67 protein-coding genes, 1 tRNA gene and 1 pseudogene (1 of these 69 cut by a window edge) are annotated in these 55123 nt (G+C 47.0%); 36 read left to right on the top strand and 33 right to left on the bottom strand.

From position 1 onward, the window contains the following. Window positions 1-22, bottom strand: the 5' end (the start) of a protein-coding gene (locus MPF33_08740) for a TIGR04084 family radical SAM/SPASM domain-containing protein (GenBank protein ID MCI2415307.1). 1031 nt of this gene lie to the left of the window's left edge; 22 of the gene's 1053 nt are visible here — the first part of the coding sequence; its start codon is at window positions 20-22; its stop codon lies beyond the left edge, outside the window. A gap of 181 nt (window positions 23-203) precedes the next feature. On the opposite strand from MPF33_08740, the gene MPF33_08735 reads away from it, so the two are divergent. Next, window positions 204-629: a hypothetical protein gene (locus tag MPF33_08735; GenBank protein MCI2415306.1), complete on the top strand. Its 426-nt coding sequence runs from the start codon at window positions 204-206 to the stop codon at window positions 627-629. On the opposite strand, the gene MPF33_08730 is transcribed toward MPF33_08735, so the two are convergent. The 6 genes from MPF33_08730 to MPF33_08705 all read right to left on the bottom strand — a co-directional run bounded on the left by MPF33_08730 (window position 623) and on the right by MPF33_08705 (window position 6034). Next, entirely contained in the window at window positions 623-1201 is a 579-nt protein-coding gene (locus MPF33_08730) for a hypothetical protein (protein ID MCI2415305.1), read from the bottom strand. The genes MPF33_08735 and MPF33_08730 overlap by 7 nt on opposite strands. Window positions 1202-1359: 158 nt before the next feature. Beyond that, a complete protein-coding gene (locus tag MPF33_08725; GenBank protein ID MCI2415304.1) occupies window positions 1360-2007 on the bottom strand; it encodes a hypothetical protein in 648 nt (215 codons plus the stop codon). Between the two features lie 46 nt (window positions 2008-2053). Continuing rightward, window positions 2054-2695 (bottom strand): TenA family protein, encoded by a 642-nt coding sequence (locus MPF33_08720; protein ID MCI2415303.1) that lies wholly within the window; start codon window positions 2693-2695, stop codon window positions 2054-2056. Next, the gene (locus MPF33_08715; GenBank protein MCI2415302.1) at window positions 2689-3405 is read right to left on the bottom strand and encodes an SDR family NAD(P)-dependent oxidoreductase; all 717 of its coding nucleotides are present in this window, start codon (window positions 3403-3405) and stop codon (window positions 2689-2691) included. Before MPF33_08715 ends, MPF33_08720 begins: the two co-directional genes overlap by 7 nt. A gap of 5 nt (window positions 3406-3410) precedes the next feature. Beyond that, entirely contained in the window at window positions 3411-5357 is a 1947-nt protein-coding gene (locus MPF33_08710; GenBank protein MCI2415301.1) for a thioredoxin domain-containing protein, read from the bottom strand. 41 nt (window positions 5358-5398) lie between these two features. Further along, window positions 5399-6034: a hypothetical protein gene (locus MPF33_08705; GenBank protein ID MCI2415300.1), complete on the bottom strand. Its 636-nt coding sequence runs from the start codon at window positions 6032-6034 to the stop codon at window positions 5399-5401. Between the two features lie 405 nt (window positions 6035-6439). On the opposite strand from MPF33_08705, the gene MPF33_08700 reads away from it, so the two are divergent. From MPF33_08700 to MPF33_08685, 4 genes and pseudogenes are all read left to right on the top strand, one after another. Further along, a complete protein-coding gene (locus MPF33_08700; GenBank protein ID MCI2415299.1) occupies window positions 6440-7195 on the top strand; it encodes a hypothetical protein in 756 nt (251 codons plus the stop codon). After that, the gene (locus tag MPF33_08695) at window positions 7167-7778 is read left to right on the top strand and encodes a DUF5591 domain-containing protein (protein MCI2415298.1); all 612 of its coding nucleotides are present in this window, start codon (window positions 7167-7169) and stop codon (window positions 7776-7778) included. Before MPF33_08700 ends, MPF33_08695 begins: the two co-directional genes overlap by 29 nt. A 108-nt stretch (window positions 7779-7886) precedes the next feature. Continuing rightward, window positions 7887-8914, top strand: a pseudogene (locus MPF33_08690) (zinc ribbon domain-containing protein). Window positions 8915-9395: 481 nt separating this feature from the next. Beyond that, window positions 9396-10322 carry a transcription initiation factor IIB gene (locus MPF33_08685; GenBank protein MCI2415297.1) on the top strand — a complete coding sequence of 309 codons (927 nt, stop codon included), beginning with the start codon at window positions 9396-9398 and terminating at the stop codon, window positions 10320-10322. A gap of 53 nt (window positions 10323-10375) precedes the next feature. Here the strand turns inward: MPF33_08685 and yciH are convergent, their stop codons facing one another. Further along, a complete protein-coding gene (gene yciH, locus MPF33_08680) occupies window positions 10376-10678 on the bottom strand; it encodes a stress response translation initiation inhibitor YciH (protein MCI2415296.1) in 303 nt (100 codons plus the stop codon). Between the two features lie 88 nt (window positions 10679-10766). On the opposite strand from yciH, the gene MPF33_08675 reads away from it, so the two are divergent. Continuing rightward, window positions 10767-10916 carry a DNA-directed RNA polymerase subunit P gene (locus tag MPF33_08675; protein MCI2415295.1) on the top strand — a complete coding sequence of 50 codons (150 nt, stop codon included), beginning with the start codon at window positions 10767-10769 and terminating at the stop codon, window positions 10914-10916. Here MPF33_08675 and speB read toward each other — a convergent pair. After that, the gene (speB, locus tag MPF33_08670) at window positions 10903-11793 is read right to left on the bottom strand and encodes an agmatinase (protein MCI2415294.1); all 891 of its coding nucleotides are present in this window, start codon (window positions 11791-11793) and stop codon (window positions 10903-10905) included. The genes MPF33_08675 and speB overlap by 14 nt on opposite strands. A gap of 53 nt (window positions 11794-11846) precedes the next feature. Here speB and glyS point away from each other — a divergent pair, with 53 nt between their 5' ends. From glyS to MPF33_08640, 6 genes are read left to right on the top strand one after another with little or no spacing between them, the layout of a single operon-like run. Then, window positions 11847-13553 carry a glycine--tRNA ligase gene (gene glyS, locus MPF33_08665; GenBank protein MCI2415293.1) on the top strand — a complete coding sequence of 569 codons (1707 nt, stop codon included), beginning with the start codon at window positions 11847-11849 and terminating at the stop codon, window positions 13551-13553. Further along, window positions 13550-13897, top strand: coding sequence for a hypothetical protein (locus MPF33_08660; protein MCI2415292.1), 348 nt, complete (start codon window positions 13550-13552; stop codon window positions 13895-13897). Before glyS ends, MPF33_08660 begins: the two co-directional genes overlap by 4 nt. After that, window positions 13894-14298 (top strand): hypothetical protein, encoded by a 405-nt coding sequence (locus MPF33_08655; GenBank protein ID MCI2415291.1) that lies wholly within the window; start codon window positions 13894-13896, stop codon window positions 14296-14298. The genes MPF33_08660 and MPF33_08655 overlap by 4 nt, the downstream gene beginning before the upstream one ends. Window positions 14299-14321: 23 nt before the next feature. Beyond that, window positions 14322-14954 (top strand): DUF47 family protein, encoded by a 633-nt coding sequence (locus MPF33_08650; GenBank protein MCI2415290.1) that lies wholly within the window; start codon window positions 14322-14324, stop codon window positions 14952-14954. After that, entirely contained in the window at window positions 14954-15502 is a 549-nt protein-coding gene (gene endA, locus MPF33_08645; GenBank protein ID MCI2415289.1) for a tRNA-intron lyase, read from the top strand. The genes MPF33_08650 and endA overlap by 1 nt, the downstream gene beginning before the upstream one ends. Before the next feature lie 33 nt (window positions 15503-15535). Then, on the top strand, window positions 15536-15934 hold the full coding sequence (locus tag MPF33_08640; GenBank protein MCI2415288.1) for a hypothetical protein: 399 nt from the start codon (window positions 15536-15538) through the stop codon (window positions 15932-15934). Here the strand turns inward: MPF33_08640 and MPF33_08635 are convergent. Both MPF33_08635 and MPF33_08630 read right to left on the bottom strand, forming a co-directional pair. Then, window positions 15927-16541, bottom strand: a complete 615-nt coding sequence (locus MPF33_08635; protein ID MCI2415287.1) for a UbiX family flavin prenyltransferase — start codon at window positions 16539-16541, stop codon at window positions 15927-15929. The two genes, MPF33_08640 and MPF33_08635, sit on opposite strands and share 8 nt — an antisense overlap. Further along, the gene (locus MPF33_08630) at window positions 16475-16681 is read right to left on the bottom strand and encodes a TRASH domain-containing protein (GenBank protein MCI2415286.1); all 207 of its coding nucleotides are present in this window, start codon (window positions 16679-16681) and stop codon (window positions 16475-16477) included. Before MPF33_08630 ends, MPF33_08635 begins: the two co-directional genes overlap by 67 nt. Before the next feature lie 89 nt (window positions 16682-16770). On the opposite strand from MPF33_08630, the gene MPF33_08625 reads away from it, so the two are divergent. From MPF33_08625 to MPF33_08600, 6 genes are read left to right on the top strand one after another with little or no spacing between them, the layout of a single operon-like run. Next, window positions 16771-17565 carry a sulfide-dependent adenosine diphosphate thiazole synthase gene (locus MPF33_08625; protein ID MCI2415285.1) on the top strand — a complete coding sequence of 265 codons (795 nt, stop codon included), beginning with the start codon at window positions 16771-16773 and terminating at the stop codon, window positions 17563-17565. Between the two features lie 27 nt (window positions 17566-17592). Further along, window positions 17593-17949: a 30S ribosomal protein S24e gene (locus MPF33_08620; GenBank protein ID MCI2415284.1), complete on the top strand. Its 357-nt coding sequence runs from the start codon at window positions 17593-17595 to the stop codon at window positions 17947-17949. Next, window positions 17927-18112, top strand: a complete 186-nt coding sequence (locus MPF33_08615; protein MCI2415283.1) for a 30S ribosomal protein S27ae — start codon at window positions 17927-17929, stop codon at window positions 18110-18112. Before MPF33_08620 ends, MPF33_08615 begins: the two co-directional genes overlap by 23 nt. Window positions 18113-18115: 3 nt before the next feature. Beyond that, window positions 18116-19111: a N(6)-L-threonylcarbamoyladenine synthase Kae1 gene (gene kae1 / locus MPF33_08610; GenBank protein ID MCI2415282.1), complete on the top strand. Its 996-nt coding sequence runs from the start codon at window positions 18116-18118 to the stop codon at window positions 19109-19111. Next, a complete protein-coding gene (locus MPF33_08605) occupies window positions 19072-19764 on the top strand; it encodes a Kae1-associated kinase Bud32 (GenBank protein ID MCI2415281.1) in 693 nt (230 codons plus the stop codon). Before kae1 ends, MPF33_08605 begins: the two co-directional genes overlap by 40 nt. Beyond that, window positions 19727-20293, top strand: coding sequence for an XTP/dITP diphosphatase (locus tag MPF33_08600; protein MCI2415280.1), 567 nt, complete (start codon window positions 19727-19729; stop codon window positions 20291-20293). The genes MPF33_08605 and MPF33_08600 overlap by 38 nt, the downstream gene beginning before the upstream one ends. A 20-nt stretch (window positions 20294-20313) precedes the next feature. On the opposite strand, the gene MPF33_08595 is transcribed toward MPF33_08600, so the two are convergent. Continuing rightward, window positions 20314-21288, bottom strand: coding sequence for an aldo/keto reductase (locus MPF33_08595; GenBank protein ID MCI2415279.1), 975 nt, complete (start codon window positions 21286-21288; stop codon window positions 20314-20316). Window positions 21289-21345: 57 nt separating this feature from the next. Here MPF33_08595 and MPF33_08590 point away from each other — a divergent pair, with 57 nt between their 5' ends. Continuing rightward, the gene (locus MPF33_08590) at window positions 21346-21690 is read left to right on the top strand and encodes a hypothetical protein (protein MCI2415278.1); all 345 of its coding nucleotides are present in this window, start codon (window positions 21346-21348) and stop codon (window positions 21688-21690) included. Here the strand turns inward: MPF33_08590 and MPF33_08585 are convergent. From MPF33_08585 to MPF33_08565, 5 genes are read right to left on the bottom strand one after another with little or no spacing between them, the layout of a single operon-like run. Beyond that, a complete protein-coding gene (locus MPF33_08585) occupies window positions 21682-22647 on the bottom strand; it encodes a V-type ATPase subunit (GenBank protein ID MCI2415277.1) in 966 nt (321 codons plus the stop codon). The genes MPF33_08590 and MPF33_08585 overlap by 9 nt on opposite strands. Then, window positions 22644-22976 carry a hypothetical protein gene (locus MPF33_08580; protein ID MCI2415276.1) on the bottom strand — a complete coding sequence of 111 codons (333 nt, stop codon included), beginning with the start codon at window positions 22974-22976 and terminating at the stop codon, window positions 22644-22646. Before MPF33_08580 ends, MPF33_08585 begins: the two co-directional genes overlap by 4 nt. 25 nt (window positions 22977-23001) lie before the next feature. Then, window positions 23002-23820, bottom strand: a complete 819-nt coding sequence (locus tag MPF33_08575) for a tRNA (adenine-N1)-methyltransferase (GenBank protein ID MCI2415275.1) — start codon at window positions 23818-23820, stop codon at window positions 23002-23004. 45 nt (window positions 23821-23865) lie between these two features. After that, window positions 23866-24012, bottom strand: coding sequence for a ribbon-helix-helix domain-containing protein (locus MPF33_08570; GenBank protein MCI2415274.1), 147 nt, complete (start codon window positions 24010-24012; stop codon window positions 23866-23868). 56 nt (window positions 24013-24068) lie between these two features. After that, complete coding sequence (locus MPF33_08565) at window positions 24069-24800, bottom strand: BlaI/MecI/CopY family transcriptional regulator (GenBank protein MCI2415273.1); 732 nt, start codon at window positions 24798-24800, stop codon at window positions 24069-24071. A 46-nt stretch (window positions 24801-24846) separates the two neighbouring features. Here MPF33_08565 and MPF33_08560 point away from each other — a divergent pair, with 46 nt between their 5' ends. Further along, on the top strand, window positions 24847-25173 hold the full coding sequence (locus tag MPF33_08560; protein MCI2415272.1) for a 30S ribosomal protein S25e: 327 nt from the start codon (window positions 24847-24849) through the stop codon (window positions 25171-25173). Here MPF33_08560 and MPF33_08555 read toward each other — a convergent pair. Together MPF33_08555 and rgy are read right to left on the bottom strand one after the other, a co-directional pair. Then, window positions 25170-26045 carry a carbon-nitrogen hydrolase family protein gene (locus MPF33_08555; protein MCI2415271.1) on the bottom strand — a complete coding sequence of 292 codons (876 nt, stop codon included), beginning with the start codon at window positions 26043-26045 and terminating at the stop codon, window positions 25170-25172. The genes MPF33_08560 and MPF33_08555 overlap by 4 nt on opposite strands. 7 nt (window positions 26046-26052) lie before the next feature. Further along, window positions 26053-29721 carry a reverse gyrase gene (gene rgy / locus MPF33_08550; protein ID MCI2415270.1) on the bottom strand — a complete coding sequence of 1223 codons (3669 nt, stop codon included), beginning with the start codon at window positions 29719-29721 and terminating at the stop codon, window positions 26053-26055. 146 nt (window positions 29722-29867) lie between these two features. On the opposite strand from rgy, the gene MPF33_08545 reads away from it, so the two are divergent. Further along, window positions 29868-32183: a CDC48 family AAA ATPase gene (locus tag MPF33_08545; GenBank protein MCI2415269.1), complete on the top strand. Its 2316-nt coding sequence runs from the start codon at window positions 29868-29870 to the stop codon at window positions 32181-32183. Next, window positions 32180-33427: a 2,3-bisphosphoglycerate-independent phosphoglycerate mutase gene (locus MPF33_08540; GenBank protein MCI2415268.1), complete on the top strand. Its 1248-nt coding sequence runs from the start codon at window positions 32180-32182 to the stop codon at window positions 33425-33427. The genes MPF33_08545 and MPF33_08540 overlap by 4 nt, the downstream gene beginning before the upstream one ends. A 52-nt stretch (window positions 33428-33479) precedes the next feature. Here the strand turns inward: MPF33_08540 and MPF33_08535 are convergent, their stop codons facing one another. From MPF33_08535 to MPF33_08510, 6 genes are read right to left on the bottom strand one after another with little or no spacing between them, the layout of a single operon-like run. After that, window positions 33480-33962, bottom strand: a complete 483-nt coding sequence (locus tag MPF33_08535; GenBank protein MCI2415267.1) for a DUF359 domain-containing protein — start codon at window positions 33960-33962, stop codon at window positions 33480-33482. Between the two features lie 14 nt (window positions 33963-33976). After that, the gene (locus tag MPF33_08530) at window positions 33977-34171 is read right to left on the bottom strand and encodes a DNA-directed RNA polymerase, subunit E'' (GenBank protein ID MCI2415266.1); all 195 of its coding nucleotides are present in this window, start codon (window positions 34169-34171) and stop codon (window positions 33977-33979) included. Between the two features lie 6 nt (window positions 34172-34177). Beyond that, a complete protein-coding gene (locus MPF33_08525) occupies window positions 34178-34705 on the bottom strand; it encodes a DNA-directed RNA polymerase (GenBank protein MCI2415265.1) in 528 nt (175 codons plus the stop codon). Between the two features lie 12 nt (window positions 34706-34717). Beyond that, entirely contained in the window at window positions 34718-35155 is a 438-nt protein-coding gene (locus MPF33_08520) for a twitching motility protein PilT (GenBank protein MCI2415264.1), read from the bottom strand. Continuing rightward, window positions 35119-36366, bottom strand: a complete 1248-nt coding sequence (locus MPF33_08515; GenBank protein ID MCI2415263.1) for a translation initiation factor IF-2 subunit gamma — start codon at window positions 36364-36366, stop codon at window positions 35119-35121. Before MPF33_08515 ends, MPF33_08520 begins: the two co-directional genes overlap by 37 nt. Window positions 36367-36370: 4 nt before the next feature. Then, window positions 36371-37006, bottom strand: a complete 636-nt coding sequence (locus tag MPF33_08510) for a 30S ribosomal protein S6e (protein ID MCI2415262.1) — start codon at window positions 37004-37006, stop codon at window positions 36371-36373. Between the two features lie 68 nt (window positions 37007-37074). Here MPF33_08510 and MPF33_08505 point away from each other — a divergent pair, with 68 nt between their 5' ends. Continuing rightward, window positions 37075-37467 carry a sirohydrochlorin cobaltochelatase gene (locus tag MPF33_08505; protein ID MCI2415261.1) on the top strand — a complete coding sequence of 131 codons (393 nt, stop codon included), beginning with the start codon at window positions 37075-37077 and terminating at the stop codon, window positions 37465-37467. 8 nt (window positions 37468-37475) lie between these two features. Here MPF33_08505 and MPF33_08500 read toward each other — a convergent pair whose 3' ends face one another. Genes MPF33_08500 through MPF33_08485 form a run of 4 tightly spaced genes read right to left on the bottom strand, consistent with a single transcriptional unit; the run spans window position 37476 to window position 40657 of the window. Beyond that, window positions 37476-37934: a 30S ribosomal protein S15 gene (locus MPF33_08500; protein MCI2415260.1), complete on the bottom strand. Its 459-nt coding sequence runs from the start codon at window positions 37932-37934 to the stop codon at window positions 37476-37478. Window positions 37935-37948: 14 nt separating this feature from the next. Next, complete coding sequence (locus MPF33_08495) at window positions 37949-38956, bottom strand: methionine synthase (protein ID MCI2415259.1); 1008 nt, start codon at window positions 38954-38956, stop codon at window positions 37949-37951. Further along, entirely contained in the window at window positions 38949-39920 is a 972-nt protein-coding gene (locus tag MPF33_08490; GenBank protein ID MCI2415258.1) for a hypothetical protein, read from the bottom strand. The genes MPF33_08495 and MPF33_08490 overlap by 8 nt, the downstream gene beginning before the upstream one ends. Further along, entirely contained in the window at window positions 39920-40657 is a 738-nt protein-coding gene (locus MPF33_08485; GenBank protein ID MCI2415257.1) for a DNA polymerase sliding clamp, read from the bottom strand. The genes MPF33_08490 and MPF33_08485 overlap by 1 nt, the downstream gene beginning before the upstream one ends. Window positions 40658-40742: 85 nt before the next feature. On the opposite strand from MPF33_08485, the gene MPF33_08480 reads away from it, so the two are divergent. Next, a complete protein-coding gene (locus tag MPF33_08480) occupies window positions 40743-42044 on the top strand; it encodes a cobyrinate a,c-diamide synthase (protein MCI2415256.1) in 1302 nt (433 codons plus the stop codon). Here MPF33_08480 and MPF33_08475 read toward each other — a convergent pair. Further along, window positions 42016-42771 (bottom strand): DUF2208 domain-containing protein, encoded by a 756-nt coding sequence (locus tag MPF33_08475; protein ID MCI2415255.1) that lies wholly within the window; start codon window positions 42769-42771, stop codon window positions 42016-42018. The genes MPF33_08480 and MPF33_08475 overlap by 29 nt on opposite strands. Before the next feature lie 595 nt (window positions 42772-43366). Here MPF33_08475 and MPF33_08470 point away from each other — a divergent pair. From MPF33_08470 to MPF33_08450, 5 genes are read left to right on the top strand one after another with little or no spacing between them, the layout of a single operon-like run. After that, a complete protein-coding gene (locus tag MPF33_08470) occupies window positions 43367-44029 on the top strand; it encodes a 3,4-dihydroxy-2-butanone-4-phosphate synthase (protein MCI2415254.1) in 663 nt (220 codons plus the stop codon). Next, the gene (gene ribC / locus MPF33_08465; GenBank protein MCI2415253.1) at window positions 44026-44490 is read left to right on the top strand and encodes a riboflavin synthase; all 465 of its coding nucleotides are present in this window, start codon (window positions 44026-44028) and stop codon (window positions 44488-44490) included. Before MPF33_08470 ends, ribC begins: the two co-directional genes overlap by 4 nt. Further along, a complete protein-coding gene (gene ribH, locus MPF33_08460) occupies window positions 44471-44932 on the top strand; it encodes a 6,7-dimethyl-8-ribityllumazine synthase (protein ID MCI2415252.1) in 462 nt (153 codons plus the stop codon). The genes ribC and ribH overlap by 20 nt, the downstream gene beginning before the upstream one ends. After that, window positions 44929-45639, top strand: a complete 711-nt coding sequence (locus MPF33_08455; GenBank protein ID MCI2415251.1) for a GTP cyclohydrolase IIa — start codon at window positions 44929-44931, stop codon at window positions 45637-45639. The genes ribH and MPF33_08455 overlap by 4 nt, the downstream gene beginning before the upstream one ends. After that, entirely contained in the window at window positions 45609-46754 is a 1146-nt protein-coding gene (locus MPF33_08450; protein MCI2415250.1) for an amidohydrolase family protein, read from the top strand. Before MPF33_08455 ends, MPF33_08450 begins: the two co-directional genes overlap by 31 nt. Here MPF33_08450 and MPF33_08445 read toward each other — a convergent pair. Genes MPF33_08445 through MPF33_08435 form a run of 3 tightly spaced genes read right to left on the bottom strand, consistent with a single transcriptional unit; the run spans window position 46695 to window position 49396 of the window. After that, window positions 46695-47441, bottom strand: a complete 747-nt coding sequence (locus MPF33_08445) for a DNA polymerase sliding clamp (GenBank protein ID MCI2415249.1) — start codon at window positions 47439-47441, stop codon at window positions 46695-46697. The genes MPF33_08450 and MPF33_08445 overlap by 60 nt on opposite strands. 5 nt (window positions 47442-47446) lie before the next feature. Next, the gene (locus MPF33_08440; GenBank protein ID MCI2415248.1) at window positions 47447-47737 is read right to left on the bottom strand and encodes an RNA polymerase Rpo13; all 291 of its coding nucleotides are present in this window, start codon (window positions 47735-47737) and stop codon (window positions 47447-47449) included. 9 nt (window positions 47738-47746) lie between these two features. Beyond that, complete coding sequence (locus tag MPF33_08435) at window positions 47747-49396, bottom strand: ATP-binding protein (protein ID MCI2415247.1); 1650 nt, start codon at window positions 49394-49396, stop codon at window positions 47747-47749. Between the two features lie 38 nt (window positions 49397-49434). On the opposite strand from MPF33_08435, the gene MPF33_08430 reads away from it, so the two are divergent. From MPF33_08430 to MPF33_08400, 7 genes are all read left to right on the top strand, one after another. Next, window positions 49435-52143 carry a DEAD/DEAH box helicase gene (locus MPF33_08430; GenBank protein MCI2415246.1) on the top strand — a complete coding sequence of 903 codons (2709 nt, stop codon included), beginning with the start codon at window positions 49435-49437 and terminating at the stop codon, window positions 52141-52143. A 41-nt stretch (window positions 52144-52184) separates the two neighbouring features. Beyond that, the gene (locus tag MPF33_08425; protein ID MCI2415245.1) at window positions 52185-52475 is read left to right on the top strand and encodes a 50S ribosomal protein L14e; all 291 of its coding nucleotides are present in this window, start codon (window positions 52185-52187) and stop codon (window positions 52473-52475) included. Next, entirely contained in the window at window positions 52476-52757 is a 282-nt protein-coding gene (locus MPF33_08420; GenBank protein MCI2415244.1) for a tRNA pseudouridine synthase A, read from the top strand. Beyond that, on the top strand, window positions 52733-53503 hold the full coding sequence (locus tag MPF33_08415; GenBank protein ID MCI2415243.1) for an RNA-guided pseudouridylation complex pseudouridine synthase subunit Cbf5: 771 nt from the start codon (window positions 52733-52735) through the stop codon (window positions 53501-53503). The genes MPF33_08420 and MPF33_08415 overlap by 25 nt, the downstream gene beginning before the upstream one ends. Further along, window positions 53500-54045 carry a methyltransferase gene (locus tag MPF33_08410; GenBank protein MCI2415242.1) on the top strand — a complete coding sequence of 182 codons (546 nt, stop codon included), beginning with the start codon at window positions 53500-53502 and terminating at the stop codon, window positions 54043-54045. Before MPF33_08415 ends, MPF33_08410 begins: the two co-directional genes overlap by 4 nt. A gap of 35 nt (window positions 54046-54080) precedes the next feature. Further along, window positions 54081-54165: transfer RNA gene (locus MPF33_08405), tRNA-Ser, on the top strand. Window positions 54166-54325: 160 nt separating this feature from the next. Further along, window positions 54326-54589 carry a ribbon-helix-helix domain-containing protein gene (locus MPF33_08400; protein ID MCI2415241.1) on the top strand — a complete coding sequence of 88 codons (264 nt, stop codon included), beginning with the start codon at window positions 54326-54328 and terminating at the stop codon, window positions 54587-54589. The last annotated feature ends 534 nt before the right edge of the window (window positions 54590-55123 follow it).

Genomic DNA, 55123 nt, shown 5'->3' with positions numbered 1-55123 from the left:
TGGTCATCACTAGCCATAGCATTTGGGTGTCATCTGTGTAGGCATTAATAAGCTAAGTTTATGGATGTGGACGTTTTCTATATGAAGAGGTTTCTATCCTAGCCGACGTTAACTTCTGTTGTTTAGAGAGCAGTTGAAAGTGGACTGATTAACGTTAAGACTTATAGAAAAATAAATTTGCTAACACAATAAAGATGAGTAATATGGAGAAGCGAAAGATGATGAAGATAAGCAAGAACCTCTTCGTCGCAGGGATAATAGTACTATTAGCTAGCGTAATTGTTGGGGACATTGCGTTGGGAAACAACAACTACAAAATAACTCTATCTCCTAACCATCACCTCAACACAGAACTAACTGTTTCCCACTCGATAGCGTTAGAGGTTCAATCTCCAGCAGACTTGAACGTAGAGGGCGGTGATGTCTACACCGTTGGCCAAAACTTTATCGTAGTGCCGACAAGTACTGTTGTTTCCCTAGATGTGCAGCCATCTAACAACGGTACGGTAGTTGGCATATACAAGCTCAACGACTCACTATACGCTGTGTTTGGGGCAATACTCCTAGGGGCAATTTTAATATTCTCGTCCATAGTTATTGCCGTTTACGTGGAGCTAAGATCTCACTGAAGTTCTGAGAGCGCTTCTTGTGCTATCTTTAGTGCGATGTCCTCTTGTGCCTCTTTGATCCTGAAATATAACGATAGGCAGACCGACAACTTGTATAGCGCCTTCCCTAAATTCTGGGCAGTCAACGGCCTTTCCACTGCAACCGAGATTGCTAGGTTGTCGTCAATGGTCTTGAATTCTGCACCTTCTGTCCTCAATATGTCGTTTACGAGGTCAACTCCGTTGAACGGAACCAGCTCTATGTCGGTCCCCGTTACTAGCTTATCCTTCACCAAGTGGATTGTTACCGACTCCCTCCAATACCTTGGCTTGTATAGAACCTCCCTGAACTTATCTATTTTCTCGTTTTTAACGGATAAGGCCTCAAGGAGGTCTTCTGGAGCGTTAACTGGGTACACTAGTACAGCGTAGTTATCAAACTCCCTACTGAGGTATTCTCCCTCCTTTCCCTTAAGTACGATCCATCCACCTTGATAGTCCACTTGGTAATTGGAAACGGATTCCCTAAAGGCGTACAAGTTGAAGTTGATTTCTATAACAGCTTCAGAGGTGGTCCTCTCATCATAGCTCATGTAGTGCTCGACCTCATCATTATGTCATATACTTTTTCTTCTATAGGTAAATAAAATCTGAGCATACCGAAGCAACGAGTAGTCAGAGATCGAGGTCAATTTCACCGCTCATATGGGGTGGAACCTCATCACTTAACTTCTCATTAGCTCAGAAGATTTTAACTGTTGATCACGAAATTCCTTATCTCCGTCACGTACTCGTTTAAGGACCTCAACGAGTTCGATATATCCTCGGATGTAACGTCCTGGTAGTTAACGCAGTCTGGGGAATAGAGTGTCTCCTTCCTCCTGGATTCCAACCAGAACACCACCTTCAAGCAGACGTTGTCCTCCTTTCTTATCAGTAACTTTAGCTTTCTTTCAGAGTATAGACCCGGTCTGTCCTTCAGGAACTCCTTATTTAGCTCTATTTCCAGCTCTTTGATGCCTATGTCGAAGAACTTTGACGGTCTAAACTCGAAGTTGCACATGTCCCTTGCGAATTCCTTTATGATTGCTACAGGAAGGTCGTACGTGCTTTTTAGCTCTTCTGCCCCTTCCTGGATTTCCTTCGATAGCTGGGCAAAGACCTCCCGCAGGAAGTCCTCTGCCTCCTTACCCCTCTTCACAGAGAGGTTGTGCATGTCAAACAGCCTTCCAGAACTGTAGTTTACCCTTTGCGTAGGGCTAAAGAGGCTGACGTTTAACTTGTTGTCCCTCCACTCTAGCTCAAGTATGTTGGAACCGGTGTTACACCTAAACGTTATTGAGTTGAGGTCGCACTTGAAGGTGAAGCTCATCTCCTTTATCCACTGCATCTGTCCCATCAAACTTAGAAAAGCGAAAAGAAAGCTAATAAAAACATGGGATTAACTAGTCGCCGTGGAAAGGCGTAGGATCCATTCTCATGGAAGAGTCCCAGAACATTATCTCGAAATTGACGCTGTCCATAAACACCTTGAAGAGGCCCTCATCTAGATCTATCAAGTTTAGAGCATCAAGAATGGCTTCAACCCTCGTTCTGTAGTGTGGAGAGGAATAGAACTCCGCCCACTTATTGTACAGGGGGTTTGGGGAACCGAGGACGTATTCCCCCACCTCCATGTACCCCCACATGCACGGAGTCCACGCTACGAGAAACTGCTTCCAGCCCAAGTTAGAGTGATAAAACAAGTGCCTAGTGTAAGCGTAGTTAACTAACGAGTAGCCAGTATCTTGGATCTCCTTCTCGGTTACCTTGAGCTGGCTCAATAAAAAGGAATGGACCTCGCTTCCCTTGTCCGTGGTTTGGAATACTTTAAGTATGATTTTAGAGACCTGGTCTATAGGTCCCTTTGATGAAGCGTTTAAGAGGCTTTTGAGCATTACCCTAACGTATTTGGAGTCCTGGATGAGGTAATATCTGAAGTTCTCTAGCGGCAGGGAGCCATCTTTCATCCTTTTAACAAAATCGTGCTTGACGTACTTCTCCCATAGTTCTCCTACGCTTTCTTTTAGAGTGTCGGAGTTCACAATAGCCTTGCACCCCCATCTACTGGTATTACCACTCCATTGACCCACTGGGACTCCTCAGTCATTAGCCAGACTATTACTCTGGCAAAGTCCTCTGGAGGTGCCTTTGGATCACCTAGTTTCCTCAACTTCCTCCAATTCCTATCCGGTTCAAACTCCCCGTCTATCCAGCTTGGAGCTATTCCAACAACCCTTATTTCCTTCTTCACCAGTTCCGTAGCCAGTACTTCCACTGCCTTGGCCAGTCCAGCCTTAGCTATTGAATAGGAGAGTTGGTTTGGCAACGCCTTGTCTATTCCCCTTATGGCAGACACCAGAACAATGGCTGAGCCAGGGTTCATGAACCTCACGGCCTCTGAGGCCACGTAAAGCGGGTACTTTATGTGGTTGTTTATCATCTCGTCGAGTCCCTTTAAGCTGTGCACGTCGTCCTCCACGTAGCCGCCTATGAGCACAGCTAGCCCGTCCAAGTTCCCGAACTCCTTATAAGCCCTCTCTATCACGTTACGTGCACTCTCCTTGTCTACTATTCTACCATCAACGTACTTTACGTTACCGTACTTGCTGAGCGTGTTGGTTATCTCTTTTAGCTTCTCTACGTTTCCTGAGTTTACTATTACGTTTGCCCCTTCTCTAACCAAGAAGTACGCTAACGCGTAACCCAAACCCTTGCTTACTCCAATCACCAGAACATTTTCTCCCTTTAGTCTCATCGCTCTCACGTTAATTTTGTGCGTAACAGCGCTTTTACTTTTTCTCCGTCTGTAACTGGAAGGCTACAAGTATTCCCCACGCATACAAAGGCCCTGCTCCTTCCCTTTCCCTCGTTTATCATGGACCTTACAGTGGAGCTCACCTCGTCCTTGTGGTCCACTGACACCCTCTCGACTACCTTGAATGGGTAGTAGAGAAGTAGGGCTTCTCTGTGCAGTTCATCAGCCTTTCCGTCTTTCTCGTCAACAACTACTACGTGAGCCCCACCCTTCAAGTATGCGCCTAAAGTATTTACCAACCCAGCTAGGAAGGTAAAGTCCTCAGATCCTGAGATCACGTCTAGTTTATTGCCAACTTGGGCGTAACCGAGTAGCTCTAGTTTGTATATCCCCCGTAACGCAGAGGACACCGGAGACTCGTTTGGCATGTCGTACTTGGGTATATTGCCTAAGGAGTCCACAAACTTTCCGTTTACCTCAAAGGAGCTAAGCTCTTGGTACACGTCAAGGGCCCTCTGAAGGTACTTGCGGTCTGAGGTCACCTCATATGCGGCAATTAACGCGTTTAGAGCTGATGCGTAGTCCTCGAGAAGGCCATCGTCACCGCCGTCTAGCCTTCTACTCGCTTTCTTTCCCAGTTTGTCGACTACGGCTAGAGCCTCTTCTCTTCCCTTTCCAGTTATTAAGGATGCATAAAGTAATGACTCAGCGGCGACGCAGTTTGGATGAGTATAGGCGTTTTCGTCTACGAATGGCCTTCTCCTGGTCCTGTCCCGGTACTCCCTGAGCTTTTCCCTCACCGTCCGTAATCTCATGATAATCTGTTCAGGGGACGAGCCAGTGCTCCTTGCTATCTCCCCTATCTCGTAAGTTAACTTGAGCACTTTCCTCCCCTCTACTTCTCCCCCTGGCTCGAAAATCCCAAACACCTTTTTGTAGTATCTGCTTTCCTCTCCTAGTGCCTCGTCCATCTCTTTCTCCGTCCAAGTGTAGTATCCTCCCTCAATGCCGTCGCTATCTGCGTCGATGCTGTTTGCAAAACTGCCCTCTCTCATGAGATCTCTCAAAAGGAACTGGACTGTGAGGCCAAGAGCGTCTTTCGTCACAGCATCTCCAGTCGCAATGTACCCGTTGAAGTAGTCGTAAATTAATTCTGCGTTATCTATTAGTAATTTCTCAAAGTGTGGAGTGGTCCATTCCCTGTCTACTGTGTACCTATGGAACCCGCCTCCTGCCTGGTCGAACAGACCTCTGTAGTACATCCTACTTAGGGTGAAGGACGCCAGCTTCCTCCCTAGATCCTCGCCTGTCCAAGCCGTATACGCAAAAAGGAACTGGTCTATCTTGGGGTGAGGAAACTTAGCTGAGGTTCCTATACCACCGTACTCGATGTCGTAAGCTCCGACAATTGCGGAATAAGTTGAAGCTACGACGTCCACGTCCACCTTTTCATTGCCCTGCAAGGGGGTCTGCAAATTTGCGATGTAAATGGAGGAGGACTCTATTTTTCTCATCTTTTGGTTCCACGCCCTCAGTATTTCCCTAAGTAACCTCTTCAGTCCGATCCTACCATAGGAGTCCTCCGGAGGGAAATACGTACCGCCGAAAAACACCTTTTTGTCTGGTGTCATGAACACGGTCAGGGGCCAGCCCGACTCCCCGGTTATCGAGTAAACCAAGTTCTGGAGGGTCCTGTCTAGGTCTGGCATCTCGTCTCTGTCCACTTTGATAGCCACGAAGTTCTCGTTAACTATTTTAACGACCTCCGGATCCTCGTAGCTCTTGTCCATCACGTGGCACCAGTGGCACCATGCTGCCCCCACGTCAACAAGGATGGGCTTGTTTTCCCTCTTCGCCTTCTCAAAGGCCTCCTCTCCCCAAGGGAACCAGTCTATGGGATGATTAGCCGACCCCCTTAGAAAAGCGCTCTTGCTGTTAGCTAACTTATTCATATATAATACGATAAATGCAGGAATATAAGTTCAAAAATATATCATGTTTTCTTTCTGTTTAACAAGTAGATTGCGCCGAACAAGCCTAGGAATCCAAAGCCCATTACGTCGTACTTGGGTAACGAAAACGAGGATCCGTTGTCCTTTACGAATACTGCGATTATTGACTGGTTTCCAAAGGCGATAATCCACATGGGAGACATGGAAGACAAGTTAGACCAAGAATAGAACGAGTAGCCCTTTCCTGGTATGGGGGTTAGGGAGAGCGAAGTCCCCTGGATAACTTTGACTAAGCTTGAGTTTCTGACCATTTCAGATGAACCGTTGTCGAACTTAACTATCACCTCGCCGTTACCATCAATTGTAATGTTAACGTACGAGAAGATAGGGACTAGTGAAACATTAACGTAATTGGTAGTGTTTGGATTTATTTGCGTCTCGTACGTGGTGTTTCCGTTTATCTCGACTTGGTATCCAAGTTGGGTGGTGTAAGCTATGACGTAGACTGTTCCGTTTTGGACTTCCACTGTTTCGTTTCTGCTCGCTGTTATTACGTTATCCCCTTCCTCTATCATTACCGTAATTCCGCTTCCGTGGATGTTTACGTGAAGTGAATATGAGGAAGCAATTGAAGGTAGCACTAAAAGCAGGAAAAGGAATTGAGATAGTGCCTTCATGGTATGAAAGACGAAAATAAAGGAAGTCCCACGTTGCCGAATATACAAGACTTATAACCTTTTTTGCTAATAGACTTGCCGATGTGGAATTCGACCTTACCTGAGATGTGATGACGGGTTGTTTGCCTGAAGGTCGAGTTTGTTGGGCTTAAAGTATGGGACGGGGAAACGCATCAGCACTAACTTTAGCTCTTCTCTCTCACATGTTAGTGCGTTATTTTATACATATTTAACCATGGTATTATGTATGACTAAGGATTTATGACGAGAGTATTACCAGGCTAATTAGCAATGAAGGTAATACTAGGTATCCCCGATACAAGGGTTCCTGTTTGGGAATTTAACACTCCATTAATGATAAACCAATTAAATTGGAATAGCATTTCTTGGAGTAACGAGACATGGGTGGACTCTGGTGGATATCAGATAATGGTTAAAGGCATTTCTGTAAATCTTGACAGTGTCGTCGAAAAATATAAGATGCTTGATGCCCATTACTACATGAGCCTCGACATACCCTCTTCTCCTTGTAAAAAACCGTCTAACCTAAACTTTAAACACTTTGAATACTTATACTCTAGACTAGAAAAGAGGGTAATACCCGTAATCCACGCTTACGACGTTGAGTCAATTAGAAAAGCTATAGATTTTTACTCCCAATATACAGATACAGTAGCCTTTGGGGGAATAATCCCGCCCTCGTTGAATGGAGGTGGAGGGAAGAAGCTAGCTATAGCGACATACAGGCTATTGAGAAATGAGTGGAAAGGAAGAATACACGTCCTAGGCGCAGGCTCGCCCTTCATGAGGAAGTTATTCTACGACGCGGACAGCGTAGACACGTCGACTTATCGAATAAAGGCAATACACGGCATGGTGTTAATCCCTGGCCTAGGCGAGAGGTACGTGGGTGACAAGAAGATAGTGTGGAAGGCTAAGAGGGCCACTCATGACGAGGTAGAGGCGTTGCTTTCCTTTCTGGAAAGGACAAGGTTCCCATTTACTCCCAAGTTGGACCACTGGAAGGGGAGGGCTTTGGTCAATGCTTGGGTACTGTTGCGCTCGGAATATGAGGGAGATAACCCCTTAATCGCGTACTCTAAAGAGTTGGAAGACCCAGAGGAGGAGGTAAATGAGCTCTGCTTGCGAAAGGCTCTATAGCTACTTACCGTCGACTAGAGACCCCGTGATCAAGGTCAACGGAGTGGACTTGTTTAAGCACCCCGTCGTAAAAGCGTGGCACGAGTACTTCTTGACGACGTGGAAGAGCGACAAAGCTGTCGCAATGTTCTTACCTTGCACCTCAGTGAAGCCCTACAGCCGTTCGGCCACCCACAGACTAGCGTATGCACTACTCAAGAAGTACGGGCTAGAAGAGAAGGTTCAAGTGTATTCTGTCTCTGAGCCCATGTTACTCGTACCAAAGGAGTTGGAGGAGTGCTACCCCTTTAACTCCTACGATTATCCTCCTGCTAAGATGAGCGAGGCGGAAAAGGAGGAGTTCTCAGAGCTTTTAGTACCGTTCCTTAGGAAAGTCTCTTCGCAACACGAAAGGCTCATTGCAGTCCTCCCTAGACACCACTACAAGGTAGTCGAAAAGGCCAGTGGGCTAGCCCACGTCAGCGTCGAGCTACACAGTTACGGGAGGCTGGCGTTCAAGACAATCTCCGGTGTAATTGCTTATATTAAAGTCTTCCAAGAGGAGAGTTACAAAATAATGAAAGCCTCGCAGGGCGGGATGTAAAAAGGAATGATAAGAAAATTTTCGTCTACGTGAGAATAACAAAGTTTAAAAATCATTTCCCTCTTTCTCAATTTTGTGAGTAGGGGAGCTAGCAAGAAGGGGAAAGGAATCGTGGCCACAATTAGCCTTGTGATTCCCCCCACCCTCCCCTACTTGCCCTTCAAATTACGAGAAAGGGTTGAGATACGTCCTCTCGTGGCTTAAAGAGAATAAAGAAAATGGATTAAGGAAAGTCCACAACGCTACCTATGAGTTGTTAAAAGAGAGGTTTAGCCTTCACCCTTGGCTCAAGATTGCTACCGTGACGCAATAGTATACAAGGGTTGGTTGAAGAATCCCAAGCGCGGTAGGTATCCTAGGGTAAGAAGAGCGTCAGTTTTAACTCCTAGGATCTCATTTAAGCTAAACCTTGACGATATGAAGGTTAGGGACGTAGGTGAATTGCCAATTCTAGGATATCCTAGGAATCTATCGTTTTACAAGGATTGGGAGATTAGGCTAGGTTGGTTTTAAGGAATGGTAAAGTATTTTTGAAGGCAACTCAAGGACTACAAAGAGGACGGTGTTGCTGTAGACGTAAACATGGGAGAAGTTGTTGTTGGCAAGGGTGACATAAGTTATGTTAGGATTTCGACTCGTTTGGACGATGCTCGCCATTTTATGGAATTGACTGAGGGTTTGCAGAAGAAATACAATAGAAGATGGAGGGAGAATGATAGGATATTGAGCAGGTCTTATCATAGAAAGGCTAGGAATATTTTGGAGGACTCAGCAAAATTGGTAAGTGGGTCGTTGATGTTGCTAAATTAACGGGTGATGCTATTTTTCTTGAGGATTTGCGTAAAAGGTTTAGGGATAGGTTGTATTTGATGCAGTATTCTCGTATTCAGTATTGGATTGGTTGGGAGGCTAGGAAGAGTGGTTTGAGTGTTATTTATGTTGATCCTCATCATTCTTCTACTCATTGTCCTAAGTGTGGTAATTAAATGATTGAGGTTTCTCATAGGTATTTTAAATGTGAAAGTCGTGGTTATGAGAATGATAGGGATGTTATTGCAATTATGAATCTTTATGGGAGGGGTTCTCTGAGCCTCTCGACTGCCCCTCAAATGAGAGATGTAGACACGAATCGATGAGGGGAACCCTCGCATGGCGGGGAGGAAGTCAGTTAGAACATCACAACTTCGTTTAAATGGCTGATGTAAGGTTCCCTAATACTGCCCCCTTGATCTTCTAGACTGGAAAAACGCGCACCTCCACCGAATATTCCTTGTCCTTTTGAGAAAGTCTTATGTCTCTTGCACGCTTTTGGAGGACGTACAGCTAAAAACATTGATTGTCATCAAGGCTTATGTAAAAATTGAAATGTGGCAAAAGCCCACGTTGGCGTTGCAATTATTTCCAAGCTGTCCTATCGAAAGGCATTGCCAGTAACGATCAGAACCTACACGTTCTCGAGAGGTTCCTCTACATAACCCTTACTCCAATACTTTCTATTTGTCGAGAGATTTAAGTGGAAATCCTTTAAAAACTTATAGAAAGATTTATAAGAGAGAAAAAAGAAAGATTTATAAGGGTTTCGTCTGTTGAACCCTTCTTTTAGATCGGGTGAGTCAGGTGGTTAACGAACAGGATTCTAAGTCCAATACGTCAATCTGTCCTCCGGATAAAATAGTTTTCGACGCAGACAGAGGCGAGTACATATGTACTGAGACAGGAGAGGTAATAGAGGACAGGATCGTCGACCAAGGCCCAGAGTGGAGGGCCTTTACCCCTGAGGAAAAAGAGAAAAGGAGTAGGGTAGGAGGACCCTTAAACAACACCATCCACGACAGAGGTCTCTCGACGCTGATTGACTGGAAGGACAAGGATGCCATAGGCAGAAACTTAGACCCAAAGAGGAGGCTGGAGGTACTTAGGTGGAGGAAGTGGCAAGTAAGGGCAAGGATACAGTCCTCCATAGACAGGAACCTAGCCCAAGCCATGAACGAGCTCGAGAGGATAGGCAATCTCCTTGGCCTCCCTAAGTCCGTCAAGGACGAGGCTGCACTGATTTACAGGAAGGCGGTAGAGAAGGGCCTAGTGAGGGGAAGGTCCATAGAGAGCGTCGTAGCCGCATCCATATATGCCTCGTGTAGGAGGATGAAGATAGCTAGGACGTTGGACGAGATAGCCCAGTACACCAAAGCTAACAGGAAGGAGGTCGCTAGGTGCTATAGGCTGTTGTTGAGGGAACTCGACGTGGAGGTTCCAGTGTCAGACCCCAAGGACTACGTCACCAGGATCGGCTCACTTTTGGGCTTAAGCGGGGCCACCATGAAGCTAGCAGCTGAGATCCTTGAGAAGGGAAAGAACGTGGGCCTCACGGCCGGAAAAGATCCAGCTGGGCTTGCCGCAGCCGCGATCTACATCGCTGCCCTCCTCAACGACGAGAGGAGGACTCAGAAAGAGATAGCCCAAGTAGCTGGAGTGACGGAAGTTACTGTAAGGAACAGGTACAAGGAGTTAACCCAAGAATTGAAGATACCTATCCAGAATCAATAACCTTAAAATCTTTCACTTTTTTAAAATTGTTCTTAGTTTTCCAGCTCAGTGTTTTACTCTATCACAACTATATTGCTCTCTGGGAAGCCTAGCTTAACTAGTAGCTCCTTTACCTTCTCCCTGTGATCGCCTTGTATTTCTATCCTGCCGTTTTTCACTGTACCTCCTGCGGCTAACCTGGACTTGAGTTCCGAGGCAATCTTTTTTAATTCCGCATCTGAGTCAGAGATCCCTTCTATCACAGTTACCTCTTTACCGTATCTCCTTTTTTCTAATTTTACCTTAATAAATTGTTCTTCTTTGTTTAACTGCTCACATATTTCTGGTGGAAGTCCTCCACACAAGTTATCTGTCATATTGCCAATAATACTTTCTGTGACAACCCCTTTTTGAGCTTTTCTATTAGAATTAGCTTTAAAACATGAAAACGGAGTGTATATTACCATGGCGGACAAATACAGATGTGGTAGATGTTGGAAGACCTTCGACGAAGAGAAGCTTAAGGTCCTCCCCGGAGTGAGGTGTCCCTACTGCGGTTATAACATAATATACATGATAAGGAGGCCAACAGTCAAGGTAATTAAGGCTGTTTAGACGCCTTAGCTATTAGGGCTGCGGTTTCCATTATTAGCTTTGCTCCCAGCACTGAGGTTATCCCAGAGGGGTCGTAGGGAGGAGAGACCTCCACCACGTCAAACCCGACAACCCTTTTGTCAACAACCAGGCTAACTATGTCGAGCACCGTTGATGGGTCTAGGCCCTCAGGCTCTGGAGTCGCAACTCCGGGAGCAAATGCTGGGTCAATTCCGTCCATATCGTACGTTACGTATATCCTCTTACATTCCTTGAAGTGCGTTGAGACCTTTTTAGCCACTTCCCTAGGCCCGACTAGCTTCACTTGGTGCGAGGTCATGAACGGTATTCCGGCGGAGTTTGCGTACTCTATTTCGTCCCTGCCTACCGCCCTAGTACCGACCTCAAAGACCTTCACCCCCCTCTCGCTTATCCTTCTCATCACGCAGGCGTGGTCGTACTTGTAGCCCATGTATTCGTCCCTGAGGTCGAGGTGAGCGTCAAAGCTGAGGACGCAGTCAGCGTCCACTCCCTTCGTGGTCCCTACCGTCACCGTGTGCTCTCCGCCTATGGTTATTAGCACCTTTCCCCTGTCCTTAAAGTAGCTCGCGACCTCTGAGATCCTCCTCACGTTCTCCTCAACGTCTGAGGGGTGGAGAATTACGTCACCTGCGTCGTTGAAGCCGATTTCTCCCATGTCCACCCCTGTCCTAATGGAGAAGAACTCGATGTATTGGGCTACCTCTCTAATGGAGCTAGGGGCAAACCTGCTTCCGGGCCTAAAGCTGCTGGTCACGTCCATTGGTATACCCAAGATCACAAAGGGAGAGTTAGCTTTGGAAAAGCCAGCGAACTTCCTCAACGTCTCATTTAAGTAAAGAAGCCGTGCGTCGTCCATGCAACTATTCGGGCTGAAGAAATTTATAAGTTTGGCTTCACTCATAGAGGCTTGTGAGCGAAGTAGAGAAAGTAATAGAACTGGCAAAGAGGAGGGGGCTCTTCTGGCCCTCGTACGAGATATATGGCGGAGTAGGGGGGCTCTACGACATAGGACCTATTGGGGTTAGGATAAAGAACAAGATAGTGAACTTATGGAGAAAGTACTTTGTGGAGGACAACAAGGAGTTCGTGGTAGAGGTAGAGACTCCGATTATAACGCCTTACAAGGTGCTTGAAGCTAGCGGCCACGTAGACAATTTTACTGACCCTATAGTAGAGTGCACTAAGTGTCACAGGATCTACAGGGCGGATCACTTAGTAGAGGACGTACTGAAGGTAAACGTGGAGAGACTATCTATCTCTGAACTTAACCAACTAATAAAGGAGAAGAACGTCAAATGTCCCTCTTGTGGAGGGGATCTGGGAGATGTTAGAGCGTTTAACCTCCTCTTCTCTACCAACATTGGTCCCTACAGTGGTAGCACTGGTTTCCTTAGGCCCGAAACGGCGCAGGGGATGTTCACTTCCTTCAGAAAGGTCTACGAGGTAAGTAGGGAGAGGCTACCGCTGGGCATAGCCCAAGTTGGGAGAGTGGCGAGGAATGAGATATCCCCAAGGCAAGGGCTGATAAGGATGAGGGAGTTCACCATCATGGAAGTAGAGTTCTTCTTCGACCCAGAAGACGACGAAGTGCCATTGTACAGGTTCGAGGAGGATGAAATCAACATATGGAGAGCAGAGGACAAGGCCAAGGGGGAGGAGAAGGTCACCAAGTTCAAGGTAAAGGAGCTAGTGGGCGAAAAGGTGGTGGTAAACCCTTGGATGGCATATTGGATGGCAACAGCCAACAGGTTTGTAAAGGCCCTTGGAATCTCCAACACGTTTTTCGAGGAGAAGCTTCCACAGGAGAGGGCACACTACTCAAGGCAGACCTTTGACCAAATAGCAGTAGTAAAGGGGGAGAGGGTGGAGATATCTGGGCATGCATATAGGGGAGACTACGACTTAAGTAGGCACGCCAGGTTCAGTGGTCAGGACCTCTCTGTGTTCAAGAAGTACCTTGAGCCTAGGGCTGTGAAGAGAAAGGCCGTGATAATAAACAAGGACAAGTTGAACAACGAGAGCAAGGAGTTCGTGAAGGAGTTCATGACTAAGGTGGCCAACAAGTCGCCAGAGGAAATAGAGCAGATACTCGCTACTGGTTTCACCATAGACGGAAAGAAGGTCTCAGATTACGTCGTAGTGACTGAGAGGGAAGAGAAGGAGACTGGGAAGAGGTTCATTCCACACGTAGTTGAACCTTCCTTTGGAGTGGAGAGGTGCTTTTTCTTGAGCGTCCTCAACGCTTACAGCGAAAAGAAGGGCAGGATAGTCCTTTCCCTCCCCAGGGAGGTAGCCCCCTACGAAGTTGCAGTATTTCCCCTACTTGAGAGAGAAAATTTGGTGAAAAAGGCAAAGGAGATTTACTTGAAGGTTAAGGAGAAGTTCGACGCGGTCTACGACGATTCGGGGAGCATAGGGAGGAGATATGCTAGAGTGGATGAGATAGGAGTGCCTTATGCTGTGACTGTGGACCCGCAGACCTTAGAGGACAGCACGGTTACTATAAGGGATAGGGACACGTGGAAGCAGGTTAGAGTTAAAGAGGAAAAGTTAACTACCGCTTTGGAGAAACTATTTAGTGGAGAGCCTATCGAAAAAGCAGGTGAGGGTAGTTGAGCGAAAAAGAAGAGAAGGAGAAGGTTAACATAAAGGCCCTAGTTAACGTAGTTCCCCCAGCCTCTGCCTTGAAGGGCGAAAAGAAGGCCCCATTGAAGGAGAAGAGGGTGAAGATTAGGAAGAAGGGAGAAGTAGAGGAAGGAACGCTTATAATTTCCGTGAAGTTGGCAAAGGACATAGGCGTTAAGGGGAAGGTGGAAATATCGGTAAAGGGCAAAAGGCTGGAGTTAAGTACTATAACTCAGGAGGGGTTACCGGAGATCGAGGTCTGGGCAAACCCAAACGACATGGTAAAGCTGGGTTTAGAGGACAATAGCACTGTCACTCTGAGGGTAATACAGTGAACGAGAACGAGGTTAAGGTCCTCAAGGTGCTCAAGGACTTTGAGCAGTACGTAGAGGATCATTCGCTCTACCTACAAGAGATTGAGAACTTGATTGCCATAAATAGGCCAGACTACGAGAGGGCAACCAGGCTGTTAAGGAGGATAAGGAGGGTCAGGAAGAGCTTAATCCAAGGGGCTATGATTATAATGGAGAACATCTCCCAAGTAAGCAACCCAAAGGTCAAGGAGGAGAGCATAGGCATAGTGAGCTACCTTTCTACCGTGGGCTTTAGAGACGAGAGGGAACTGTTGATCAACTTAAACGACGTTATGAAAAAGTCTGGGCAAGACCTAGGCATAAACGAGGATATACAGCAACTAAACGAAGCTATGAGCTCCCTCTCTAAGCTTAGTTTTTAAACCATTATTACTTTTCTTACACAATGAGTATCGCCCACATGACCTTGGAGGAAAAGATGCAACAGATAACGCTTAAGCTAATAGACGAGATCAGGGTATTCTACGAGTTCCTCACAGTCAAGACTCGGAACCCCATGCAGGCCTACGCTAAGATAAACGGGATAAAGAACAGCGTGGAAAACGAGAAGTACCTGCTGGGCGAGTACATCGTAAAGGTCAAGGAGGGCCTAGACGACAAGGACCTGTACTTTGCCATCCTCGATAGGCTGGAAAAGATATCGCAGAACATAGATGCTAGCGCGTATAGGCTGAGCGTCCTACTGGCGAGGGGTACGGAACTCAACGAGATAGTCTACAAGTTCACCGTAGTGATGTCGGAGAAGATATTGGCTTCCTTGACCCACCTTATCGAGGCTATAAAGAGCTTGTCCATTAACGCGAAGAAGTCGGTGGAGAGTTCCAGGAACGTGCTTAAGCTAGAGGAAGAGGTAGACGACTTGTATAGAAACGTAGAGCTGAAGCTGTTCGAGGCCAAGTACGATGACTTGATATACGTAATGCTTATGAAGGACATTGTAGACAGACTAGAGGACAGCGAGGACTTGATAAGGGACGTGGCGAACGACATTACCTACATAGCCTTTGGGAGGATGTGATGCCGGCTAAGGGGTACCTCCTTTACGATAGGATCGTCGTTCCGGATCCACAAGAGGCTAAGGGGATCTACAACGGAGGTTTTTACGGTAAGCCGATAGGCGTGTCCAAGCCTAAAAAGGAGGAAGAGTTAGAGAGACCCCTCGAGCTGTCCTTAATAGAGGGGGTTTACCTAGCAAAGAAGAACCTACTCGAAGTGTACTCCGATGGGAAATCCTTGAGCGATAAGGAGCTATATGACTATGCAAAGAACATCATTAACAAGTTCGAGATCCTCTACGCGGTCTACGAGGATTTGAGGAAGAGGGGATTCGTAGTTAGGTCCGGGATAAAGTTCGGCGCCGACTTCGCAGTGTACAACCTAGGTCCGGGGATTGAGCATGCCCCATACGTGGTAATAGTCTTAGACGAGAACGCCAAGCTATTTGCCCACGAGCTCATGAGCTTCGGCAGGGTCTCCCACAGTACCAGGAAAAAGCTGGTTCTCGCCATAGTTAACTTAAACACTAGGAACATAAGATACATAATATTTAAATGGGTGAAAATGTAAGTAGATTATAGACAATAGCGTTGGGGGTTTGTAGTGAGAAGTAATTTTAACGAGAGAGAGTCAAGGCATAGAGGTCAATACGTGGAAGACGAGCCAAAACCCCTTCCATTGGGAGATAAATGTAACTACTTATGTCCATATTTTAGGTGTAACAAGAGGGCATTAATGATCCAGACAAAGTACGTCAAGGGAAACCCCTATAAAGCTGGATACTGCAGGTGGGTAGGAGACACGTGCATAACCGGAGACTGTCAGTACGCCTATTGTGAAAAGAGGGCCTTACTGCCTGGCAATAAGTGTGCTTTCGCCGTGAACAAGAGGGACGGCAGTAAGGACGACATAGAGAGGGAATTGAGGGAGGAGGACTACGATAACAAGCTTAAGGAGCTCCTATCAAAGAAGCTAGGTAAGAAAGACGTAGACTTCATCTAGACCACCTCTTGTACAAGTCGTTTTCTATCCTCAAGGAGTCAAGTGTTTTGCCTACTACGAAGTTTATCATGTCGTCAATAGTCTTAGGCCTAGAGTAAAAACCGGGAGAAGCGGGTAGTATTACAACTCCCATCCTAGAAAGTTTTAAGGCGTTTTCTAGTTCCAGAGGACCAAGTGGGGTTTCCCTGAGGACTAGGGTTAGTCTTTTTCTCATCCTTATGAAGTTTATCGCGGTTCTAGTGACTAAATTGGAGGCAATTCCGTGGGCGACCTCTGCTAGCGTCCTAATACTACAGGGAATTACTGCCATTCCCTTGGAGTTCACGAGGAAGCTAGAGCTTGAGGTAGGGGCGTCTATCTCCTCTTCCATGAATACGTTTCTAGTGTGTTTGGATACTTCCTTAAATAAGTCCATGGAGTTTTCCTTTTCTGCTACCTTTAACGCTCCCCTCGTGATCAATGCATACACAGGGTAGCCCATCAGTGAGAGGGACTCCACTGCTCTTAATCCGTATACTATTCCGCTTGCCCCTGTTATCCCTATAACAACTGCTTTTTTCTTTGCCCTGTCCTCTGTTCCTGTCTTCTCATCCATTCCCTTGTCCATTGAGAATAACACTCCCTACTACAAAAAGTCCACGGTTTATTGTTGCAACACGTCTTCACAACTATAGGGTTTTCCCTCACAATCTTACCGCACCAGTCGCATCTAAATCCTCCTATCCCAGTCTTTATCTGAAACGGCATGCATTAAAGTGAGCCACAGCATTATTATGTATTGTCACAATAAAGTCAATTTAAATTAGTTTATAAGATGCTTATAGCGATTAGTACTTATGCAAAGCATTAGGATTAAGCAGGTAGATGAAGTGAAGATAAGCAGGTACATCCTTAAGTACACTTTTGAGGATTGGTACAGCATAGTGGATAGCGACGTTATAGTGGTTGGAGCAGGACCTTCTGGCCTGGCTACAGCCTACTTCACTGCTAAGGCCGGACTGAAAACGGTGGTTTTCGAGAGGAGGTTAAGCTTCGGCGGTGGGATAGGGGGTGGCGCCATGAACTTCCACAAGATAGTAATAGAGAGCCCCGCAGACGAGTTACTGAGGGAGTGGAAAGTGAAGCTTGTGGAAGCAGAGGAGGGAGTTTTCATTGTAGACACAGCCGAGTTTATGGCAAAGCTTGGAGCTGCAGCTATAGACGCTGGGGCGAAGGTTATACATGGAATAAACGTAGACGACGTGATCTTCAGGGACAACCCGTTAAGGGTGGCCGGAGTGGCAGTAGAGTGGACCTCAACGCAGATGTCTGGGCTGCACGTGGATCCGCTCTTCGTATCGGCTAAAGCAGTAGTAGACGCGACCGGACATGACGCGGAAATCCTCTCTGTGGCGTCGAGGAAAATCCCGGAGTTAGGTATCGTGATCCCAGGGGAAAAATCGGCATACAGCGAGGTCGCAGAGGAGCTGGTGGTAAAGAACGCTGGTAAGGTTGCCGAGGGGCTGTACACTACTGGGATGGCAGTGTGTGAGGTGAAGTCCTTGCCCAGAATGGGGCCTATATTCGGCGCCATGGTTCTCTCAGGGAAGAAAGTTGCCGAAGACATAATAAACGACTTGCGTAACTCTTAAAACCATCATTTTTGTATTAATGACGATATGAGTCAAACTCAGCAGATTAAGGTTTCGGACAAGGTACAGGGCGTTGTTGAGAGGGATACCTTTAACAAGGTAATTGAGAGAAGGGAGATCGCGATTAAACTTTTCCACATAGGTGTGGGAACTCCATCTAGGGAAGAACTAAGGAAGGCGATAGCTCAGTTTTTAGGTAAGCCGGAGGAACTAGTGGTTGTGAGGAAGATCTTCACCAAATATGGGGCTGGCATAAGCGAGGCTAGGGTTCATATTTACGATAAAAAAGAAAATTTAGAAAAGTATGAACCAAAGCATTTATTAGAGAGAGGAACAGGAAAGAAGCAAGGTGGTGAGCAGAGTGGCGAGCAAAAACAAGGTTAAGGCCTCAGTTAGGACTTATTACGAAATAGTGGACGGCAAGGTCAAACTGAAGAACAAAAAATGTCCAAGGTGCGGAAGTGTAATGGGGCACCACTTGAAGCCCAGGGAGAGATGGGCCTGCGGTAAGTGTGGGTATACAGAGTTTGTCACGGGGAAAAAGTAAGGTATGTTAGTTCTTGGGATTGAATCCACAGCCCACACTTTTGGGGTTGGAATAGTAACTGACGAGAGACCGTACATACTTTCAAACGTTAGGGACACTTACATCCCGAAAAATGGCGGAATGAAGCCTACAGACCTAGCGAGGCACCACGCTACTGTCGCAGCAGATGTCATAAGTCAGGCTCTTAAAGAGGCGAGCGTTTCTATAAAAGATGTGGATTACATTGCCGTGGCTCTAGGTCCAGGCATAGGCCCAGCGTTGAGAGTAGGTGCAGTAGTGGCGAGGACTTTGGCGCTCAAGTTCGATAAAAAGCTAGTCCCAGTAAACCACGGTATCGGGCATATAGAGATCGGGTATTTGACTACTGGCGCGAAAGACCCTTTAATTTTGTATTTATCTGGAGGTAACACTATAATAACTACGTTCTACGAGGGTAGGTTCAGGGTCTTTGGAGAGACGCTGGACATAGCCTTAGGGAACTTAATTGACGTCTTCTCCAGGGAAGTAGGACTTGCTCCACCTTACGTAGTAAACGGCAAACACGTTATAGACATATGCGCGGATCAAGGGGGAAAGCTAATTGAGTTGCCTTACGTAGTGAAGGGTCAAGATATGTCGTATTCTGGGCTTTTAACTGCATCATTGAAGGCAGCAAGGAAATACGACCTCCACGACGTGTGTTACAGCATAAGGGAAGTGGCCTTCGACATGCTATTAGAGGCGACTGAGAGAGCCATGGCTTTAACTGGGAAAAGAGAGGTCATGATAGTAGGTGGAGTAGCAGCGAGCGTGAGTTTGAGGAAGAAGCTCGAGGACTTAGCTAGGGAGTGGGATGCAGAAGTGAAGATTGTGCCTCCGGCATTTGCAGGTGATAACGGCGCCATGATAGCCTATGCGGGACTGCTAGCGGGAAAACACGGAGTTTTCGTGGACGTGGGGAACTCCCACATTAGGCCTAGATGGCGGATCGACGAGGTACCCGTACCTTGGAGGGCTTAAGACTAATTAAAAGGGGGGCGGAGTCTGTAATATACGAAGGCTATTTCCTGGGCATACACGCTATTTTCAAGAAGAGGGTATCGAAGTCGTATAGGGATCCTAAGTTGGACAGGGAGATCAACGAGCAGAGGACCATGTACGAAGCTAGGACAATTTACAGCGTTTTGAAGGCCGGGATAAACGCCCCAGCTGTACTGTTCGTGGATCTAGCTAACTTTACTATAGTCATGGAGTTTGTGGAAGGCGCTGTAATCAGGGACTACATAAATGAGGGGAAATTGGACGAGGAAGGACTCGGAGCGCTGGGGGAGAAGATAGGGCAGATCGCGGGTAAACTACATAGGGCAGGCATCGCACACGGAGATCTGACCACCAACAACTTGATCTTAAAGGACAACGGTGAGCTATTCGTGATAGACTTTGGCCTATCTAAGAGAACGAACGACGTAGAGGACTTCGCGACCGACGTTCACGTACTGCTAAGGTCGCTAGAGAGCGTCCACCCAGAAGCAAAGGATCACCTCTTTGAGGGATTTGTTACAGGCTACTCCACCGAAATCCCAAATTACAAGGAAGTACTCGATACTGTAAGGGAAATTAGGATGAGGGGAAGATATGTTGAGGAAAGACGTAGTAAGGCTAGTAACAAGTAACGCGCACAAGTTTGAGGAGATGTCTCACATCGCAGGTGAATACGGAGTAAAGCTAGAGATGCTAAACGCGCAGAAAATTGAGATACAGACCGACTCGCTGGAGGATGTGGCCCGTTACTCTGCCCTCCTCCTTTTCGAGATGTATAGGGTACCACTGGTGGTTGACGACAGTGGGCTCTTCATCGAAGAGCTAAAGGGATTCCCTGGTCCTTACACCAACTTCGTGAAGAAAACCCTCGACATAGATGGGATTTTAAGGTTAATGAGCGGCGTAAAGCAGAGACAGGCGTACTTTGAGACTGTTATATGCTACGTCGATGAGAGGGAGGTAAGGACATTTAGCGGGAAAGTCTACGGAAGGATAACCGAGAGGCCTTCAGGGGAGAAGGGCTTCGGTTTCGACCCTATATTTGCTCCTGAGGGAAGTGACAAGACATTTGCTGAAATGACCGTGGATGAGAAAAATAAGTACTCGCATAGGGCCAGGGCTTTTAGGAAATTCTTAGAGTACTACACTGGACGTCAATGAACAGACAAATAGGGAACCACTCACTTATAGATCTTGGTCTCCTCTATGCTCTCCTCGTTAAGGTCTTTGTAGTACTTTTTGTAGTAGTCCTCAATGAAGTTCATGTCGTCCTCCTTTAGATCCGGTAGCTCCTCCACCTTTAGGAACTCGTTCAGTTCGTCAAGGTTCGTTATATTGGGCACGACCGTGGATACGTTCCTATTGTAAAGTACGAACTTCAAGGCCAGTTGGGAGAGGGTCATCCCCTTTTCCCCGGCGAACTTCAGGAGGTTCTGGCTTCTCTCCACTGCAGTCCTAATCCACTCGATCTTCTTGAGGCTTCTGTGGAGGCTCTTGTCGTAGGTAATTGGCCACCTCCTCTCCAGTAACGCGTCCGACGCGTGAGGCACTCTCGTTACGTGGCCTATGCGGTAGTTTAGGAGTTCTCTCCCAGGGTACTGTTCGATCAAGTTGTATATGTGCTCCAGAGCCTCGTATCCCATCCTTATCGCCTCCTTCCCTTCCTCTCCCCATCCCAACGTTGGGCCTAAGGCTACCCCTATTGCCCTAACCTTTCCTTCGTTTTTTAAGGAAAGGAGAAAGCCGAAGACATCTTTTCTCCTTATGATCTCCATCTTTGGGTTGTGGATCATCAAAACGTCGACGTAATCTGTGTTCAACCTTTTTAACGACTGGGAAAAGGCGAACTCTAGGAAATCTACTGAGAAGTTGTGGACAGCTCTACCGTTAACCTTATTGTAGAAATCGTAACCTATCTTAGTAAGGATTACAATTTGGTCCCTCTTATTACCTAGAGCCTTCGCTATTATTTCCTCTGCCCTACCTTCGCCGTAAATGTCTCCAGTGTCGTAAAAGGTAATCCCCTTACTGAAGGACTCTCTAAGTAGGTCTTCCCCCTTGTATGGGTTTCCCCACCAGTCAGTGACTACGCTCCACAACCCCAATCCTATTTCAGAGACCTTAATGCCAGTAGTACCTAGTTCTCTATAGTTCATAGTTATACCACATATATAACTCTCAAACCTTTTGAAAATAAGCGTATATCCCTTCATATGTTTGTTGCATTGAATGAGAGAGAATTTGACGACGTGATAACGAGGTTCAAGGAACTTGTGTACGAGTATAACTCAAAGATTAAGGAGTATAACGTCTACTTGAAGCCCTTCCACGTGGTCAACAAGGGTGGTAAGAGGTATTTCTACATAGGAAAGTACTGGTACAAGTTGGAAAGGATAAACGGTAAGCTGAAGTGGATATACCTTGGCAAAGAAAAGCCAATAAAAGAAATGCCCGAACCTCCAAGGTTTCCGGAGGTAACAATCATAAAGGCAGAAAACAAGTACATCGTGGACGACAAAATATTTAAGGAATTGAGGGCATCTGTTCTGTCAGACTAGCTCCAGTGACAACTTTGCCTTTATTTTCTCTTGCGGTAGTCCTAGCTTGAGTCCATTGAGTATCGTTATTAGGTCTTCCATGTCCAGCTTCAGTAACTCGGCTATTGCTAGAGCTGTAACTGGAGTAAAGGGGGAGCCCATAAATGCGTTCAGCGAGGCATTTCTGGCCTGGACTCTAGCCACTCTGTGTAACGTTGAAAGTGCAGTGTAAACGCTGGAGAAGTCCATTGACCTAGCGTAAGGTAACCTCCTAAGGGTGTCCAAAGCCTCTTCGTTGGACCTAGCGTTCATCAAGTCCTTAATAGTGTCTACGCTTACCTTACAGTGAATCTCCTCTTGGACCTTCTGCCTTAAAGCCAAGCTAACCGTGTAGTAGTCCTTGTATCCGCACAAAATGCCGTCAGCGAAGGACTTCCAGTCACCTCTTAACCCTTCTGTTATCTTAGTCAGTTCCGAGATGAAGAAGTAGTCTAAATAAGAGTTTAACTGCGACAAGTTCTTTGGGTTTTTGCCCAGTGCGTATTGAAGGGCCTTACCGTGAATCGTATCCCTAACTACGTTCAATAACTCGTTTACGTTTGTGGGCTTTGCGTCTACGACTTTTGGGAAAAACCTTGACCTAAGTTCTACTCCGTTCTCCACTGACGCTATTAGGCTCTCAAACTCGTCTAACGTGACAGCGTAATAGTACAAGTTGACTATATCGTGAGAGGTCTTTACTGACATGCTGAGGTTTCCCAGTTGGAGGAGGTTCTCGATCGTATTTTTCTTTATTAAGAACTCCATTTCCTCAAAGTTGTCACTTGTCTCCTCTAAGTAGTTCCTCTCCTTCAGAATGTTTACAGCATTTTTCCAGTCTGACTCCGAGAGTATCTCGTTTATCGTTCCCTTAGTCAGCGTCTTTGCCTTAAAGTTACGCGAGATTGACGTCAAGTAAGCCAGCGCTGGAACACTCATTTGAATGCTTCACCTAGGGCAGATATTACCTCAGAGATGGCCTTCTCGAGGTTTTTCTCCGCCGACGTCTTTATTTGCCTCAGTTTCTGTTCCCTTTCGTTCATGTATTGTTTCCTTATCTTGTCTATTTCAGTAGCTTTTTCGTCCTCAATGGACTTCGAGATCTCCTTTAAAGCCTCCTCTGCTATTGCCGACAACTGCTGGGAGAGAGTCTGGGATAGCATTATGAGGTTTTTCGCGTCTGTAGCTACCTCAGATTTCACGTTCTTGATGTCGTTCTCAAAGTTGACGATCAGCCTAGCGTAAACGCTGAGCTTTGCCTCGCTCATAATCCAGCCACTATATAGATAGAATTCATGAGGTTTTTATTGATTTCCTTCCCCTTATTATGTATCCAGTGTGGGTAATACCGACGTTCTTTGGTCTAGTGGCGCCCTCTTTGACCTTGTACTCTCTCAGGATTAGCTCTTCTGCGTGGATCTCCACGAACCCCTTCCTTTCCATTTCCAAGTAAGTCTTCTCCACTTGATTTACGGTAGGAACGAAAACGATCAGAGTCGCCGATGGCTTTAAGGCTTCATAGGCCTTCTCTACAACTTCCCAAGGGCTTGGCATGTCTAAAAACACCGCGTCTACGCCCTTCTCGTCAAAGCCCTCCCTTATATCCTTAAGCTTAAACTCTATCCTGTCCTGCAAATTTAGGACGCTGGCGTTAAACTTTGCCGTTTCCTGCATGTCCCTCCTTACGTCGTAAGTTATTACCTTCCCTTCCTTTCCCAAGAAGTGTGCCAGGGAAATGGTCAGGAACCCTGACCCCGTGCCCGCCTCTATTACAACGCTCCCGGGCTCCACGCTCGACGAGTAAATCATGTAAGCTACGTCTTTAGGGTACAAGACTTGAGATGGCCTCCTTAAGTCGAGGTAAATGTCCTCTAGAATAGGCCTAAGGAGGTACGCTGTAGCCCTCGAGAGCTTTAACACGTCACCGTATTCCTTGCCTATTATGTCGTCGTGTAGGATGTAACCCTTGTCGGTGTCCAGCCTCTTGCCCTTTACAAGCTTTGCCAGAAAAACCCTCTTGGGGTCGATCCATATGGTCACTACGTCTCCTTCGTTAAGTACCACGCTACATTGAAGGCTCCCACATTTAAAAAATCTTATCTTTGTCAGCATTGGTGTCTTAATTCACCGTTCATAAATACCAGCCGTCATCACGCACTACTCTTTAATCCAGAGTTCTTTTCTAATAAACTCTCCTATCGCAGCTCTTATTACTTCGCTCCTGGACTCATACCTTCCAGTGTTGACCAGCTCGTCTATTGCTTCCAGAAATTGCTCTGGTAGCTTAACGGTTATTATTTTCATCTAAGATCGTTTTATGGAATTGCCAGTATAATCCTTTTAAGTATTTTTGCGTGGTGCTATTTTGACGAACTTTCCCACAGGTGGTTGAAGTAGACGGTGGCTATGTCGACAAAGTACTTGTGGTTTGAAAGTATGCCGGAGAGCCTATCGTTGTTTTTAACGATAAGGAGGACGGACGAGGCCGTTATGATTCCGCTGCCAAACATGTTGTCTGACCTTTTAATGCTTTCGGGCGGAATTTTGGTGACGCTTACACTTGAGGTCACCAACAACCTCACCTCTGAGTTAAAAACCTTTGTGGAAAGTAATTCGATAACGTCATTGGTAACGAGTTCCGGGTAAGAGAGCACAACGTAATACCTCTTGCTGTTCTCGTTGAGTATCTCGAAAATGGTCTTTTTCAAGTCGACCGTCGGAATCACCATTATAGTGTAGGAGGACGAGGACGACAGCATTGCGGAGATGGGCTCGATGAACTGCTTCTCGAACTCGTTTATTTTCTCCTCTAGGAGTTTTTTTATGTTTGCCCACAAGTCTCTTATCGGAATGGCGTAGTAGTAAGAGGGTTTCTTTCCTGTCTTCCTTATCCAACCCCTCTCTTCAAGCTTGGTGAGTATGCTGTAGACTTTTGTGTACGAAATCTCCAGCTTGTCCGAGATCTGTCTTGCCGTCATCTGGCCTTCGAGGAGGAGGGTGGCGTAAATTCTGAGCTCAGACTTTGAGATTCCAAGAATTGACGCGAACCTTGAAACCCTTGATAGGATGTCCTCTATGAGGTTCTCAGTCACAAATATATATTCTTTAACTACATAAAAGATTATTAGGTGAAGTTACGTGGGAGGAGCAACAAAGAAGCCCATATCGAACGTTGAGAAGAGAATGAAGAAGGAAATGGAGGCACAGCAGAAGAAGGCACAGGGCAAGAAGACGTCAAAAACCGGAAGCGAGGTCATATCTAAGAACATTACGATCTCCAACGAGATGATCAAGAAGGTTCAAGAGGAAATAAAGAAGGAAAAGATAATAACGCCGTACGAGTTAGCCACTAAAACCAACGTCACCGTTAGCGTGGCAAAAAGGATACTGAAGGAACTGAGTAGTCAGGGAATAGTTAAGGAGCAATTTAAGAACAGGAGAACCGCTATATACGTGGCGCCTTAGTCCTCGTTTTTGTTTATTACCGTCTTCTCGCCTAAACTCCTTGACTTTTTTACGCTCTTGCATAGCACATTTATCACAGACTCAACATTTGCCAACTTGCTTATTACGCTTTCCTTGGCGCTTTGGGTGATGACTGATGTCTCTGCCAACAGAATTGAGTCTTCCTCTTCAGCTTCCTTATAGATGAGTGAGTCCGGTGTTACTATAAAGGTAGGTGAGTAACCTATTATCTCCCCGTTCTCGTTTTCTATTAGTTCACCGGTAATGAGGTATGGAATTCCATTTTCAACGCTTCTCGCTATGGCAAGGTTCTTAACTAGGTCCTGCTTTTTGCCAAGGGCCCTCATTGTACCTATTATTGCTTGCGCGCCACCAAGCGATAGTAGCTTGTTGATCTCGGGAGACATCAAGTCCTCTTCGGATATAATGCCGTACTTGTTATCTAAGACGACGTTTATTGGTTCTTTCCCGCCGGATATCCCAAGTCTTATGTCCTTCTCCGACACAACTACCTTCCTGTATTTTCCTATTATTTCGCCATCTGGGGAGATAACCAACGTTGTCAGGAATATTTTGGGCCCAGCTTGCTCTAGAAGGGGGCCAGCTATTAGGTGGACTTCCCCTTCCATAGCCAACTTTACGAGTACGTCAGTTGAGCTCCCAGGTATCTTCTCAGCCAAGTTTCTTACCATACTGCGCATCTTCTTCTCGTTGTTATATAACTCAAAGGAGTTCCCTACTGGGAACAAAGAAGGCAAGATAACAAGCTTTGCTCCCTTTTCTTTTGACGCCTTTATGAGCTTCTTTGCCTTCTCAATGTTATACTTTCTTGACATCTCCCTAATTTTCAAATAAGTTAGTGAAATTAGCATGACATTTTCACCCAATATCTTGTATCTCCTCATATAATTGCTTTAATATTTGTCTGTAGTCCTCCTTTCCCTCCTCAATTAAGTCCATGCGTTCAAGCAAGTCCCTAGTGCGCTCTTCTGACACGAACTTCTGGAACCTCTTAACTAGAAAGTCGTGAACGTCTATGCCCAAGGTTGACGGAATAAGCCTCTTAGTGTTTCTGCTCTCAAATATGTACCTCCTTTTTAATAGGGTTGACACTATTGTGGCGTACGTACTAGGTCTTCCTATTTTTCTGTTCTTCATCTCGGTAATAAGGCTTCCCTGTGTGTACAACTGGACGTCGCTCTTCATGAAGGAATACTTTATGTCAACTTCGAACTCGCAATCCTTCCCCGGTGTGCAGTTTATTTTCGGCCTTATGGGCTCACTGGTGCCCTTGATGGGCAAGTACAGCTTCTCAAACTTCACTTGGGAAGGCAAGTAAACCTTGTAGATGTTCTCTACCGGGTTGTTCTCGACGTTCATCGCAGTCCCGTCATGGGTCTTAACGCTAACGTACACTCTTTCCTTTTCAACTATTAAGGAAACTAACTGGCTCGTTATAAACCTCCTGAATATCAAGTCGTATATCTTGTAGTGGTTTGCGGTTAACCTTCTTGGGAGCTCCAGTTCTCCTTCCTCTATCATCGCCCTCAACTGGTCCGAGTCCAGGGGCTTTGTAACCCTTATCGCCTCGTGCGCTCCTCCCTCTCCCCAGCTCCTTGGCTTAAAGACTTCCTTATATTTCTCTCCTAGAGTTTGCTTTAAGTAGCTCTCCGCAATGCTTATACCAACAGACGAAATCCTGGTGCTGTCTGTCCTGTGGTAAGTTATAAGACCCATCTCGAAGAGTTCCTGCGCGATCCTCATGGTCTCTTGCGCTGATATACCGTAAAAGTTGGAGGAGTCAGAGAGTAAAGCGTCTGTGGTGTAAGGAGGTAGGGGGCCGAACTCTTCCTTGACGTCCTCTATGCGGTCAATTGTCAGTATTAGCTTACTGTTCTTGTTCATCTTGGACTGGCGGGTGACCAACACCGAGATAGAGTCGAAGGCCCGTATTACGTAAACCTTCCTCCTTGTATTGTTGTACTGGTTATACTTGTCTATTACCCAACCGAGGACTGGCGTTTGAACCCTCCCAGCGCTCAAGTTCCTGTTCTCCGTACACGGCTTCCCTAGTTTATTGCACTCCTCCTTCCAAAACTCTGTCTGGAGCTTTTTGGAAAGCTTAAATCCTATCCACCTGTCCTCAACTCTCCTCACTAGCTGGGACTGCAGAAGGGGGAGCGAGAACTTCCTAGGGTTGTTCAAAGCCTCTGTAATGGCCCTTCTCGTCACTTCGTGGAACTCCGCCCTCAGGATGTTGGGGTTATACGGTCTGAGGTTAAGGTATATGTCCCACGCTATCTTTTCCCCCTCTATATCTGGATCTGTCCCTATGAATATCTCGTCGGCTTCAAGCGCTAGGTTCCTCAGCGCGTTAACTACGTCCTTCTTGTCTCTGACGTTCTCGCTACCGCATATGGGGCAGGAACGGCCGTCCTTGTACTCAGTAAATTGGTGGCCATTTGAACAGCGCTTTATCGTATTGTAATAGGCTACGAAAGACGGCTCTCCATCTCCTCTCACCTCGACTCCGTGGATCCCTATGTCCTTTGTAGTTAAGTCATATACGTGCCCACCGCTTGCGGTCACCATCAGCACTCTATTCCCTATCACTGTCTCGTAAACCCTCAACCCCTTAAACTCCCTTACGCTAGGCCTTGAGAAGAAATTGGAGATGGTCTTAGCCTTGTTTGGCGACTCGACTATAAAGAGAGTGGTCTTTATCTTCTCTACCATGTTCGCGGATAGGGCTCCGCTTTCCCTTATTTTCTTGATCCTCTCCCTCTCACTGTTTAACTTTTCCACTATTTTCGCCAGGTCTGCTTCTCCTAATTTCCAGTTGACGACGTCAAGTGGCTCCCACTTCACCTCGTCGAGGACTAACGAGAGCTTTCTGGTCAGCAATTCAAATAGCTTTTCGTCGTCAACTAGGAGGACGGAGAGACCGGTCGTAAGCTCTCCTCCAAATATCCTAGATGTCCTTCCGCTAGCCTGTATGTAGGTCAAGTAGTCAGGGGACGAAATAAAACCGTCACTCGTGACGTATATCTCGCCTATTTCCGCTATCTTCTCCAGGAGGTCTCTCTTTTTCAGATTTTCGTTCACGATCTTGTATGCCTTAGCTAAAACTTGGTCGTCAATTTGTCCCTCCTTAACCTTCTGCGCAAGCACGTTGAGGGCGGCAGGAGACGTGTTCCTCAGCCTCGCTCTTACCTGCCTAAGCACGCTAGCTATTCCTTGGTCCTTCGTAACCAGCGATATCAAGCTCAGCATCCTCAGCATTGCCAAGGGGTGTATGTTCTCCCCTATCCTGAACCGGAATTTGGGTATTCCAGTGAAGACAGCGTACTTTACCCTCCACGGGATATCTATGCCTCTAACGAGGATGCCGTAGTGCGTTGCAACGCCTATTAGAGCATCTATCTCTCCGTTTACGAACTTGTCTAGCTTGGAGGTGGAAGAGGACGAAATGAAGTCCACCCTCAAGTCCCCATTTAGCTCCTCTGCCAGTTGCTTTGCGTAAGCAGTTCCCTTATCTACGGGCACAAAGACGAGGCCACCGGGCCCAAGCTTTCTTAGGATCCTTCTAATTGTGTCAACTACGTCTCCGCCCTTTACGTAGGAGTCTATTACGTTACGTAGGTAAATGACCGCACTGCCTGGTCTGAACCCCATGAGCGAGGAGAAAACCGGGTTGCTCTTTGTTATGGTTGCTGAGGAGAATATGGCCACCTTGTTCCCAACCTTCTTCTCCCTCAGTTTTTCTATTTCACCAAAGGCCGATTCGTCTCTCCTAGCCCTCCAAAGGAGTTCCTTTACAGTTTTCACGTCATCCTCAGTGAACCCCATCAGCTTCAGAACTGAAACGGAGCTCTTGCTCGACTTCAGGACTGAGTCAACATCGTCTACAAATACGTAACCGAACTGGGAAGTGTTTAGGTGATCGATGTTATTTATTATGTACCTCGAGGTTGACATGAATATGTCGAAGTCTGAGGATTCCAGTACCTTGTTGAGTTCTTCCCTCTGGGAACTTGTCATTCCCGAAATGTAATAGGAGACCTTAGGTACCTTCTCGAAGTCTTTGCTCATCTGTTGGATCTTCTCTACTACTTGCTTCACTAATGTCTTCGTGGGAAAGATCATCAGAGACTTGATCCCCTTCGTGAAGAAATAGAGGGACATGAGGATTCCAAAGGTAGTCTTTCCTAGCCCAGGAGGGGCTATGATGGCAAAGCTTTCTCCCTTCAACGCTCTGATTATCCAAGACCTCTGAGGTCCCAGAGGAGGAGATCCCAGAATCCTAGCGAAAAGGTCTGAGACCTTGCTGTATTCCTCTAGGATATTCTTGTATTCGCTTAACTGCTTCAGCGTTCCGTAATTCTTTAAGTAGTCAACTAAGTCAAAGAGTGAGCCAAATTCCCTCTCGTCCCTCACGCAGTTCTCGCAAAGGGAACCCCTGTAAAGCCTCCTCGAGGAAACGTCTCTCCCGCAGTTTGGGCAGGACCCCATGTAGATAATGTCCGGGATGCCGTAATCGGAACCCATTAGTAGAACTCTGAGAGAGGGATTATTTAAAAATTCCATCTTGAGGGCGTTGTCTCCCTCTAAATAGAATAGCTTTAGGTCAGCTCAACTAGAATCTTTAAGCCCAACAAAAACTTATTTCCTTATATAACCTATACTATCTCACAATGTCAACCGAAATTAAGCTCAGAGTTATTGAAGCCAGACAGAAGGACGTGGGAAGGAAAATTGCGAGACTGTCTGAGAGCGCTATGAAGGCTCTAGGTATAGAGACCGGTGACTATATAGAGGTTAAGGGAACCTCAAGCTCAACTCTTCTTCAAGCAATGCCTGGCTTTGACCTAAACGACGGGGAAATAAGGATCGATGGTTACGTTAGGAGTGCAATAGGAGTATCTATAGGCGACGAGGTCTCAGTGAAGAAGGTGAAGGTTGACGAGGGAAAGAAGGTGGTCCTAGCTCCAACAGAGCCAATTAGGTTCAATCAGAGCTTCGTAGACTACGTGAAGGACTACCTAATGTATAAGCCCTTGAGTAAGGGAGACGTAATCAGCGTCCCAGTCTACACTGGGCAGTTGGAACTGGTGGTCGTTTCCACCTCCCCTGGTAATTACGTTTACGTAACGTCTAATACCCAAATTGAAATCAAGGAGGAACCGGTAAAGGAAGTTAGAACGTATCCTAAGGTCAGCTGGGAAGACATAGGAGACCTTGAAGACGTCAAAGAAAAGATTAGGGAGATAGTAGAGTTGCCAATGAAACACCCAGAACTCTTTCAGAGACTCGGTATAGAACCGCCCAAGGGAGTGTTGCTTTACGGCCCACCAGGGGTAGGCAAGACTCTCCTAGCAAAGGCCCTAGCTAGCGAGATCGGGGCGTCGTTTTACACAATAAACGGCCCGGAGATCATGAGCAAGTTCTACGGTGAGAGCGAGCAGAGGTTGAGGGAGATATTCCAGGAAGCCGAGAACAACGCACCTGCTATAATATTCATTGATGAGATAGACGCCATAGCTCCGAAGAGAGAAGAGGTAACTGGGGAGGTAGAGAAGAGGGTAGTGGCCCAGCTCTTGACCTTGATGGACGGTATGAAGGGAAGAGGTAAGGTAGTTGTCATAGGTGCCACTAACAGGCCGGAAGCCCTTGATCCGGCTCTAAGGAGGCCAGGGAGGTTTGACAGGGAAATCGAGATCAGGCCTCCAGACACTAAGGCAAGAAAGGAGATCCTACAAGTCCACACGAGGAACATGCCACTGGCAGAAGACGTCAACTTGGATGCCATAGCCGAGATGACGAACGGTTATACCGGTGCAGACTTGGCGGCGTTAACTAAGGAGGCGGCAATGAGCGCCTTGAGGAAGTTCTTAAGGACAAACGCAGGGAAGATAAACTTAGACGCGGGGCAGATACCTCCAGAGACCTTAAAGGAACTTAAGGTATCCATGAACGATTTCCTAGAGGCCATGAAAGTGGTGCAGCCAACGCTATTAAGGGAAGTCTACGTGGAAGTTCCATCAGTTCATTGGAGCGATATTGGCGGGCTAGACCAAGTTAAGCAACAACTCAGGGAAGCGGTTGAGTGGCCAATGAAGTACCCCGGGATGTTTGAGAGGACAGGGATAAGGCCTCCCAAGGGCATACTCCTCTTCGGCCCTCCTGGCACCGGTAAGACTATGCTGGCTAAGGCTGTGGCAACTGAGAGCGGCGCCAACTTCATAGCGGTGAAGGGACCAGAGGTGCTCTCCAAGTGGGTTGGGGAGAGCGAGAAGGCAATAAGGGAGATATTCAAGAGGGCTAGGCAAACTGCTCCCACTGTGGTGTTCTTCGACGAAATAGACGCAATAGCTCCAATGAGAGGATTCTCCCACGATAGTGGGGTAACAGAGAGGATAGTAAACCAAATGTTGGCGGAAATGGACGGAATAACGCAATTAAGTAAGGTAGTTGTAATAGCAGCCACCAACAGGCCGGACATCCTAGACCCCGCGCTGTTGAGGCCCGGGAGGTTTGACAGGCTCATATACGTTCCTCCACCTGATAAGGAGGCCAGAAAGGAGATATTGTTCATACATATGAGAAGCGTACCAGTGGAAGGTACATCCCAGTGTATAGAGGCAGCATCAAAAGAGTGTTCTGACGAGATGTGTAAGGACAAGGAAATCAAGCGTTGTATTGCCGAGGCACTAGCAGAGAAAACCGAAGGCTACACTGGAGCAGACTTGGAGGCCGTAGTGAGGGAGGCCACAATGATAATGTTAAGGAGGGTGTCTTACGAGTGTGATGCGAAGGCAAAGGCTGAGTGTAAGAACGACGCAGTGTGTCACGACAAGCAAATGAAGGAGTGTATGAACAACGTTAACGCTAAGGTCACAATGAAGGACTTCGAGGACGCTCTAAAGGTGGTAGGGCCAAGCCTGACTAAGGCCGACATTCAGAGATACGAGAGGATGGCCAACGAACTGAAGAGGAGTGTTGTGGTTTGAGAAAACACAAGATCTTACTGATAATCGCGGACGGGCTTGGAGACAGGCAGGTAAAGGCCCTGGGCAATCGTACGCCATTAGAGGCTGCAGACAAGCCGAACATAAGGTCTCTACTGAGATCTTCACTGGTAGGGTTGATGAACCCGATCTCTCCGGGTGTAGTTCCAGGAAGCGACACTTCCCACTTGGCAATTTTTGGCCTAGATCCGAGGAAGTATTACTCTGGAAGGGGCAGTTTCGAGGCTCTAGGGAGCGGAGTAGAATTAAGTGAAGGCGACGTCTCCTTTAGGGGCAATTTTGCTACAGTCGACTCAGAGCTCAGAGTGGTCGATAGAAGGGCGGGGAGAAATATCGAGGAGGCGGAGGACTTAGTTAAGGAGTTAAATTCTAAGATCGGTGAGATCGACGGAGTAAAGGTGAGGTTCTATAAGGGAACAGAACACCGGGTATCAGTTGTGATTTCTGGGGAAGGCTTAAGCGATAAGGTCAGCGATACAGATCCGCACGAGGTTGGGCTTAAGGTAAAGGAAAGTAAGCCTCTCGAGGAGTCTCAAGAGGCAATTAGGACTGCTGACGTGCTAAACAAGCTTACTCAAAGGATCTACGAGGTTCTCTCGTCGTCAGAGGCAAACAAGCTAAGGGTACAGAGGAACAAGCCCCCGGCAAACATAGTCCTACTGAGGGGAGCGGCCAAGTATAAGGAACTCCCAAAACTACGTGACTACACGGGGCTCAACGCAGCTTCTGTGTCCGCGACCCCGTTAATAAAGGGCATCTGTAAGGCCATTGGTATGGAAGTTGTTACTCCCAAGGGAGCTACTGGGGGGATTGATACCAATTACGACGCCAAGGCCAACGCAGTCATAGACTTCCTGAAATCCGATAAGTACGACCTAGTGTTCCTCCACATTAAGGCAACAGACGCTGCCTCCCATGACGGAAAAGCGGAAGAAAAAGTGAGGGCAATAGAGAAGATCGATTACGTAATAGGCAGGATCCTAGACAACTACTCTTCCGAGCTCGTAATAGCCTTTACCGGAGACCACGCGACTCCAGTTGAATTGAAGGAACATGCAGGAGACCCTGTGCCTTTCTTCCTGCATGTCTCAGAAAATATAATACCAGATGGTGTTTCCGACTTCAACGAGAGGGAGGCGAGAAAGGGAAGCGTAAGGATAAGTGGGCTGGATGTAATGAATATATTACTGAACTACTCTAATAGAGCCACGAAGTACGGGGCTTAGATGAGGAGGCTCGAAAGGGCTGAAATGGTGAAGAACTCGCGCAGGACTGATATTAGCACTTTTTTACCGTAAATCTCTTGAAGATGTCCTCTACCCTCCACTTCATGGCCTCAGTTACCTCTAACGCAACTGCTCCTGCGTTTGGCTGGCCATAGACTATTACGTCATCTAATCTCCCGTATATGACAAATGGGATGACAAATAGATCCTCCTCGCCGTCCACAAATAGCACGGAAGGAGTTTCGCTGTTGAGTAACCTCTCAACCAACTTAATTGACTCTAGGCGGAGTAGCCCAGGCTCGTTCTTAACGAGGAAAGAAGGCTTGACTTTCTGTCCAGTAGATATTGTCCTCTTGGTCTTTCCGTCAACCACTGCAATGAAGGGAGAAAAATTGTTTTCTAACAAGGTTTCAGTTACCACGTCCCCAATCGTTATGACTCTCCTCTTTCCTTCGAGGAAGTTCAAAAGCGGTATTACCTTAGTGAAAAGGATGCCGTATGGCCTTGACAGCTCTTTTCTTAGCTCACACGGCACCTCAAAACAGAGGTCTACTTCAAGTTTATTGTGTATCTCCAAGGCTTCTTTACACCCATTAGGTGTGCAACCTCTGAGTTTTCGTCTATTACTATTACCATGCCTTCCCATTCGTCTGCAAAGCTAGATCCCCCACATACTGGGCATACCTCTTGGTCCTCTGGAACTAGCGCCTTACAGTTTTTACAAGCTTTAAATATCTTCGCCATTTCCATTCACTTTTTCTCAAGTTTGCCCAGCGTTGGTTGCCTCATTGTTAAGCCTATCCTTGGCAACTTACCTGCTGAAGCAGAGGAAACTGTGACTATCCTCGCCCTAACTACGTCCCCCTTCTGGAATACCTTCTTGGTCTTTTCGCCTACTAGCACTCCCCTAACTGGGTCAAACTTGTAGTTGTCGTCCCCTATCTGGGACACGTGGACTAGGCCGTCCATTGGGCCGAGGTTTACGTAAATGCCGTAGTTATCTACTTGGGTTATCTCTCCCTCTACTACCTCCTGGAGCAGCGGTACGTAGGTCAATAACTCGAACTCTACCTCGTGGTAGGTCGCTCCATCTCCGAACACTATCATTCCTTCTTCGCTGGCCTTAGCGCTAAGTATGGCCAACACAAATCCCAAGTCCTTTAGTAACTTCTCCTGGTAGTCCCTCTTCAAGATTTCAAGGGCAACTTGATCTATTTCCTGACCAAAGTCCTCTGGTGGTATTCTCACTACCCCTCTAGCCTTTACAAGTTTAAACATTGTAAACCTATGTTAGATAAGAGAAAATGACTTTATAATTTTACCTTTATCCATCAAGAAAATTATTCCAATCCCATCCTTTAATGCTCTGTTCTTTAGTACCTTATCGTTGGTGAAAATTAAAAAGTTAAATTTCTTGGCTGTTTCTAAAATCGCGCTGTCGGTATCCATCCACGAGCAACAGTTTATCTCCTCCCAATAGCTCTTGTACACCTCAAGGTATTGTCTTGCCAACCTTACCCTGGACTGCATAACCCTTGAATTCTTGTGCTTTGCCTCGAGCGTTGAGAGCTCGTGAAAGACGAGTTTGTGCACAAAGAACCTTGGCTTAAAGTCGAGGAAGTAAATTACCTTCCAAAAAGGGTCTAGTCTGTCGTAGATGTAAAGCAGGATGTTGGTGTCTACTAGTACCCCTAAATCTTTACTTGTCCCCATCCCACTAATCTCCATCTTCCCCCTATTTGCCTGCTTATTGCTACCCTCACGTCGTTGCTCCATATCGCTACTGGTCTCCTGAGTTCGACTTCTATTTCGTCCGACCTAACCGAGATCACTGTACCTAGGGTCGTGGAGGAACCCACAGTTAACATCAAGCTCTCTTTATTCCTTATAGGTTCGACTTTGACAAGTTGTTGGCTTCCCACTACCCTTTCAAGTAGGTTATAGGCTATCCTCACTTGCCATAGCACAGGTACGTCGCTTTTTGCCGTTGTGATGACGCTCCCAGCTAGAGAATCAGCCTTGGTCACTGAAGGGTCGAGATACGTACCCATGGCTACTAGTCCACCTGGCCTCGCCTCTTTGACTTCCAAGTCTCCGAACCTCAGAGAGGAAACTGTAGTGTAAAGGGGCTCATAGGTGACCTTACCTCTGTTCTCTATCCTGACGCCTGGAAGAATTTTTATCTCGTCTCCAACTCTGAACAGCCCCTGCACTACGCTTCCGCCTATCACGCCTCCCTTTAGCTCGTTAAAGGGAGTACCTGGCTTGTTTACATCAAAGCTCCGTATTGCCAGCAGGACTGGGGTCTTGCTTGGGTCCCTTTGCGGAGGCTTTATGTGGTTGAGTATGGTCTGGATCAACGCGTCGATATTTACCTTATGGAGGGCGCTCACAGGGACTACTGGTGCGTTTTCGGCCCACGTTCCCTTAACGAACTCCCTTATTTGTCTGTACTGCTCAATTGCCTGCTCTTTTGTTACAACGTCTATCTTGTTCTGGACAATAATGAGGTTTTTAACTCCTATTATCCCTAATGCGTAAAAGTGTTCCCTAGTTTGGGGCTGGGGAAAAGGCTCATTTGCCGCTACTACTAGGATCGCGCCGTCCAGTATTGCCGTGCCAGATAACATGGTTGCCATTAGTACTTCGTGGCCAGGGGCGTCTAGGAAAGACACCCTCCTGATGAACTCCGGCTCTTCATCACTCCCGCACTGTCTGCACGACTCCTCGTTAACGTAGGCGTCTGGTTCCTTGCAAGACTTACATCTCCCAAAGCTTGCCTCAGCGTATCCTAGCTTTATCGTCATACCCCTTTTTAGCTCTTCTGAGTGCTTTGACGTCCAAATGCCAGTCAAAGCTTGGACTAAGGTAGTCTTACCGTGATCAACGTGGCCAACCACGCCTATATTTACATCTGGTTGAACCTTTGGCCAGGGCAAAAAATCACCTTACGATTACGCAGTTAACTTGGACTATATCGTTTGTTAGAGTATTTCCACGTATGGTCTTTCTTCTCCTTTCTCCGTCTTCAACGGGATAATAGCCTGGAGGCCCCGCCAGCAAAACCTTCTTCTTCACAGCTCCTGATACGTCAGGCCTCATTGGGAACCCGGAGTTGTCTGAACCTCCAGTTATTTTGAGCTTTAAGTTAACGCCGTTAACGTTCAAGTTAAAGGTGTCGCCTATCTTTAGCCCCATGAGGTTGAGCTTCCCCTGGTCTACGTTTAACTGGAACGCCTTAGTTCTGTACGCTATGGCCTCGAACTCCTCTGCTCCAAATTTCTCGGCCAATGACTTAGAGATTAGTACTGCGTCTCCTGCGGACTCGTCAACTTGGACTGTGAAGTGGACTTTTACTTTTACTTTCTTGTCTCCCTCTTGCCTAATGACTTGCAATGTAATCAAGTTGTCAACGTTCAATTGCTCCTTTAGCTTCTGGCTTACCTTGGCTATTGGGAGTGCCTTGGCTTCCTTTTCTCCCTCCACTGAAGGCACGTTATCAACTGCTTTGACCTTGACCTTTGCCTCCTTTACGTTCCTGCTTTCTGGGTCTGAGATGACAACTTTGAATTCTGGCAACTGTAAATCTACCTCAGATTTGGTAATGTTAGCACAAGTATATAAACTCGAAGTCAATCAAACGGTTTATGAGAGGTGTTCTACTAGTACTCCATGGAAGTAAGGTGGACGAGTGGAAGGAAGTCGCCACGAAATACAGCGGTCTATTGTCCAAGTACTTCGACCACGTGGAGTATGGCTTTATAGAGTTTAACAAGCCCACGTTAAGGGAGAGCGCCGAGAAGTTAGGGCGAGAGGGCGTTGACGAAATAGCGGCTGTTCCGCTGCTTTTCGCAGCGGGTGCCCACTTCTATAGGGACATTCCGAAGCTACTAGGGCTCGACGAAGACGGGACTATATCAGTCAACGGGAGAAAGATAAAGGTAATTATAGCTAGACCAATAGGAGTAGATCCTAGGGTGGCAGAAATACTGAAGGAAAGGGTGGAAGAAGCTTATGAAAGTACAAAAAGCGTAAGTTAAAAACTGCTTTAGCTGGTGGAGGCCACTAGTAGTTCAGCCTTGCTTGGGTCGTAAGCCCAGTTCTGTGGCAACTTCCCGATACTCTTGTAATACCTCACTAACCTCCTTATCTTGGACTCGATCTCCTCAAGGCCTTTCTTAGCCGACTTATCGGCAGGATACTCAGTTATGTGCCTCCTTACGTTTACTGCCTTCCTGAGGAGGTTGAATAAGTCCTCGGGTATCTGCGGAGCTAAACCCTTCTCTTCTAAGATCTTGCTGATCTTCCTGCCGGTTACTTGTTTAGCTAAAGGAACTCCGTATTGATCCCTCAAAATTACGCCTATCATGCTCGGAGGGTAGCCCCTCTTGTAGAGTTCCTCAACTAGCATCTCAACCTCTTCTCTTGTAAACCTCACCCACTTTGGAGCTCCCGCCCTGGCCGGTCTAGTTGAGTGCGAACTGCCCTTAGCGCGTTTCTTGTTCATGGGATCACCTTAATCTAAAGCTTTATAGTATCTTTATAGCCCCTCTTTTTAAGTTCTTCCCTTGCCATCTGTGTCCCCTTGACCATTGAGACGAGCTTTTGGAACGCTAGTTTCCTTGGAAGGAGCTTGAGACCGCAGTCCGGGTTTATCCATACCTTCTCTGGCTCAAAGTAATTTAGGGCGTTAAGTATGTCCTTCATTACTTCCGCTGGAGTCTCCAGTCTTTTACTGTGGACGTCTATAACGCCAACTCCTATCTCCTTAGAGTAGTTGTACTTCTTGAAGAGCTCTAGGGGTTCGTAGTCGTATATCTTTAACGCGAAGTTTATCTGGTCCACCTTAAAGTCGTTGAGGTAAGGTACAACGATCTTGTAATCGCCGTAACATACGTGCATTACCAGCTTGGCGTTTATCCCCTTTAAGGACTCGTTAACTACGTCCACAGCCCACTCTACGTCTTCCTTTGTCGAGTGTATTGCAGGCTCGTCGATCTGGATTATCTTGGCTCCTGCCTCAACGAGGTTGTGAAGTTCCTTATTTATGACCTTAGCTAAGTCGTAGGCTAGGTCTTGCCTAGTCTTGTAGTACTCGTTATAAGACCAATATGCCAGCGTGTAAGGCCCAGTTATGGTTATCTTTACGTTTTCAGTGTACGAGATTGACTTAGTGTAAAGGAACTCGTCCACCAGTAATGGGGACTTGTACTCCACCTTTGAAACTACTGCTGGCTTAACGTAGTAGGCAGTTCCCCAGACTCTCACTGGCCCGTAAAATCTGAACCCGTCAAGCCTTTCGGCAAAGAACTCCACCATTTCGTCCCTTTTTACCTCACCGTCAGTAGGAACGTCGACTCCTGCTAGCTGATGATCCCTCATTACTGCGAGAGCAGCGTCGTTGAATGCCTCGGTCATTTCCTCGTCGTCTAGCTTGCCTGCCTTATGTAGCCTTATCGCTTCCCTTAACCACTTGGGTCTTGGGTAACTTCCTATCACAGTTGTGGGCAATATTGGGAGCTCAGCCATGGTACATCGACCTCGCTTTGGCTAATAGGTTTATCTTCCTTTTAGCTATAATTTCTGGGATGAAGTCCATGGGTGCTGAGTTCCCTATCAGTACTTCCTCCACTCCTTTTTCGTATGCCTTCCTTGCCAAGTTAACTATAGTGGAAGGCCTCTCCAGCTTCGTGTTCCTAGTGTTGAGCACACCAAGGAAGACCTTCTTGCCCTTGAAATATTTATAAATTACTCCTAGCTTGTTTTTGTTCTCTATTACGTCTAACCCCACTACGTCTACGGGCAAACTGAAGAGGAGGTCAAGCCTCCTGGAGTTAACGTAAAAGTATGTTATCAAGTGCTTTTCAGCCCTTATCCCATTAAACAACGTGGAGTATAGCTCTGGGACCTTCTGGAGGACGTCGCCCTTTATTCCTTTGTCAAATACCGCAGGTTCGTGGATTTCCAGCGCGTCCACTACTTTTTCAGCCTCTTTGATAACCTTGTTGGTCTCCGTAACGTAATCCTTCATGAGCTCTACGGGATCCTTGTAATACTTGTCCTCGGAAAATTGTAAGTAACTTAATGGTCCCAAGATGACGGCCTTCAGCCTTGAACTGACTTTAGACTCGCTCATCAGCTTCTTAGACGCTTGCAGGTGCTCAACGTACTCTCTCGTCTTTGCCTCCAGCCTAGACCTTATCACGGGCCTCCGGTAGTAGAAGTTGTTGTCGTAAAACCTCATTAGATCCCCTTTTTCTGCACCAGCTAGGTACGAGAAGGTTACATCGACTACGTCATCCCATCTGAACATCCCGTCCGTTGTGTAGTCTGCATTAACGTTCTTCACTAGTTCGAAGAACTTCTGCGTCTGCTTGCTTATGTACTCCTCTAACTTGTCTTGGCTGATCTTGTTTGACCTATACCTCGATATTGCCTTGCCTAACGAAATTGGCTTTGGATAACTCCCCACTATAGAGACCTTAAACTTTATCACCCCAACTGTGGAGCTAAGAGGTATATTACACTACCCCCGGACTCCGTATTAAACTCTAACTGTAAAGGCTTCTGGGAAGAGAAGGCAACTTTCATGCTCCCAGACAGCTTTGTTAAGCTTATGACGTCGCTCAAGTAGTCAGAGTAGTAGTCGGACTGGGTAGGCTTGGTTATCTCGATATCCTGCAGACTGCCGGCGTCCTTAGAGAGCTCTACCTCAGCCTCAGCTTCCCCTTTGCTCTTGAGCTTTATCCCGTTCTCATCAGCCTCCAGCTCTATTAACTCGCTCACGGAAGCTATCTCCTCGACCCCCTTCTTAAATGCGCTTGACAGCACAGTTGCCTTAACGTCAAACTCCAAGCTCAGCTGTGGTAGCTCTGGAGGGGAAACGTCAATGTTCCTCAGCGTGAATTCCTTAGGGTAACTTCCAAGGATCCTCACAGCAACTTGAGACACGTCTGTAGACTCTATCTGAAGTTCCTCCTTTCTCCTAGCGGTGGACAGTACCTTCAGCAGGTACTGAGTGTTAAATCCAAAGTTTACCTCTTGCTCTACGTCGTATTCCTTGAACTCCTCTTTAGGAAAGCTTAGCTTCAGCAAGGAGACGCGTGCTCTATCTATTGCCTCAAGCTCCATCCCCTCTGGCTTGAACTTAAGTGAGGCTTCGTCCACCAACTTTGAGAGGACAGAGATTATCGTCTTAAAGTTCCTCACATCTTCGTAGGAAACTTTCATCACTCTGAATTTCCCTGAGGGCCTATATTATCTTTTTTGGATGGCGTACGGAAATATTATTAGAGAAGTCATTGACATATTATCGATGAGAATCCCTAGGTTAATCATTTCCTCCGATAGGAGCGACTCGGGGAAGACGCTGATCACTTCTGGAATACTCAGGGCACTGAGCAAGAGGATGAGGGTCAGGGGCTTTAAGGCCGGACCAGACTTCATAGACCCTGGCTATCATAAGTTGGCCTCTGGATCGCCCTCCATCAACCTTGACTTATTCATCATGGGAAAGGAGAACGTGATAAAGAGCTTGTGCAAGTACTCGAAGGATAAAGACATTTCGGTCATTGAGGGAGTAATGGGGCTTTACGACGGAGTTGAGACGGAGTACAGCACTTATAAGCTCTCAGAGGCTACTAGAACGCCTATAGTGCTCGTCATTGACTGCTACAACGTGGGGAGCACCGTTGGAGCCATAGTGAAGGGTCTCGTCTCTTATAGGAACGCCAACGTGAAGGGCGTTATACTGAACAGAGTAGCCTCCCAGACCCACTTTAGTTATTGTAGGAACTCGATTGAAGGCGTGAAGGTTCTAGGCTATATGCCGTTCTCCAAGGAACTTAGCGTACCCTCAAGGCACTTGGGACTCTTCACGGTGGAGAGCAATAGGGAAGCTGAGAAGGTCATATCAAAGGTGGCTGAGATGGTGGAAAACTACGTGGACGTGGACTCCCTAATTGAGATAGCCAAGGAAAGCCCGGAAATTGAGTGCCCAGATGATGACCATCCGCAAGAAACCAGCAAAAAGGTGGCCGCAATAGCTTACGATGAGGCGTTTAACTTTTACTACTATGAGAACTTGGACAGGATAAGCAAAAGGTATGAGTTGAGGTTCTTTAGCCCGTTGAATGGCGACGTAGTAGAAGGGGCAGACTTCATTTACATTGGAGGGGGCTACCCAGAGCTGTTCGTGGAAGAACTAGAAAAGTCTAGAACGAAGGAGTGGGTAAAGAGGGAGTCGGAAAGAGGGAAATCCATATTAGGGGAGTGCGGCGGACTAATGTTCCTTTCCAGTAACTTGATAAAGGACGGCAGGAAGTTCAAAATGACCGGGGTATTTGACATCGACATAGAGACTTCAAGCAGGCTCACTTTGGGTTACACTGAGCTTCTCGCAGTCAAGGACTCCTTCATAGCTGACAGGGGAAAGTCTATCAGGGGTCACGAGTTCCACGTGTCTTACCCTGTAAGGGTAAACGAAGGGGAGTTTGCGTTCGAGAACAAGAGGGGTAAAGGCATTCTAAACGGAAAAGATGGGGTTATGTCAAAAAACACGCTGGGCACTTACACCCATTTCCACTTCTCTATTGTTGAGAAGAGGACTGTTTTTTAAGCTCTAGCCTCTTAATTCTCTCTATAAAGTCCAGTACCTTATCTACGTCGTTACTGTAAAGCCTTACCTTATAGGGCATCTTGGCTTGAGTGGAATCAATTTCGACGAAGCGCTTCTCCTTATTCACGACTATGTTGGAGTTTAACAAGTGCTTTGCGTGAAGGAACATCGACATACCCCCGGAGGACATGATGCCCTTTTCCGTTATCTTGTAAGAGACTGGAGCCATTACGCTTAACGACGCTGGCCTCACTATCCTCCTGAACACGAAGAACGCGAACAAGTAAAGCGCCTCAAAGTAGACCAAGTAAACTAACAGCCTATATAGAGCTACTTGAGCATCGGCAATCTTGGTAACGTTTGAGTAAAGAAAGTAAATTGCAACTAAGTAGACGAGGTAAATGCCCAGCATACTAAAGCTCCTCTTGGCGAACTTAGTGTACTCTTCTACGTACTCCTTATCCTTATTTATTATGTCAGAAACGTTCTTTTCCTCGTACAACACCCTAGAGCTGGAGATCTCGTATAATAGCTTCCTGTCCCTTAAGAGTGGGTTTGACTTGGACATCATGTAAAACGTTAGTCCTATGAAGAACACGAAATATAATGCTACTACCTCAATGAAGTACTGAGGTCTATACGTCAGTACGAAAGAGAGCGCTACAAGGTAAACTTGGCTAACTAACGCGTATTTCCAGTTGTACGGGTTTATGGTCGTCGAAGACATACTTATCTCAATTATATTAATTATGCATTTATATTGTTATGTATGAGTAGGTACGCCGTTCTGCCATTTATCGTTTTGGTTCTCTGGTGCGTCCCGTCGATGGGGTACGTTTACAGCTACACTTTCACGTACTCCCAGAGCACGTTCATTCACTCTAAGATAAGCGTTGAGGTGATATCCCTTAACTACTTCAACTTCTCGGTTATTAACAGGACGAACGGTATTTGGGTATGTTTACCTCAAGGTTTCTCCATAAAAAATATCTCTTTATACAATTTCACTATAAGTTTAGGAGATCAAGTGGCTTATAACTTTCCATATTACAACTTTTACACTAATTCTACATATTATGGATACATAGTTAATTCTTCTTCAATTGTTGGTAAAATATTGATAAACGTCACTCAGCTTAATGAAACTCCTAGGATAGAAAAAATATCTTTTCCAATTTTCAATAGTTCAACGGAAACATCTCACTCAGTAAATTATTCGTATATCTATCTTGTAATAGGTGCAATAGCATTTAGTATACTGTTGACTGTCGTTAAACGATATAAGTAAATACGCTTATATACTAAACCAATGAATTTCCGTTATGGCATCAAAAGAAGAGATCAGAAGAGCTCTCGAGTCCGGCCTGCCTGTCTTGATCTACGACTTCGACGGGAGGGAAGAGGAAACTGACATGGTATTCTACGCGGGAGCCACTAGCTGGAAGACCATTTACACGTTGAGGACTACCGCGGGGGGGCTCATATGCTACGCCACTGGAAACGGGGAAGCCAGTGCATTGGGCCTCAAGTTCCAGACCGACATCCTTAGGTCAGACCCCTTATACAGAACGCTTGTAAAGGCCCCATCGTACAAGGACGAACCGGCCTTTTCGCTCTGGGTGAACCACGTGGAAACAAGGACGGGGATATCTGACGCAGACAGGGCTAAGACTGTGCAAGAGCTCCACAACGTTATCCAAGAGGTCAGACACGATCTCCAGTCCGCCAAGGAGGACTTCTACTCCAACTTCTATTCTCCAGGCCACGTCCCGGTGCTGATCAGTAGGGATATAAGGAGTAGACGAGGTCACACAGAGCTGTCGATAGCCCTCATGGAGTATTTGGGTCTAGAGAGGAGCGTCGTGTTCGCCGAGATGTTGGACGAAAAGGAAAGCCTAAAAAGGGAGAAGGCCATTGCCTTTAGCAAAAACAATGGTTTCATACTAATTGAGGGGAAGGAAATCCTGAAAATGGTGGTGGCATGAGGAAGTACGGAGTAGCGGACACTACCTTCTCCAGAGTGGACATGGGTAGCGTGGCAATAAATACGATAAAGAAGGAGGACCCAGAGGCGGAAATAGTGAGGTATACCGTGCCCGGGATAAAAGATCTCCCTGTGGCCGCAAAGAGGTTGATAGAAGAAGGGTGCGACGGGGTCATAACCTTGGGCTGGGTCGGGAAGACTATGCTCGACAAGTACAGCTACCTCGCAACCAGCATAGGACTAATCACCGTCCAGATCATAACGTCGAAGCACGTCATAGACGTCACGGTTCATGAGGACGAGAGCGAGGATCTAGAGAAGCTGAAAGAGATCGCCATTGATAGGGCCGCGAAACACGCGAGAAACTTAGTTAAGCTGGTGAGGGACGGGAAAAACGCTTTAACTCCTTTGGCCGGAAAGGGTCTGAGGCAGGGGTATAAGGATGCAGGACCAATCGATTAAACTGGGAATAGTGGTAGCGGACTTCAACTACGATATAACGTCACTGATGCTACAGAAGGCCCTATCCCACGCCGAGTTCTTGGGAGCTCAAGTAAAGGTTGTATTCAAGGTTCCAGGGTCGTTCGAGATACCAGTGGCCACTAAGCAGTTGCTCAAGAGAGGGGACATAGACGCTGTTGTAGTCTTGGGAGCGATAATTAAGGGCGAGACAAAACATGACGAGGTGATAGCTAACCAGATTGCGAGGCTCATTTCGGACATGGAGCTGGAGTACGAGAAACCAATAGGGTTCGGAGTAATAGGCCCTGGCGCTTCTCACGAACAAGCTGTGGAAAGGATTGAGGAGTACGCCTCCAGGGCTGTGGAATCCGCAGTAAAGATGGTGAAAAGGCTCAGGAAGTTCAAGGAGGCTAAAGGCGACGAGAGGGTGGTTGTTGAGTGAAAGTTTTGGCGGTAGAGCTCTACAAGTACAAGGAGTGGACAGAAAGCCTAGGCTATGACAGAGAGTGGATTATCCAAGGCATTCAGCACGAAGTTGCCATGAGGGCAAACAAGGTATCCGCGGAGCTTGGCGCATTTCTTCTACCATTAAGGTACGACTTTTTCGCCCTTCTGGTTGACGGGCTTAGGGAGAGCGAATTGCGCTTTATCTTCAAGGAGATAGGAAGGGTGGCCCCTGTGCCCATCAGGGGATGCCTGGGGTACGGCGAGAGCTTCGCCGAGGCCCAAAGGCATGCGTCTCTGTGTCTGTCAGACCTCTTACCGGGCGAGATGAAAGATGGGAACTACAAGGACGAGGAGGTCGTATCTGCACACTTTGACGTAGACGGGTTTACTAGCCTCACAAGAGTTACGTCGTTTTACGATGCCTTCCTTAACGTTAACAGGCTTTACTCGTCCCTTTCAGAGAAGGTATATGAGCTTGGGGGAATTTCCCAGTACTTGGGCGGGGACAACATAATAGCGTTTTTCGGCAGGAAGAACGTTAAGGACGTAATAGACTTAGTTCACTACATCGACAACGTAAAGGTAGGTATAGGCGTAGGGCGAAACGCTAGGTTCTCGATGATGAATGCTACTGAGGCTTTGGAGAGGATAAGGCTGTCGAGGAACGCGAAATGGGAGATGGTTCCGAGATATATAACGTGAGGCTCGCGCTAGTAGGAAAGGAATTAGAGGTAATGGAGGAAGTCAACGTTGAGGTAACTGACGGGGTAATTACGCACATAGGCAAGGGATTTAATAGCAGGGGAAGGGACTTTAGGACTGGGATAATGATGCCTGCCTTAGTAAACGCCCACGTTCACTCGGCAGACTTCTCCTTTCCGGAGGCAGGAATCGACAAGCCAATTGCAGAGGTCGTGGGAGACCCCAATAGCCTTAAGTACTTCATGCTCAAGGGGCTTACGCCACAGAAAGTAGCGGAGGGGATATTCAAATTCCTAGAGTACTCGAAGAGCATCGGAGTAAGGACGGTTATAGACTTCAGGGAGCAGGACATTTTAGGAAGCAAGATCGCCAGAGAAGTTAAGGAGAGGGTAAAGGGGTTAACTTACGTAATTTTGGGGAGGCTCGACGGTGAGCTCAGGGAGGAGAGGCTATTGAAGCTTTCAAAGTTTGCAGACGGTTACGGAGTCCCGAGCATGAGTGGACACAACGAGGACGAGTTAAAGAGCATCGGAAAGATCTTCAAGGGGAAAATCGTGGCGGTGCACTTTGCGGAGACCCTTAAACAAGGTCTGAGGGACAGCCTGGATCAAGTTATTTCTTCCCTAAGGCCAAACGCGATAGTGCACGGTACCAACTTGTTTTTCGACGACTTCTTACATCTGAGAGAGCACGGGATAAGCGTAGTGGCTTGCCCAAGGAGTAACATGTGGTTTTCGGTAGGTATACCCAGGATAGACGAAATGATAGAGAGTGGAGTTAACCTCCTCCTGGGGACGGATAACGGGGCGTGGGTAAGTCCAGACGTGTGGAAAGAAATGGAGACCGCCTTACTGATAACTAGGCTGAGGAGACCAATGTCAAACTTCTCCAGGGAGGTTCTTAAGGCTGCAACCACAAATGTGGATGCCCTTTCTATAAGGAATTACCTTGAAGAAGGCAATAGGGCTAGCTTTGTTATAGTAGAAGGCGAAAGGTCGGGAATCTTTAATGCCAAGGACTTGTACACAGGAATAATAAAAAGGGGAAATAACGTGTTATATTCTAGGGGCAATCCAGAATATCAGAGAAGCCCCGTTTTCCCCGGAGGCCTCTAACTTTAGAGGTAGATTGCTCCCAAATCCCATCCTCAAGTTATCTGTAAAGCCGGACACCGAAGCGGCAGTCTTGAGAACCTCGAGGCTATACGCAGACTTGGAGGGCTTGTCTATCGTTAAATCGGTTATTGGTTTGTCCTTCCTGAGAATTGCTGTATAGCTTTTCCCGGACTCCTCAGCTGATATTTTAACTGAGTCCTCCTCCGCTTCAATGATAACTTCCTCTCCGATGGTTTCGGCGTCGTCTATTACAGTCTTAAATACGTCCCCTGACAAAGTAGCTAACACTGGCAAGGAGACGTTAGGCTCTTTAAGGGGTTGAGGTTCTCCCTTTTCGCCTTTGACGTATATGTTGCTTTTAGTGCCGGTCTTATTGTCGACTATTGTGATCTTGATTCCGGCGTCTGTCTCGGTTATTTCCACGCTCGACTTACTAGACCTAGCCTTTCCCAAGAACTTCTTTACGTAGTTTAAGTCCAGCTTCACTGACATGTCTTTCTCTATCTCGTATTCTTCCAAGACGTCCTTTGGCAAGTTGAGTATTCCCATTAATATCTTGTCTTCAGTGAGGTATTTCGAATTTATGCCATCCTTAGTGAAATTAAGGATGATGCTATCAGAAAGCTTACTCATCGCGTTTATCAAGTGGTAAAAATCCTTAGAATTTGAGTACTTAGCCCTGAGCATTAAGTTCACTTCTTGGCTCTTTCCTTTTTAACTTTTTTCTCAGGGCTCTTCTTCCTCTGTTTCTTTGAGGTGGAGCGCGATTCAAGTTGAGAGGCGTTTTCCTCGAGGATCTTTTTGGCCTCTTCTACGCTTATCTTCCCCTTTAATAGCTCGTGCCAGATCTCCGTGTTCTTCATGAGCAGTTCTATATCTTGTAATGACACTGCGGGGAACTCTGAGTCCTCCTCTTCTTCCTCCGCTACTTTTTCCTCGGTCTCCTCCTGCGAAACGTCAATCTCACTGTCCTCTTCTGACATGGTTCCCACCTATTCGCACACGTGAACCAAAAATATTTCATCGTGCAATATATTTCTTGTTATAATCATTCCCCTTTCCAACTTTCGCAAATTCTCATAGATAGCTTTATATACATCCTGATCCGCCCCAGCTATAAGTCTAGAGACGTATTCCACGTCTCCCGGCTCAACCACGTTCAGTACAAATACGTAAGCTGAGTTTGAGATCAGCTTTTTTACGTACTCCGTCGTCTGTGAGATCACGACGAACCCAAGGCCAAACTTCCTACCCTCTGCGAAGAGCCTTTCCACAAGCTGTTCCCCGCTCTCCTTCGACAACACGAAGGGTGCCTCATCTAGGACGACTACCTTCTTTAAGTTAGACGTTTTACTCAAGTAGATATAGGAAAGGAGGGCGCGAAGGAAGGTCTCCACCATAATGTACTTTACCTCTGGTATGGTTATCCTTGAGAAGTCGATCACGTAGCTTTCGCCGAATATTTCTTCAAAGTTTACGCTGTTGGAGAAGAACATGTTGTTAGCGACGAAGTTGAGGTAGGGCTCAAGGGCGGTTATTTTGTTGAGCTCAGCTGATGACGCGATGAACTTCTTCTTCCTCTCAGCGAGCAATATGACGTCCCTAAACGTTGGAGGTTGTATGGACCACGACTTCTGGTCCTCCTCGTAGATTCCCTTCTCCTGGTAGGACTCGAAGATCAAGTTATACACGTCTATCGTCTGGAGGTTGCCTAGGTTAAACACTGACTTTAACATGTATGCGACCTCAAGCGCCCTTTGCCTAGGCGACTGGCCGAACAAGGACAGGGGGTTTACGGAAATGGTAGAGGCGTCTAGCCTCTTTGCCTTCTCAAACTTGTACTCCCCGTGGACGTCGAAGACTAGGTAGCCCACGTTTAGCTTCTCGATCATTTTCTTGGCCAGGTGCGACTTACCCGAACCGCTGGTGCCCAATATGACAACGTTGTAGTTCTTCGCGTTTTCGAAGTTTAAGCAGTACTTTGCCTTTACCTTTTGCCAGCTGTACTTCACGTTCAGCCTACTCCTGGAGAAGGACGTCCTCCTTAATACTCCCAGTATCTCGCCTATACACACTCCTTTATCTTCCCTGACCATGCCGAGCTGGGAGAACACGTAAGGTAGCGAAAGCCAACTCGCCGCACTAAGAGGGGAAAGTTGGATCTCCCCCACTAGGGATATCAGCACCACGTCCACGAGGGATCCCAGTGAGAGAAAGGGAGAACGGAAGAGGAGGAACTGGGCCAACCAAAAGCCCACGCTTACAGCAGTTGTAGATACGTGGAACTTAGGTCTAAAGTTTCTGGCGTTGGTCACGAGGGAATCGCTGAAACTCCTGTTTACAATAAAGTAGATGAATGAGGATATCGATATCCCTGCAATGAAAGAGGATAGGTAGGTAATAGAGGAGACGTCAATGCCTATATAGCTAAATGCCACAGCCAGGGAAAAGTAATACGCGATATCAATAATTATAGAGGTAAATATAGCAAAGACCATGATTGAGTCCAGGAATAGCAGGACCGTTATTGTAACCTCTCTCTCTGCCACGGTCACGAACCCCGGCGAGGCGAAGAAGTAGTGTAGTCCAAGGACCTCTGCAACGATCACTGAAACTACAATAGCGTGCCTAACTTCTTGCATACCTTTATAGCACTCCAATTTTACATTTTAATTGCTTTATGCTGACACCTTCTGATTTCGTAAAGGTGTTGAGGGAAATAGGTTATACCTCGCTCACTCCAGTCCAGAAACTCGCTATACCTAAGGTCCTTTCCGGGAAGGACACGCTCATAGTAGCACCCACGGGCTCTGGGAAGACTGAGGCAGCAGTTATTCCCCTCTTTTACAAGATCTGGGAGAACAGGCCCAGCAAAATATCGTTGCTCTACTTTACCCCGCTTAGGGCACTCAACAGGGATCTAGAGACAAGGCTGAAGAAGCTAGGGAACGCCCTTGGGATAACTGTGATGACGAGGCACGGGGACACGACAGAGAGGCAGAGGAAGGAAATAGTGAAGTCGCCTCCAGACGCCCTAATAACCACGCCGGAGACCTTCCAGTACTTACTGGTAAACAAAAGCTACCTACAGCTCTTCGAGAACGTTAAGTGGGTCGTAGTGGACGAGCTCCAGGAGATGTTGGACGAGAAGAGGGGCTATGAGCTCTCCGTATTACTCTCTAGGCTAAAGCGAGTATCTAAAAACAAGGTACAGATGATAGGACTTTCCGCCACTATCGGTGACGTGGAATTGGCCAAGAGGTACCTCTCTAACTCGGACGTGGAGTTAGTTAAGGCTAACATGGCCAAGGAGTACCGCATAGACCTCGTAGTCCCTAAGGTAGACGAGGAGAAGGTAGGAGAGATGGAGAATACAGACCCATACTTGTTCTCCAGGCTCGAGAAGGTCAAGGAGATCGTCGAGTCGCACAGGCCAGTGCTCATATTCACTAATACCAGGGAGACCGCAGAGTTCCTGGCGAGCGAACTACAGTCTAGGTACAACCTCAAGGTTGCCGTCCACCACGGCTCCCTGTCGAGGGAAGTGAGGGAGGGCATAGAGAGGGAGTTCAAAGAGGGGAACCTAGACGCCTTAGTGGCGACGTCTAGCCTTGAGCTCGGAATAGACATAGGCAAAATAGGTCTCGTAATACAGTACATGTCTCCCAGGGAGGTCATTAGGCTCCTGCAGAGGGTAGGGAGGAGCGGTCACTCCGTAGGCAAGGTATCGAGGGGGATCGTGATACCTGGGGACTACGTTTACGACGTTTTGGAGTGCAAGGCCATAATCGACTTGTCAAGGGAGGGGTACTTGGAGAGCCCCTCAATAGAGCAAAATCCCTTGGACGTCTTGGCGCATGAAATAGCCGGGATGGTACTCCAGGGGGCGAGCGACCTATACGAGATAATTTCCGTGGTAAAGGAGAGCGTCTACTTCAAGGGCCTTACCGATGAGGAAGTGAGAAAGGTGATCGACTACATGGAGTCCGCTAGAATAGTGAGACAAAGGGACGGCAGGCTAGTCCCGGGATATAGGCTTTGGAAGTACTATTACGGGACAAATATGATCCCGGACTCCATAAGGAGATACTCCGTCGTCAATGTAGCCAACAACGTAGAGCTTGGAAAACTGGACGAGGAGTTTGTGGCAATGCTTGAGGAGGACAGCGTTTTCATCTTGGGCGGAAAGCTCTGGAAGGTAGTGTCAGTGGAGAACGGCAGGATATTCGTGGACAAGGCTGAGCTGAAAAAGGGAGTCTTGCCGAGCTGGTTTGGGGAGTCAATACCAGTTGAGAAGGAAGTGGCGAAGAAGGTATACTCCTATCTAGTTGAGACAATTTCAGGAAAGGGGAGTGAACTGGAGGAAGTCAACAGGGTAGTGGAGGAGTACAAAAGGAGGGGTTACCCAGAGCTTAGGTCTAACGACATACTTGTGGAAGTGATGGGAGATCTCTTGGTTGTTCATAGTCCCTTTGGCAGTAAAGGCAATAACACCCTTGGAGCCCTCCTTTCCTTTTACCTTAGCAGGATAAAGGGGATTAGGACCTCCTACAGGAATGACCCGTATCACATCGTAATAGCGTCCGTCCTCTCCATTTCCAGGGAGGAGGTAGTCGAGGCCTTAAGCCGTTTAAATGCGTTGAGGGACGAAGACGTAGTCGAGATAGTCAAGAGGGCGGTAATTGAGTCACCTCAATTCAAGTGGAAGCTCTACACGGAGGCTAAGAGGTTCGGCGCGATCGATCCAGACTCCGAGGCTGTAGTGAGTTCAACGCTCCTCAAGCAGTTCACGGATACGGTGGTTGGGGAGGAAGCCGTAAAGGAGCTAATGGTGAAGAGCCACGACTTGAGCGTTATCCACGACGTGAAGGAGTACAACTGGATAGTGGTGAACTCCCCCTCGCCCTCGCCCTTGGCAAAGGAGTTCCTGGAGAGGCTCCTTGTTACAGACGCAGAGGAGACTCCCGTAATGCTCGAGGTGTTCAAGAGGAGGTTGATGTCGAAGCAGGTCAAGCTAATCTGCCTAGTCTGCGGGTGGAACAGGGAAGTAAAAGTAGAGAACGCCCCAGAGAAGTGCGAGAAATGCGGTTCCGTCTTCCTCACTGCGACGTACGTCGAGGACAAGGATGCCCTGGAAGTTGTGAGGAAGGCAATTAAGGGAGAGAAGATGAAGAGGAGGGAGGTAAAGAAGCTGGAAGAGCTGAGGACCGTGGCATCCCTATTCTCCCAGTACAAGAGATCAGCCCTCATAGCCCTAGCCGTGAGGGGTGTAGGGCCCTCCAATTTGGGCAGGGCCTTAAGCAGGCTCTCAGACGGAGAGGATGCCTTCCTTAAGGGGTTGTTAGGGGAGGAGAAAAGGTTTCTTAGAAATAGGAAGTACTGGCAGTAAGTTTAAATTACAGACATGAATTTGATTTTTAGGTAGTCGTAATGCCGGTCATTGAAATAGGAAGGATATGTGTGAAAACTAGAGGTAGGGAAGCTGGGAAGAAGTGCGTCATAGTCGACATAGTAGATAACAACTTTGTTCTAGTGACTGGGCCAAAGAAGTTGTCAGGAGTCAAGAGGAGGAGGGTAAATATCCTCCACTTGGAGCCGACCGACAAGAAGGTAGACATACAGAAGGGTGCCTCAGACGAGGAAGTAGAGAAGAAGCTCCAGGAAGCTGGGTTAGCGGACTTTGTGAAGGAGCAGGTCAAGGTAAGGATTCCAGTGATTTAAATGAATTTTTATAACTTTATTTACAAGATAGACGAGTTTTGTTCGTACGACAACCCATGGAAGGTAAGAAAGGAGGAGGAAACGTCAGAGAAGTACGGGGTCTACCCTGACAAGAGGAACGTTGAACAGCTGATAAAGAACTCCATAATCAACTTGGACAAACCTCCTGGACCCACCAGTCACGAGGTCGCGTTCTGGGTGAAGAAGATGTTTAACGTTAACAAGGTAGGTCACGGAGGGACCCTAGAGCCCCTCGCTTGGGGCGGGGTAATCCCAAGGTAACTGGAGTACTTCCCATAGGCCTGGAGAACGCCACCAAGATAATGAGCTACACCACCAACGCCGGCAAGGAGTACATCTGCGTAATGCAAGTCCACTGCGACGTAGACGAAAAGACCTTAGTTGAGGTAGTCAAGAAGTTTGAGGGAGAGATCTACCAGAGGCCTCCCGTTAGGTCGTCCGTGAAGAGGAGGCTGAGGATAAGGAGAGTGAAGGCAATAGACTTATTAGAGGTAAAGGGGAGGCTGGCGTTGCTGAGGATAGAGTCAGACCCGGGCACGTACATGAGGAAGATATGTCACGACGCAGGGATACTGCTGGGCTGTGGGGCGCACATGAGGGAGCTCAGGAGGACTAGGTCTGGGATCTTTACAGAGAAAGGTTTAGTGACCCTCCAGGAGGTGTCCGAGGCCCTCTACTTGTGGAGGAACTGCAAGGACGAAAGCGAGCTCAAGAGGATTCTGTTGCCAATGGAGTTCGCCCTATGCGGTATGCCAAAGATAATAGTGGACGACATGGCAGTGAACGCCGTAGCTTACGGGGCCCAAGTAATGGCTCCAGGCGTAGTTGCGTATCAAAAGTTCAACAAGGGAGATCTAGTAGGGGTAATAACGCTTAAGGGGGAGGGGGTAGCGATAGGAGTGGCTGAGGTAAGCTCAGAGGAGCTGGAAAATATGGAAAAGGGAGAGGTCACTCGGCTAAAGAGAGTTTTAATACCCAGAGACGTGTATCCTAAAGCTTGGAAATGAGCTTCTTTGTGGTTAATGAAGTAGTCAACGGTATCCCGCTGAGCCTAGTCAGCCACCCTGGTCTTTTTTCCAAGAAGAAGCTCGACCTAGGGACTAGAGTCCTCCTAGAGAACTTGTTAATGCCGGAGAGCGGTACTGTGGCAGACGTGGGGTGTGGTTACGGCCCCATAGGGATATACGTTTCCCTTAGGAACCCCAACTTGAAGGTCTACATGGTAGACGTGAACCCTTTAGCAGTGAGGACGGCTAAGTACAACGTAGAGAGGTACGGGCTTAAGAACGTCACTGTCCTGAAGAGCGACGCATTAGCTGAGGTAAACGAAAAGCTAGACGCTGTGTACTCCAACCCACCCCTATCCAGGGGAGTCGAGTTCATAGAAAAGCTAGCCCAACAGAGCAACGAGAAGGTCAAAGAGGGAGGGTTTGTCCAGCTAGTAGTTTACAAGGGGGAGAGCAACGCAGTAAAGGCGTTTGGCGAGTTTTTCAGCGTAGAAGTATTAAAAAGGCAGAAGGGGTACTCGTTAATATTGGCCAGAAGGTAAATTATTAATAGCTTCCATGGACATTATTTTTAGTTGCCGGGGTGCCCGAGCGGTCCAAGGGGCTGGCCTTGAGAGCCAGTAGGGATTCACCCTGCGCGGGTTCAAATCCCGCCCCCGGCGTTGTGTAGTTAGGGGGTTCCCCTTAAATCGTTAAAGTCATCATACCTTTTTGGGTTATTATTTATCACATAATATACATCTTCAAGCATATTTCCAATGAGATGGAATGACATATATAGTACGTTACACCTAGAAACTTTATATACATGTATATATTAGCATGAAGACTATTACCGTTAAGATCCCTGAAGAGCTTTATAACAAGATGAAAGCCCACAAAGAAATAAATTGGAGTGAAGTAATTAGGAGGGCTATCAAGAATAAATTAGAAGGGTTAGAGGGCGTAACAACTGGGAGTGAGCTAATCGAGATGTTAAAAAGATTAGGCGTAAAAGAGGAAGAGATTAGCATTGAACCTCCTCAAGGTGAGGAAGAATTCCAGAGGGAGCTGAGAGGGAAAAGATCTATGACACAAGCGTACTGATCGAGATATATAAGGATAAAAGCTTTCTTCAAAAGGTTAGCTATTTAATAACCACCATCTTTAACGTGATTGAGTACCCTCCAGTAATAGAGCTAAGGGATAAACTAATCATAATATATCCTAAATAAGAAAGACTACGAACTTTCCCTTGAGATAATGATAAATCTGAGAAAAGTTGGAAAGCCTGTAGGCTCTGTAGAGGTCCTAATTTCAGCCATTGCGATAAACAGAGGGCTAACGGTAGTGACAAATGATAAGGATTTTTCGCAATTAAGGAAGTGGAGCCTAGGCTAGTAATAGAATATCGCTAGTTTCCGTCTAGAAGCTATAAAATAAATAGAATAGCGTAGACGTTATAAATAAGAAGACAAACCTCGCTTGGCGGGGTTAAGGTTTTAACATGAAAACGATTTCCTTTTATGGCGCTTTCTTTGGCGAACTAAAGATGAGGAGCCCCGATTACTCCCGCAATTCCGGAAGCGTCAAAACCGCAGTTGTGAGGCTCTTCCCAAGTGGGTAAACAGAGGAAATTGA

Source organism: Candidatus Aramenus sp. CH1, from assembly GCA_022678445.1.
Classification (GTDB): domain Archaea; phylum Thermoproteota; class Thermoprotei_A; order Sulfolobales; family Sulfolobaceae; genus Aramenus.
The sequence above is the reverse complement of the archived record's forward strand: the minus strand, read 5'-3'. Positions and strand labels throughout refer to the sequence as shown.

Bases quoted from the DNA above. Each gene is read 5' to 3' on its own strand.
- MPF33_08735 (MCI2415306.1), top strand. From the start codon at position 204: ATGGAGAAGCGAAAGATGATGAAGATAAGCAAGAACCTCTTCGTCGCA.
- MPF33_08730 (MCI2415305.1), bottom strand. From the start codon at position 1,201: ATGAGCTATGATGAGAGGACCACCTCTGAAGCTGTTATAGAAATCAAC.
- MPF33_08725 (MCI2415304.1), bottom strand. From the start codon at position 2,007: ATGGGACAGATGCAGTGGATAAAGGAGATGAGCTTCACCTTCAAGTGC.
- MPF33_08715 (MCI2415302.1), bottom strand. From the start codon at position 3,405: ATGAGACTAAAGGGAGAAAATGTTCTGGTGATTGGAGTAAGCAAGGGT.
- MPF33_08710 (MCI2415301.1), bottom strand. From the start codon at position 5,357: ATGAATAAGTTAGCTAACAGCAAGAGCGCTTTTCTAAGGGGGTCGGCT.
- MPF33_08705 (MCI2415300.1), bottom strand. From the start codon at position 6,034: ATGAAGGCACTATCTCAATTCCTTTTCCTGCTTTTAGTGCTACCTTCA.
- MPF33_08695 (MCI2415298.1), top strand. From the start codon at position 7,167: ATGAGCTCTGCTTGCGAAAGGCTCTATAGCTACTTACCGTCGACTAGA.
- yciH (MCI2415296.1), bottom strand. From the start codon at position 10,678: ATGACAGATAACTTGTGTGGAGGACTTCCACCAGAAATATGTGAGCAG.
- MPF33_08675 (MCI2415295.1), top strand. From the start codon at position 10,767: ATGGCGGACAAATACAGATGTGGTAGATGTTGGAAGACCTTCGACGAA.
- speB (MCI2415294.1), bottom strand. From the start codon at position 11,793: ATGGACGACGCACGGCTTCTTTACTTAAATGAGACGTTGAGGAAGTTC.
- MPF33_08650 (MCI2415290.1), top strand. From the start codon at position 14,322: ATGAGTATCGCCCACATGACCTTGGAGGAAAAGATGCAACAGATAACG.
- endA (MCI2415289.1), top strand. From the start codon at position 14,954: ATGCCGGCTAAGGGGTACCTCCTTTACGATAGGATCGTCGTTCCGGAT.
- MPF33_08635 (MCI2415287.1), bottom strand. From the start codon at position 16,541: ATGGACAAGGGAATGGATGAGAAGACAGGAACAGAGGACAGGGCAAAG.
- MPF33_08630 (MCI2415286.1), bottom strand. From the start codon at position 16,681: ATGCCGTTTCAGATAAAGACTGGGATAGGAGGATTTAGATGCGACTGG.
- MPF33_08625 (MCI2415285.1), top strand. From the start codon at position 16,771: ATGCAAAGCATTAGGATTAAGCAGGTAGATGAAGTGAAGATAAGCAGG.
- MPF33_08620 (MCI2415284.1), top strand. From the start codon at position 17,593: ATGAGTCAAACTCAGCAGATTAAGGTTTCGGACAAGGTACAGGGCGTT.
- kae1 (MCI2415282.1), top strand. From the start codon at position 18,116: ATGTTAGTTCTTGGGATTGAATCCACAGCCCACACTTTTGGGGTTGGA.
- MPF33_08605 (MCI2415281.1), top strand. From the start codon at position 19,072: ATGGCGGATCGACGAGGTACCCGTACCTTGGAGGGCTTAAGACTAATT.
- MPF33_08600 (MCI2415280.1), top strand. From the start codon at position 19,727: ATGTTGAGGAAAGACGTAGTAAGGCTAGTAACAAGTAACGCGCACAAG.
- MPF33_08595 (MCI2415279.1), bottom strand. From the start codon at position 21,288: ATGAACTATAGAGAACTAGGTACTACTGGCATTAAGGTCTCTGAAATA.
- MPF33_08590 (MCI2415278.1), top strand. From the start codon at position 21,346: ATGTTTGTTGCATTGAATGAGAGAGAATTTGACGACGTGATAACGAGG.
- MPF33_08585 (MCI2415277.1), bottom strand. From the start codon at position 22,647: ATGAGTGTTCCAGCGCTGGCTTACTTGACGTCAATCTCGCGTAACTTT.
- MPF33_08580 (MCI2415276.1), bottom strand. From the start codon at position 22,976: ATGAGCGAGGCAAAGCTCAGCGTTTACGCTAGGCTGATCGTCAACTTT.
- MPF33_08575 (MCI2415275.1), bottom strand. From the start codon at position 23,820: ATGCTGACAAAGATAAGATTTTTTAAATGTGGGAGCCTTCAATGTAGC.
- MPF33_08570 (MCI2415274.1), bottom strand. From the start codon at position 24,012: ATGAAAATAATAACCGTTAAGCTACCAGAGCAATTTCTGGAAGCAATA.
- MPF33_08555 (MCI2415271.1), bottom strand. From the start codon at position 26,045: ATGCTAATTTCACTAACTTATTTGAAAATTAGGGAGATGTCAAGAAAG.
- rgy (MCI2415270.1), bottom strand. From the start codon at position 29,721: ATGGGTTCCGATTACGGCATCCCGGACATTATCTACATGGGGTCCTGC.
- MPF33_08545 (MCI2415269.1), top strand. From the start codon at position 29,868: ATGTCAACCGAAATTAAGCTCAGAGTTATTGAAGCCAGACAGAAGGAC.
- MPF33_08530 (MCI2415266.1), bottom strand. From the start codon at position 34,171: ATGGCGAAGATATTTAAAGCTTGTAAAAACTGTAAGGCGCTAGTTCCA.
- MPF33_08525 (MCI2415265.1), bottom strand. From the start codon at position 34,705: ATGTTTAAACTTGTAAAGGCTAGAGGGGTAGTGAGAATACCACCAGAG.
- MPF33_08520 (MCI2415264.1), bottom strand. From the start codon at position 35,155: ATGGAGATTAGTGGGATGGGGACAAGTAAAGATTTAGGGGTACTAGTA.
- MPF33_08505 (MCI2415261.1), top strand. From the start codon at position 37,075: ATGAGAGGTGTTCTACTAGTACTCCATGGAAGTAAGGTGGACGAGTGG.
- MPF33_08500 (MCI2415260.1), bottom strand. From the start codon at position 37,934: ATGAACAAGAAACGCGCTAAGGGCAGTTCGCACTCAACTAGACCGGCC.
- MPF33_08495 (MCI2415259.1), bottom strand. From the start codon at position 38,956: ATGGCTGAGCTCCCAATATTGCCCACAACTGTGATAGGAAGTTACCCA.
- MPF33_08485 (MCI2415257.1), bottom strand. From the start codon at position 40,657: ATGAAAGTTTCCTACGAAGATGTGAGGAACTTTAAGACGATAATCTCT.
- MPF33_08480 (MCI2415256.1), top strand. From the start codon at position 40,743: ATGAGAATCCCTAGGTTAATCATTTCCTCCGATAGGAGCGACTCGGGG.
- MPF33_08475 (MCI2415255.1), bottom strand. From the start codon at position 42,771: ATGTCTTCGACGACCATAAACCCGTACAACTGGAAATACGCGTTAGTT.
- MPF33_08470 (MCI2415254.1), top strand. From the start codon at position 43,367: ATGGCATCAAAAGAAGAGATCAGAAGAGCTCTCGAGTCCGGCCTGCCT.
- ribC (MCI2415253.1), top strand. From the start codon at position 44,026: ATGAGGAAGTACGGAGTAGCGGACACTACCTTCTCCAGAGTGGACATG.
- ribH (MCI2415252.1), top strand. From the start codon at position 44,471: ATGCAGGACCAATCGATTAAACTGGGAATAGTGGTAGCGGACTTCAAC.
- MPF33_08450 (MCI2415250.1), top strand. From the start codon at position 45,609: ATGGGAGATGGTTCCGAGATATATAACGTGAGGCTCGCGCTAGTAGGA.
- MPF33_08445 (MCI2415249.1), bottom strand. From the start codon at position 47,441: ATGCTCAGGGCTAAGTACTCAAATTCTAAGGATTTTTACCACTTGATA.
- MPF33_08440 (MCI2415248.1), bottom strand. From the start codon at position 47,737: ATGTCAGAAGAGGACAGTGAGATTGACGTTTCGCAGGAGGAGACCGAG.
- MPF33_08435 (MCI2415247.1), bottom strand. From the start codon at position 49,396: ATGCAAGAAGTTAGGCACGCTATTGTAGTTTCAGTGATCGTTGCAGAG.
- MPF33_08430 (MCI2415246.1), top strand. From the start codon at position 49,435: ATGCTGACACCTTCTGATTTCGTAAAGGTGTTGAGGGAAATAGGTTAT.
- MPF33_08425 (MCI2415245.1), top strand. From the start codon at position 52,185: ATGCCGGTCATTGAAATAGGAAGGATATGTGTGAAAACTAGAGGTAGG.
- MPF33_08420 (MCI2415244.1), top strand. From the start codon at position 52,476: ATGAATTTTTATAACTTTATTTACAAGATAGACGAGTTTTGTTCGTAC.
- MPF33_08410 (MCI2415242.1), top strand. From the start codon at position 53,500: ATGAGCTTCTTTGTGGTTAATGAAGTAGTCAACGGTATCCCGCTGAGC.
- MPF33_08400 (MCI2415241.1), top strand. From the start codon at position 54,326: ATGAAGACTATTACCGTTAAGATCCCTGAAGAGCTTTATAACAAGATG.